We start from the raw sequence: 54,260 nt of genomic DNA, 5'->3' as shown, positions 1-54,260 counted from the left end.
TTCAGTCATTTGAATGTATAACATTTTAACTAAACAAATCTAAAACGAAGTGAATGATTTAATGTTTTCACTAAATCTCATTTTGTTTAATCTCTATTGAGATTACTTGCTTTAAATTTTGTTTTATATAAGCAATCGTTTTAATTAATTTATTTTTTTGAAGGGTAATATACTCATATGCAAAATAAAGAAATGAACATCCAAATGAACTATATTAAATACCGTGGGATAAGACATAACAAATGAAGTGGGTAGTAATTGACACGGTAATTCAACCTACATGCGGCATATCTTTTTCAGCCATATGGGGTGATATGAAAATGATCATCTGGTATCAATCTACTATATTTCTTCCTCCTGGAAGTATATTTACACCGGTTAAGCCTGGTATTATCCTTGAGGATAAAGAATATCCTATTACTATTTATAACATTGCACCATTCAACAAGAATTTATGGAGTTTACTCAAAAGCAGTCAAGAGTGTCCTCCAGGAGAAAGCGAAATAACAAATAAATGTTTACATAATAGTTGTATTATAAAAATATGCCCATATGGACTCAAGTAATGGCCTTCATATAAATATTCTCGACATGATATTAATAATATCCACATAAATAAAACAACGGGCGTGTTATACGCCCGTTACAATATTTAACACATGTAGTAATTACATGTTCTTGATGATCGCATCACCAAACTCGCTGCATTTCAGCAGTTTAGCACCTTCCATCAGACGTTCGAAATCATAGGTTACGGTCTTCGCATTGATTGCGCCTTCCATACCTTTAACAATCAAGTCTGCGGCTTCAGTCCAGCCCATATGGCGTAACATTAGATTTAGAAAATTATTATATCCAATTGAATTAAAACAATTTTATGCTTAACGAACATCTAAACTTGTTTTTTTACCTTCACCATAACTCGCTGATTTTGTATAGTTTACGTAGCGTTTTGATAACCACTTTATGGCCAAATGGAGGTTCGCTTGAAAACTTCTGTTCTTATCCAGAAATTAATGGAAATTGACAAAACTGTACTATTCGATGCGGACGTAGTGACCGGTGAGGAATGGTGGCCAACCCCGATTTCTCGTGTTTATCACAATCCGCCACATACTTATGTAGAATTTTAAATAGGTGAACAATCTCAAAATGAATCTGACGAGCTAAGTGTTTATAGCGAATTATAAATTTGTGCACATCGAATGATGCAAATTAGAGATTTTGTGCAATCTAACGAGGGACTGAAACCTGAAAAAATTGTTTCGGAAATAAACATTCAAATTGAACGTATTAAAAAGTGATGGCTGAAGCAATTCTGAAACACTAATTCATATTCTATGTTATTCATACCAATGTGGATTTAACTCCCACCAACCCACCAACCATGATTGGGCGGCGCAATAAACTAATATCAATAAAAACAGCAAGTTATCATTCTAAACAGAACACCAACGGGATGGAGGAGAGACAAAAAATATCCAATGAAACCGTAGCGCGTCAGCATTCAAAAGCGGGGTTTCTTATTTTTACTTCACCAGTAACAAATACACTGTATCATAACTACATAAAAATGATTGTTCTGACTCAGATGAATTTCTTACTCTTGTGGAATGTCACTTAATGTTATTTATAGGTAAACAATGAAATCCGAAACGCTAACCATCCAGCAAATTTTCCAAAATCAACGACAATATCGTGTTCCATTCTATCAACGTGCCTACGTATGGACGCAACGAAACCAATGGTCAGCTTTGCTGGAGGATATCTTCGAAAAAGCACAGAGCCGACTTTCGGGAACAAAACCAACCCCTCATTTCCTCGGCGCGGTGGTGCTGGAACCTCAACTCAAAAACAGCTTGTTAGGTGTAGATACCATACATATTATTGACGGCCAGCAACGTTTAACCACTCTTCAATATATTCTGGCATCCATTCGATTATCATTGCGTGCTACAGGCCTTTCTGAACTGGAAGGGTTAGTATTGACTTGCTTGAAAAATACAAACGAAGCAACGATGAGAAATAAAAAGGTAGAATGCTTCAAACTGTGGCCAACTTTTCGAGATCAAACTCATTTTATTCAAAGTCTTAATGTTGATAATATTGACGATCTCCGTAATGTATTTTCTGATAGCTTCACGCAACATGGTACGTTACGTAAACATTTCAACCACCCGCCGTCACTAGAGGCATTATGGTTTTTTACTGAAGCCTTTATAAAATGGATTAAAATAGAAAACCACTCACCACAAGAAAATGCTGTAGCACTAATTGAGGCTGTCTTGACGGATCTGAAACTGGTAAGCATATTTCTCGAAGCTGAAGATGATGCCCAAATAATTTTTGAAACATTAAATGGGCGAGGAGCGGAACTTCATGCAACGGATCTTATTCGCAACTATATCTTTATGTGCGCTGAGCATGAAAATATTAATGCTATTGAATTATATGAAAATGAGTGGAAGATCTTTGAAGATAAATACTGGTCGGAAAAGCAACGCCGTGGACGTATTAATAAACCACGCATGGAGTGGCTTGTACATGCGACATTGCAATCAGAAAGGCAGCGTGAAATTGATCTGTCTCGCCTTTACAATGAGTATCGTGATTATGTAAGTAAGGACTTGCCTTCACAACGAGCAGATCTGCAAGTAAAGCGCCTCAAACAATATGCATCACAATATAAAGAATTGGTTGGTGGTTTTGGCACAACCCCCATCTCACACTTTGGACATCGCATCGCAGCCTATGATGTGACGACACTCTATCCGCTTGCTTTGTTCATTTCGATAGCTAACATCGCCGATGATGAGAAAGCAGCCATGTATAATGATCTTGTCTCCTACGTAGTACGAAGATCCGTATGTGGCCTGACGCCAAAGAATTACAACAATGTATTTATGAATGTATTGCGACACTTGTCTAAAACGGAAATTTCCAGTGTTGAGTTACGTAATATCCTCAATAGCTTAAATGGCGAAGCCTCACGTTGGCCTGGGGACTCAGAATTTCTCAACGCTTGCATCAATGCTCCACTTTATCCTGGCAGGCTCGACGCACCGAAAATGCGCTCAATGTTAACGGAACTTGAAAGAGAACTTTGTCGCCAAGTGAAGACAGAAAAGCCTGATGTTCCAAATCTTTCTAATCTCGATATCGATCATCTTATGCCTCAAAGTTGGTATTCCTGTTGGCCTCTCGAAAATGGTCATATGGTGACAAATTCAGATGCTACGGTAATGAACCAAATTGTTCTGTCTGGAACCGATCTTACCCCTGAACAGCTACTGGTAAGGAAACGGCAACAAGCGATAGCTACGTTGGGAAATCTAACTTTGCTTAACCTTAGCGTAAACCGTTCCGTTCAGAATGCTGTATTTCTGAAAAAACGTGATGCTCTCATCGTCCACACCAATCTACGACTGAACATACCACTTATACTTAAGGATAAATGGGATGAGAGTGAAATACTGGAGCGAGGTAAAAAGTTGGGGGAAATTGCATTGAAAGTATGGCCAAAATACGATTAATGCAATTAATAAAATGATTATAGCGGCCTTACATTAGTAAGGCCGCAACTCACTATTAAATCCTTTAATTTGCATCAAGAACAGCACTGTCAGCCCTAGGCTCTCGGACTTTGTACCGCTTATCTTGTCTTCAAAAATCAGCTCGCATCCTGCACAGTTCAACGCATTACGTTGTAGATCTGTGTTCTGGTCATTTATTGATACGCGTACATAGCTAATAAGCATGTTAAATCCCCCCAAGTAAAAGCAGGAATGATGCCATTTGCTCGTTATTTCTGCATTTTCATAAACGTTGGTTTGGGAGAAGGTTCTGCATTACCTGTTGGGGTGCCTGTTCCGTGGCCTTCAGCCACTCCGCCAACAGGCTGGCTGAAATGCAACGGTGCGCCTTTTTCTGCCGAAGAGTATCCGGAACTGGCAAAAGTTTACCTGACAAATAAATTGCCTGATTTACGCGGTGAGTTTATTCGTGGCTGGGATGACAGAAGAGGAATAGATACTAGCCGTAGCTTGCTTTCATCACAGGGCGATGCCATTCGAAATATAATTGGTGCATTAGTGGATGTCAGGTTCAATACCTATCCTTCTGATTCTGGCGTTTTTACAACCAGCGTCATCGGAGATGCTTCATCGGATTCAATTAAAGGTGGTTATGCAAAGCGAGTAACATTCGATGCTTCCAGAGTTGTTCCAACTGCAAACGAAAACCGACCTCGTAACATTGCCTTTAATTATATCGTGAGGGCTGCCTGATGAATAAAGTTGTCTTAAATAACGAACTCATTGCCATAAAAGCTGGAGACATAACCGTTTATAATTATAATGGTGAAACGCGGGAATATATTTCCACATCAACAGAATATCTTGCCATTGGTGTAGGCATTCCGGCATGTTCCTGTTTAGATGCTCCAGACTCATACAAAACTGGTTATGCAATTTGCCGTTCTGAAGATTTTAACTCATGGGTATATGTGCCAGACCATCGTGGTGAAATTGTCTATAGCACTGAAACAGGAGAATCAAAAGAAATCACAGCTCCGGGTGATTACCCTGATAATACAACCACTATCGCCCCGTTAACGCCATACGATAAATGGGATGGTGAGAAATGGGTGACGGATACCGTGGCACAGCATAGCGCCGCAGTAGATGCAGCAGAAGCACAGCGCCAGTCGCTGATTGATACTGCAATGGCCTCCATCAGTCTGATTCAACTGAAATTACAGGCCGGACGGAATCTGACGCAGTCAGAAACCAGCCGACTTAACACGGTGCTGGATTACATTGACGCGGTAACGGCAACAGATACCAGCACCGCGCCGGATGTCATCTGGCCTGAACTGCCGGAGACTGCGCAATAAACTCACCATCAATATATAAATCCCCCTGCTGTGTGTCAGCAGGGCATTCTTTCCATATTAATGATGGATGGAATCTTCCTTCAGGATTAATTTCCGTTATCTCTTCTACTTTATTTTCTTCAATTCTTGCCCACATATGAACCTCACCAGTAAATATAAACTGCGCCATCTGCTCCGGCACCCGACTGACCCGTTGATGAATTAGGACATAATCCAGCACCGCCACCTCCAGGCCCAACTGCTGATACCGCTTTTCCGTTAGCTGTATCTCTGAATGAACCTGCTCCTCCGGGGCCACCACCAGAACCACCATTACCAGCTCCCGATGCGGCAGACGCAATGGAACCTGGAGAACCTGGCCCAAGCGATGTATTAATTGTTCCCCCAACACCAACTGCGCCTAACCCTCCGGAAGGCTGGCCTCCGCTATAGCCTCCGGAAGCTGACATGTAAGTCCCGAAACTGCTCGAGCCACCATTTTTACCGTTTACAGAAATACCAGACACAGGCGCACCACCGGCACCAACCGTAATCGAAACACTGTTAATACCAGTTAAATCTACCAGTCCCTCAGCAACTCCGCCCCCACCACCTCCTCCGCCACATGTAACGGCTGAAGCGGTTATTGAACCTATCCCTCCTGACGCACCGCCACCAATAACTTTGACGTAACATTTTCTTCCTTTGCGCAACTCTTCAGGAACAGTCCAGCTTGTTACTCCAGCCGTTGTGAAGGCAACTAGATTTCTGAACCCAAATGAGCCTTCTCCCAAACCAAGGTTTTCGAGAGCCGTTTTCACCGTGCCATCCGATTTGATATCGCCAAACGGATTCTTGCGGCTTAACAGCAGCGCACGAAGCGCGGTAAGCAACTGGTCGTGCCGCCCCTTCTCCAGGCTGGCACCGGATGCCTCCACCACGCTGCAAAGCTCCTCCTGCAACATGTCAAAGTAGTCATCATCCAGATCGGTGGCAGGTGTGCCGGTCTGGGGGTTACCACGGGTAAAACCGTTCTTACCCGCGCCGAACTTATCCTTCTGCGCGGTTTTCGTGTCTATACGATGCATGGATTACTCCGGATATTTAAAAATTACGTAGGTATGCGACGGGCAGAGTTTGTTAAGCACACACTCAACAACGGTGTCGCCCCAGATACGCAGTGCGGAAGCACAGGGATCGCCACATGTCATCCAAGTGGTGTTGGTGGCAGCTGGCATGTTGACCTGCCAGTAATACCGCCATTCCGGCGCATTCACCGCGTCAGTACAGGCCGATGAGCAGGTGAACGTGCTTTTGTCGTATCGCGTGATGTTGGCATCTGGTCTGCCCAGGGCAGCAAGCTGTGCAAGATAAAAATCCTCGTTGATGCCGCCCACCAGGTTAACCTTCGCATCCAGCCGTTGCTGACGCTGGCGAAGGGTCTGCGTTCCCGCCGGAATACATTCATCCGGCAGACCGCACAGACGCTCCCAGCGGTTTATCAGTTCAGTGGTGGTGCGCGGATCCAGCTCCCGCATCAGGGCATCCGCACGCTGATGAACACGGGTTAATGAAGGTGCCGCACCGGCAATCGCCGGATCGCTGGCTGACCACGCCGGACCGGGCGGCAACAGTGCCGATAACAGGCGGATGTAATCATCGTTTGTCACGTCCATGAAATCGTCCCCAGTACCGCCAGTTCGTTTTTCGCAATGGAGATATTGTCCACCGGTGCAAGCAACTGATGGCTGTATTCCCCGTTCGCACCGGAAATCGCCTCACTGATACGCGATACCTTCAGGTCTCCCTGCGGATAACCATCACGCAGCAGGAACGAACGCAACTCCGCGGTAATGGCAGCCCGTATTTCTGGTGTGTCCGGCGTCACGCGGATATGAAAATCCACCGTATGTGCCACCGGCCTGAATACATACAAATCAGAGCCTGCCACCGGGGCCAGTGGCCCGATATGTTGTCTTGCCGCCGTTTCCGTTGATTCTTCCGGAATGGGGTTAATCAGGTCACTGCTGGCTATCATCACACCGACAGTCCCCGTTCCCATCCAGTGTCGGTATGTCCATGCGCGGGTAATGCCGGGCACTTCTTTAGCCCAGACGACATAGTCCCCGTCAGCCCCGCCCTGAGGCGTCCAGTAATACCGCTCAATGACGCGGGCGCGCCACGTTTCCAGCTCTTCAATATCAAATCCACCTGTCAGGGTATCTGCCTCGCCGGAAGACGGCAGACCATTAACCGGCGTGACCAGGATTAATGACGTACCGTCGTCAGCGTTACCGACCGCGCCTGCACTTGAGCAGGCGATCGGCACGCGCAGGACACCACCGGTGCTGGTTGCATCGGCAGTTGCCGTGTACTGAACCAGGTCATCGCGCTGAATAACACTTCCGGCGGTCACCTTCAGGCCATCGCTGACACCTTCCCAGCGCATATACCCGCTGGCAGCCGTGGCCCCCTTGCGCGGACACCGTTTCATCGCAGCATGTCGCGCCAGCCAGGACTCATCGCACAGGTCAGGCAGCATGTTCATTGCCAGATAATCGATGTACCCGTAAACCGTATGCAGCGCCGCCGCATACACCTTTGCCCGCACGTCTTCATCCATGCGCCGGAGCGTGTCGCTGACGTCCAGCCTGGCGAATAAATCGTTACGGAGCATACTGATATTTTCTGCCAGCGTCGGGCGCTGAAATTCACTGTCCGCCATGCGTTATCGCACTCCACAGATCATCAAAAGAAATCATTACCGGTCCGTCACGACGCCAGAGAGTGATACTGTTACCCAGTTCATTAATCCCGGTGCGGCGGATATCCAGATCAATACGGGACACCACGCCGTCATCAATCATCCATTGCAGGCATTCGCGGATATACCCCCTTACCGTCTGCACCAGCTGATTGGTCAGTTTGCTGCGCTGAAGCAGCCACAGTCGGGAGCCGTAACGGTCATTCTGTACCGCAGGCCAGGTATCCCCCCACCATCCCATCGGGACGTCGGCATTGTCATCAGGCTCCGCCCGCCGCCAGGTAAACAGGGAAATCACCACGGCGCGGGTCAGCGGATCCAGCGGTGCGCTGGCGCAGGTGCGTTTACCGTTCACCGTCAGCCACAGTTCCATCATGCCTCCATCGCTTTATCAGGTTTGTCGGTGTTACTGCCCTGACCGTTCTCTCTGTGACGATGCCCGTTATAGGCAAGCCGCATCGCTGACATGGTGGTGCCGCCGGAGTCGCACAGGTCTTTCACCTGTCCGGTCACTTCAAGGTCCATTTCAAAACGTGCTTTAGGTGAATTGCGAAACGTGATCGTTTTACCTGCACCGTCCACCACGATCCCCTCCCGGGTCAGCGTCACGGACTGCCCCTGATCGTCATAGACAGCCACCTCACCCGTCTGCAGCCCTTTCAGGCGGTAGCGCCGGTCCGACACCGTAACAACCACCGCATGAGAACGGTCGCCATCCGGAAACAACACCACCGCTTCCGCACCGCTGTTTGCCCTTGCGGTAAAACCGTAGGGTTCAAGATGTTCAACCCCGGCTTTGGGTTCACCGGCAATCAGGGACACATCCACGGTCTGACATTTCGTGGCGGCACTGATGCTTTTCACCACCGCCCGCCCAATCAGGCCGAGGAGTTGTCGCTGTATGGTTTCAATCGCCTTCATCAGAACGGGTCCTCCTGTACTCTGGCTTTTTTCTTTTTCCGCGCGCCGGGGGCTTCGGGTTCAGGCAGATAAGCATCAGGTGGGCCGACACGGATTTCCGTCAGGGTGCCATTCTGGTCCTGAGTAAACGTGACTTCCGAGACAAGCAGTTCGGTATTGTCGAAACCACAGACCGGATCGAAGACAATCACCCGCTGGTTGGGCTGCCACAGCGTACCGTTACCCTGTCGCCAGCCCTGCACCACATAGGTGGTTTCATCCGTCCGCGCCGCCCGTTGCCGGGCTTCAAAGTCAGCACGGGCAATACAGCCTGCCCCCGTGGCCTGCCCTGTCTGCCTGATATACATCGGACGGTAACGGGCAATAAATGCGTCCTCTGTGCGGGCCCGCAGCGCGGTGGTGGTGGCCTCACCGAAATCATCGTCGTTTCCGGCACGCTGCCCCGCCACCTGGTAAACTGAAAACCGCTCCCGGATACTCTTCTCCGTATCACAGGAAAGGATGTTTTCCCCAAGTACCAGCGCGGTATGTGCCCGCGTTGAGCCAATACCGCCAATCACCAGCCTGCCGTGCGGGTCGTCATAAGCCAGCGCCTGCTGCTGACCGAGTATTTTGTTGATTACCTCAATCACCGTTTCACCGTGATCAGGCTGGACATCAGGAATAACACCCGACGGCGCACCGCTGTTCACCACCTCAATGCCGAAAGGCGCAGCAAGCGCCTGCGCAATCTGTACCAGCGATCGTCCGTTAAACTGTGTCGGTTCGGCTGCACAGTCAATCAGGTCAGCGGTCAGACTGCGTCCGGCAATACCGGTGCTGACCGAACGGGCATCGTAACGAACGGGCGTCGCCTCCACCCAGCCGGTGATCACCAGCTCATCACCAATCAGCACCTCCACTTTTGAACCGTTTTTAATGCGCGGCTGAAGCGTGGTGATACCCTCATCTCCCGGCCACTGGCGGGTGATCTCCACACTGAAATCCCGCGCCAGTCGTTCAACACCGGCACCGATGCGCACCGATGTCCAGCCATTCCACTCCCGGCCATTTACCCGTAGCGTGACGTTATCGTTCATTGTACTGGCACCTTCAGAGGGATCACCGGCACAAAGCCGGGATGCGTAATGGCATTACGCCGGATAATGTCCGCGTCACGCGCCGCGTTATCAAACCAGGTCGCCGCCAGCACCAGCGCGGGTAAAACCTCATCCGGCGTGCGCTGAATGATCCGTGCAGACTGTTCAAGGCGCGTGTTGATATCCGCATTCAGATCTGCTTTCACCCGGCGCAGCGCCAGAAACAGCGCATCACTGGTTGTACGGGACAACTCCTTATCAATTGCCGTATTCAGTGTGTCGCGAATGTCAGTCAGTTCTTCCCACGTCGGCAGATCAACCGTGTTTTTCACCGCCGGTGCATTGTTCAGTGCCGGATGCGTGACGGAAGGCCAGCCGGTGCTCTGCGCAGCTGTTGTTGCCTGCCCCACTGCGGCATTCTGCATCACCGCGGAAGTTGTTGGCGCAGGCAATCGGGTGACGGCATACGCCGCTTCGCTGATTGCGGTCGTACGAAGGGTGCTGGCAACCACGTTACGCTGCTGCGTCGCCGTGGCGGTGGTTTTACTGTCCGTTTTCCAGACGCCGCGCGGTTGCAGATCGCTGCCGAGGCTGACACCGGAAAGCGTTTTGATCATGGTGACCAGGTCGCTGGCGTTACCATAAAGGCGTTTCCCGGTACGCCACATTTTCTGCACCTGCTCAACGAAATTTTTGCCTGACGATGGCGGCGGCAGAAGTACCGAGATATCCCCCTGCAACAGCCTGGCGGCATCCGATACGGCAGAATCCACCACTTTCATCGCATCAGAAATATACCCAAGCATTGTGCCGGCATTACCGACGACGTCGTTCTGCACAAAATCTGCCACGCCATCGATACTGAAACCACTGAAACTGTCACTGATGCAGTCATCCAGTGCAGAACAGGATGACATCAGCGTCTGCGCCGTCGCCGCACCTGATGTGGGGTAAGAGAGTTCTCCCGCTTCGACAAACTTCAGGTCAAAGCGGACAATACGCCCTTCACTTTTCGATGTGCTGACCCGAACTTCCCCGTCAACACAGACTTTCAGCTCACCATATGTCGGGTGGACAAGCGTGCCGGGACCGGGTTTATTCAGCGCTTCAATCAGGCGATCGCGCTGGTCAAAGCAGTCATCTCCCACCACATAAGCTGTGATGGACGGGCGGAAAGTGACTTTTCCCAGATCTTCGGTATAGGGTTTGTCGCGGTTCGGATATTCGTGTGTTTCCACACGACGGCCGGTTCCCGCACTTTCTTCTTCAACCTTAAACGGCACACCTCGAAATGACGCATCCTGAAGCCTGTCTTTCCACGTCATATACACTCCGAAAAAAAAGCCACCTATTAGAAGGTGGCCTTGTAATGAATTTTATTAATTAGCGAGTCAGAAACAACGAATCTTTATACTTTTGCTGTTGTTCATTTAAATACTTAGCTGTTTCATCGCTGGCAAATGGAAATATTACCGTATTTTTAGGCATGGTAATTTCTTTTTTGTCCAGCGTCAGAGTAAACATAGGAACATACTGAGCAGAGTAACGCACCGCAGAAATGAGCTCTAGTTTAGACTCTTCAACAACACTTAAATTATCCAGGCTAACTTTCTCTTCATCTTTTTTCTTTGACGCATTTAAAGTTTTTATTACTTTATTTAATTTCTCCTGAAAATCCTCCTTAAAGTTTTCAGGATTGCCGTCGACAACAAGAATCTGTTCACCCTGATTATCTGGAAAAATAATCTTTGCACTTATCAATTTATTTTCTTTATAAACATCACCAAGTTTTATGGCTCCTCCAGATAACTGAATAATATGTTCATCTTTAAAGGAGATGTTGCCAGAGATTATGAGAGATGAAAAAATAGCCGCTGCTCCAAGAATTACACTTGCTGTGATATAGCCTTTCATTTTTCGCCTATTAACATTTTTCTAAATGTGCATTAATTCTATCACTCTATTTATGACTTACAACCAGCAATACCTGTGAGGGGAATCCTGGCTACCAAAATCGGGTATAGCCAACATCGTGATTTATATCAATGCCACTGGAGCGTGTTTCCGTAACCCGCATACCTGATGGCATATTTATAAATGATACCTTGATCTCACCATCAACTTTTGGCGCGGTAGCTTTATTAATCATGAAGGGATTCGGGCCTGTGGCACCGGAGGCGTTGTTTGCCTGAGCCGGATCCACCTCCGGATAAGGAGTGTATCCCCGTGGCGGTATTCCCGTCCCATAAGCATCATAAGCACCCGCGCCCCACTGCGCCGAGTTAATGGCATCGACCGTGTCACCGGAACTGTCGGTAAACCACTCAATAATTGGCTTCAGCTTGTCCCACATATCCTGAAACCACTTAACAACCGGTCCCCAGTTATTGATCACCATTCCCAGCGGCGACCAGGCAAAAACTTTCTTCAGAAGTTCCCAGCCAGCCTCAAAATAAGGACCAATGGTTTCCCAGAGCTTCTTAAAATAAGGTCCGACAACATCCCAGTTAGTGATAATTAATCCCGCAGCCAGAGCAATCGCCGTCGCAATCATGCCAATCGGCGTCATCGACATAATCCTGCTGACAATACTGATGGCACTGCCCACGCCCATCAATCCCAGTTTCAGAATCGCAAGACCGGCAGCAAGCCCGACGACGCTGCGAATAACCCGGGGATTTTCATCCGCAAACTTCGTGAATTTTTCCCCTAACTCCCCCAGCCATTGCGTGATATTTTTGGCGTCACCAGAAAATGCGCCGCCAATAGCCGCAAGGCCGTTAGTTGCGGTCCCCGTCATTGCCTCCCACAGGTTGGACAGCGTACCAAGCTGGGCCTGAACACGTTTATTCAGGCTAGCCTGTTTATTCATCTTCTGCTGGATCTGATCGTAACCATCCTTTCCTTTATCGATCAGAGCATTGACCACCTGAAGGGTTTCGGCATCATCACCAAATATTGCCTTAAGTACACCTGTTCGCTTAACGTCGGTCAGTTTTCGCAGCTTTGCCAGTTGCTTAAACATGTTATCAAGACCGCCAAAACTCCCTTTGCCGTCAGTAAAATCGAGCTGCACTCCGAGTTTCTGGCGGGCCATGACTTTATTGACGTCCCTGATTTTCTTAACGCTTAATCCGGACTGGATAACTTTTCGCAGGGCATTACCTGCCGACTCCCCGTTCATCCCCATCTGATCCATCATGACGCTGATAGGGGCAAGGCTCTGTGCAGCCTGAAGACCGTCCTTATTCACCATTTTCAGAACAGAACTGGTTTTAGTGAAGAAGGACAACATGTTGGTATCATCAACGCCCAGATAAAACGCCTTCTGGATAGTGTCGAACAGCCCCATCATGTCTTCTGACGCCGTTCCGGTAGCATCCTGCATCTTTGCAGCAAACTCAGCAGCCGCTTCCGGTGTTTTTTTCAGTTGTACCGCAAGATAAGCTGTCGCTTTACCCACACCACCAAGAATGTTTTCTGCCGGGATCCCCTGACGCACCAGCATCTGCATCATGTTCTGGAAATCAGCCGTTGTACCGGGTAGCTGGTTACCCAGACCAATAGCCAGTTTATTGATGTCCTGAAAGCGCTTTCCGACCTCACCGTTCGCATCCATCATGGCAACTTTCAGCCCGGTGGCGGCGTTTTCCTGATCGGCATAAGATTTCAGGGAAAGCGTCAGACCCGCAGCCAGTCCGCCACCAAGCGCCAGCCCACCCTGTGACGCTTCTTCCGCCTGGCGTTTAAATCCCCGGATTTTCTTTTGCATTTTCGACAGCGCGGGAGAAAGCCTGTCGACACCGGTGATCAACGCCTTAAGCTCAAATTCCGCCATGTGTGCGTTTCTCCTGCTCTATCCTGTTTGCCTGACTGACCAGCAAGGGAATTTCACTGATCGGCATATTCAGCAATTCGAAAGGATTAATGCGCCAGTAGCTGGCGCAGTCAAAGAAGCGATCAGTGAGGTATTCAGCCGTCAAGCCTGGAGGAAAAAACCAGCCACAAGCCACGCCGCTGCATTCAGGTCTGCCGGAGACATCTGGTCGACAGAGCTTTGCGGCACTTTCGCCAGCCGCACAATGTATTTCGACACCACATGCGCCAGAAGTCTGACTGACTCATCCTGATTCATCTGGTAGGGATACCCCAGCTCGCGGACATCCTTCCCGGTGGGTTCATCAAACTCCAGTACGGAGAGTGTCTCGCCATGAGCAGTAATCGGTTTCTTTAACTCAAGCTCTTTCATTACTGGTAATCCCCTTCTTCACCGTGGAACTCAAGATCAACCGTGCCTTCTTCGGCATTATGGTTCGCTTCGCCGTGCAGCCAGGCAGACGACAGTACATAGACCTGACCGTTCGCCAGCTCGGCAGTGATGGTCATCTCATCAGACGAGGTGATTTTGCTTACCGGAAAATTCTTCGGCACCTTGAAGGTCCCTTTGACATAAGGCGCACGGTGAGTTTCCTTGCGGTCCACTGAACCGTCCAGGCCGATGATGTCATCGTTAACCGTTTTGTTCATGGGCACCTCAATGCCGCCGGTCAGCGATAGCTGCTGACCGTCAATTTTGAAATAACAGGTTCCCCCGATACGGGCCATTATGCAGACTCCTCTGAATACTGAAGACGGAACTGATTAACCACGGCAAAGACACGCAGCTGGTTAACATAGTCAGGCGGGAACAGCGTGTTCAGGCGGTTCGGATCGCTGGCATCACGCTCCACAACCAGGTACTGCTTAAACAGTTCGTAGTTTTCCACGATCCCCGCACGCTCAAGCTGACGGTAGGTTGCCAACAGTTCCCCTTTGATCACCGCCGGGGTGACAATCGCCTGACCGGGACCAAAGCGGGTACCGTCGCTGGCAAGCTTGTGACGCCCGTACTTACTGGTAATGACGGATTTCAGTTTGCGCAGTACATACGCACTGGTATGCAGCGTCTCGCTGTCGAGGTAGCTGTTATCCGCAACCCCGTAAGCGTTTTTCCTGTACGTGGTGACATCACGCTGAATGCGCAGTACCCCGCTTTCGACATACGCCGTTGCCACGCCATGAGACAGCAGGGTCTGTTGTTCGGTCATCGTGAACCGTTTCCCCTTCGGCGCAGGCAGCATACCCACCAGCTCACCGGTCTGCGTGGGACGTGCCGGATCGTTGCGGATAAACACCGCTGCGCGGGCGGTACGGCTTGCCGCCAGCTCGTCGGCAGGCGTCTGGGTGTCTTTTTCGTACCCCGCCAGGGTAATGTGCTGCTGGTTAAACTGGTCACCTGCGGTCACCAGTTCTGACAGCGTGCCGATCTTTGCCGTATACACATGACCATACAGCTGACGCGCATAGCTCCAGCGACCGCTGGTATCGTTCATCTCGGTCACCAGCGTGTTAACGGAGGCCGTGTCGTTGAACGGCAGGCCGATATAATCAAACGGCTCATCCGCCATTGCAGCCACCGCGCCGGTGAGAACCGGAGCACCCGTTCCGGCGGTACCCGTCGCCACGGCAATCTGTACGCCCGCTGGCAGCACTTCGCTCCCACCAAAGCCGTAGTAATTGAGGCTGACAGGAATTTCATTCCCGCAAAGCCCCTTATGACGCGCGGTCAGTGTGACCACGCCTGCCGAAGATGAAGCCGTAAACGGCAGGGTCGGAACGGCATTGATGGCATCCTGGATACTGCTGGCAATCATCGTGACGTTATCGCCGTTAGTCACCGGTGCCTGCACGCGGGTACGTCCCACATACACATTCACCGTGCCGGTTTCGGTTGCCGCCCCGGTCACCGTCAGCGTAACCGTTGCCGCCGCGCCTGTGGATTCAGGAACGGCAATCACATACAGCTCGCCAAACGGGTCAGTCTGGCGATAAGCCTCGACCATACGCGCCAGCTGACTTCCCGCACCACAAATCTGGCGTGCATAGTCTGCCGACGGCATCAGTACCAGACTGTTGGCAACAATCTCTGCACCGTTATTGGCATGACCAATCAGCAGCGATGCTCCGCTGTCCTGTGCAGTATTCGCCGCCTGGTTATCCATTTCCGCATAAAACAACGGAACCAGCGTATTCGACGGAATGGTGTTAAAGCTTATCGTCATCGGTATTCACCTTTTTATTCACGCGCCGGATATCACCCGCTGCTTCACGGCGCAGCCAGTAGTTGTTCTCGTCAACATTTCGCCCTTCGGCGGGCAAAAGGTCGCCGCGGGCAGGATCAGGAACTGACCGCCCTTTAACAGGTTTGACAAACATGAGGATCCTCAGGAAGGAAGGGTTATTTCGGTGTGATGTTCGATATCGCCGTCAGGCCCGTTACCGGGCTCGAGATAATCAACATCAATCGCCAGCGTTTGCAGTTCATCCAGACTGTTCAGATCATCCTGCTGGCGGGTATCGTCTTCAGTCAGCTCGCTGATGACCGAAAAATCGAACTGATAAATCAGCTCATGACGATTCAGATCCAGCAGCGTGCCACCGTCATAGGTAATCGGGTTACCGCACGCCTCCGGGTTCCAGCCCAGCAGAGCCTTAAAGAGCATCTGCCGGACATCGTCCACCACATCATACGAGGCAAACTGACCGCGCTCATCACGCCCGTTACTCAGTATGACAACCACGGAGAAACCCTCTTTCAGCTCCTGCCAGTAGTCGGTCTGGCTTTTGTTTTCTCCCGGAGAATCATCACCCGGTACAACATATGCCGCCGGGAGTTTCAGCTTTCCGACCTCCGGCAGATTTTTGAACTGGGCCGCGCCTGCAACCCGGTTTTCAAAATACGGACAGCGGGCACGCAGTGCAGCAATAACAGGCGTCAGTTTCATCTGTGTCGTCGCTCCGGCTTCAGTGATTTACGCAATTCCCGCGCCAGAAAATAGCGTGTCCAACTGCGGTTCTTTTCAAGCGTTTCCACCATGAAGTTATTACGTGGAGCCAGTCGCCAGCCGCTGCCACCGGATGCACCACGATGATGGCTGCGACGACGCTTTGCCCCTCGCCTCACGCCATAGAACAAAAAAGCTGGATAAAAATCACCGGTGATACGGCGGTTTCCCTCTCCATTACGCTGGTTAGGGGCTATACGTGCCATAAAACCAGGGCGATGTTTACTGGCTCTGGGTACCATGTAACCAATCGAACGAGCCAGGCGTCCGGTCTGATAACCGGGGTTTTCACCCGGTGCCGACCGCGCACGGCGCATCACCAGCCGACGGGCATCACGCATATGACGCTGACCAATCGTGACAAAAGCCCGCCGGACACGGGCGCGGTTAAAGCGCATCTCCGCGGGCTGCTGAAAATCAACGTGCAAAAAGGAAGTCGCCATTGTTGCCTCCGTGACTCTGCCTACATTCGCCCAGCTCCGTACACTCCAGCAGCAGAAAACGCCGCGCCCCATTCAGATCGCGCTGACGTTTCACCCGGTACACACTGTCACCGCAGACCACCTCATAATCAGCGGTGATCCCCCGGCGGTAACGAATGGTGATGTAATGAGTGATGGCATCTCCGGTCTGCGCGGTTTCCTGCCAGGTGGTGGCACTGGTCTGGACAACCTTCGCCCATGTCCGGAACGTAACCGGGTATTGAGGCTCCACGCCAAAGTTATCCGCGGGCATATCCACCCGCTGGCGGATCAGGACGCGTTTATTCAGTTCACCGGGGTCCGGCAGAATGTAGGTTGCGCTGGTCTGCGCCTGACGAATTTTCATTGCGGAAAGTACCTGTACGGGCCGACAAGCCAGCCAAAACTCTGCGGCATGTCGAGTTTCTCCACTTCCGTAACCGACGAGCGGTTTTCGTAAAAATGGCTGATAAGCATCAGCATCCCCAGACGAATATCATCCGGCAGGTGCAGCCCGTCCGGATCGCTGTCCGGAATGGTTTCATCCGGTGCATAGAGCTTCCGGTTCAGATACGTTTCCGTCCGCTTTTGCGCCGCACAGGCCAGCAGTTGCAGATGGCGGTCATCAGCATCGAAATCCTCATCCAGCCGGAGTTGGGCTTTAATCTCTTCCATTGTCAGAAGCATACTCAGCCCTCTTTACTGGTCGTGGCTTTTTTCTCTTTTGTCGCTTTACTGCTTTTTGCACTGGTTCCGCGCTCTGCTAACCCGGCCTGAAGTGCAATCTCCTGCACCTGGGCAGGAAGCGCCCCGTCGTCATACTCACCGGCCCGAATGACCTCAACACGCATACCGTCCGGTGACCATTTCAGATCTTGTTTCAGGATCATGATTCTTCACCCGTCAGAACAGGGGCGCGGTTCCGCGCCCCTGAGTGATTACGCCACTGCAATCTTCAGCAGTTTGATGGCCTGCGAATCGACCAGCATGCCGCCGGTGCGTTTGGTGGTATAAAAACCGACAAACGGTTTATTGGTGTACGGGTCACGCAGAATGCGGGTGCCGATACGGTCAACGATGGTGTAACCCCGTTTGAAGTTACCAAATGCAATGGCTTTCGCATCAGCGGCGATATCCGGCATCTGTTCGTTTTCAGCGATACCGTAACCCGCCAGAGAGGACGGCTGCCCCAGCTCCAGCCCCGGACGCCACAGATAGTTACCCTCGCTGTCTTTCAGCAGACGGATGGCAAACAGGCTGTTGTTGTTCATCATGAACTTCGCACCGGTGCGGTGTGCCTTACGCAGTGTGTAAATAAGTTTGATAATGGCGTCTGCGGTCACCGCAGTCGCTTCGCCGGATACAATATGCTGAAGTTTGCCGAACGCCCGGACCTTATCGGTTTCATCAGTGGATTCATACGCCAGGAACCCTTTCGGCTTCTTGGTGCCATCGCCTGAGGTAAAGGCAATTTCTTCCTGTTCGGCAAATTCGGTTGCCAGCTCGCTGTTGATCCAGGCCTCCACGTTGAAGAAGGCATCGTCCAGCATTTTCTGGGTGGCCTGCGGGTTGCCGTAGATTTCCCCCATGAGAGGTTCAATCAGCTCCAGTTTGGAGGTGGCAGTCTGGGATCGCGTATCCGTTTCCCCCACCCATCCGGAAGCCGTGCCGCCCAGATTCACCAGTTTTTTGTAGTCGGAACCGCCAACGGTGATCACCGTGGCTTCCTAGCGCATCACCACTTCATCTTTCAGCAGGGTGAGAATGTTGCGATCCAGCGCTTCCGGCACGGCATAGCCACCGTCTTCATCGGTGCCCACCTGCAATGCCTTACGCTCCAGATCGCGCAGACCATCTTCACGGCCTTTACGCAGGAAGCCCACAAACGCTTCTTTATGCTCGGTGGCCAGTTTATTTTGCGCACCACCTGCCGGACGTTTCAGCTCAAGCAGCTCTTTTTCAAGATCGCTTTTGAGGTTTTCCAGCTCGCTGAGTTTCCCGTTCAGGGTTTCCACCTGCCCGGCAAGTTTGCCTTTTTCCTGCTCAATCGCATCCACGCGCTTGTCGTTCTTTGCTTTGAAGTCGTCAAACTTCTGCTGCAGCTCCTGCGCGACCTGTTCGACATCTTTAATATCTACCGCCATCGTATTTCTCCTGATTAGAAGTTCAGATTTTTCAGTGCATTCAGTGCAGAGCTCACATCCTCAGCGTCGCGCAGGGACAGTGCGCTATAGCCCCCGGCCATGAATGCTTTGGCCTGGGTACGGGAGAGTCCGACATCACGCAGGACTCTTTCGATTTTTTTCTGTTCGGGGATTTCCCCGCGGGCCAGCGCGTTCTTGACGTCGCTGATCCGTGCCTCGTCGTTAGACGGGAACGTCACCAGACTGACTTCCCAGAGGTCGATTTCTTTCAGCAGAAAGGCTTCTTTCGTCCGGTCGTATTCCCAGTCCTTCAGGACGTACCCAATAGAAAGGCCGGTTAACGAACCGGCCTTCATGTGTGCATGTGCGCGTTTTGCCAGGGGATCATCATCAATGAGCAACCGCCCCCTGACGTAAAGCCCGACATCGTCTTCCTTCATTTCGGTGTAAACACCGATGGGCTCATCCATGCGGTGCTGCCAGAGCAGCGCAGGTAACGCTTTTCTGTCACTCCACGCCCGCAGGGAAGCAGCAAATGCCCCGGACATCACCACATCATCGTGGCTGTCCTTTACACCAAAGACGGAGCCATACCCTTCAAACTCCCCGGAGTCACTGACAGATTTCAGACTCAGCGGTACATCAAGACGTTGTTTCGTCTGCATTGGCGTTATCCTTCTGCTTACCGGCTTTACTGCCATCGGAGGGTTTCGTGGTCATGTTCATCGGTGTGAGATAGACATCACCACCGGGACGCGGATTCATATCTTCCAGGTCGCGGCAGTCATTGGGAGAGTAAATTCCCCAGTTGATCCCGGTGGCGTAGGCTTCAAAACGGGACTTCATATCCCCGCGCAGTAACGCCCCGGCGTTAAATTTGGCGTAATAAACGCCCTGCTTACTTTTTCGTACCAGTCCGGTGTTGATCCGCTGTTCGATGCGGGTCAGATACGGCACCAGTGAATAGTTGATAAATCCCAGCCCCAGCTCTTCGATATTGTTGAAGGTGGCGCGATCGGTGTTCTGCACCATGTGCAACGGCACCCGGAACAGACGACAGATTTCTTCAAGCTGAAACTTGCGGGTTTCCAGGAACTGGCTGTCCTCGGCGTTCAGCGCCATCGACTTCCAGTCCAGCCCCATCTCAAGGATCATCGGGCGGTGAGCATTGCCAAGCCCGGTGTGACGCTCCTCAAAATCTTTCTTCAGGCGCTCATAAGCCTGATCTGACAACGTCTGCTCTGTACGCAACACACCCGACGTCACCGCGCCATTGCTGAACAGTCTGGCCCCGTGCTCTTCGGTCGCTGCCGCCAGCGATATTGCCTCGCGGGCATAGGCGATGGGATTCAGCCCCACCAGTCCGTCCAGCGTCAGCGTGCGCACATGCCAGATATCCTCCTGGCTCAGTACATCCGTGGAGCCATCCGGGAATGTGACCTGATAGACCGGCTCCCAGCTACTGTTAAGCTTCGGTACCACACAGCCGGGATCGACGGGCAGCAGTTCAGCCACTTCGCCAAATGCTTTCACTTTGTAGGCGTAAAAGTTTCCCCGCAGGCACAGACAGGTGACCACCAGCTCCCAGAACTCCTGCGGCGTCATATAGCCATTGGGATGCGTGGAGATCAGCTTATGCAGACGTTCGCCGGTGGCTCTCTGCTTCAGGCTGCCGTTCAGGTGATACAGGTTGCAGGGCAACATCCCGACCGACTCCGCCAGCACCCTGACACAGGAAAAAACCGCCGTCAGTCGCATGGCCCTCTGGCTGCTGATCTGCTTTCCGGTATAGGTGTCGTAGGACAACCCGATAGCATCCGCCAGCTCTGCTGGCGTGGTCACCGGTGCGTCACTTTTTCGTTGAAATAATCCCGAAAAGAACACTATTTACCTCCGCCGACAGACGACTGTGTACGGTCGAGATATCGCGCCACCAGCCACGACCAGAACAGGCACAACGCCCCGGCAACAACAAACCCCGCCGGGGGATAAATCAGCCAGGCACCATAAGCCAGCAAAAGCGCCCCCAGCACGCCCACCAGAGGCGCGAGAATCAGCATGATCATAATTACCTCAGTTAAAGCGAGCGGATCCCATAGGACTCAATGTGGTCAGACAGCGTGTCTTCTTTCTCGTACAGCATGGCTCTGCCAACCGCCATAATCAGCGCAACTGCACCATCGATTTTGTTTTCCGCCTGCTCTTTGACGGGCTTCACCACATCATCGTTACCCGGAATGGTTTTGCCGACCACGTTGCCGATACACCAGGTCATGATGGGATTGCCATCATGATGAAAGCGCCCCGATTCAATTGCCGCTTCCAGCTCTTTCATCGGGTCGGACATGTTGGTGTAGTTCTGAATGATGGTGACGGGGTTCAGGTCTTCATCAGCAAGGTCATGTGACAACCCGGTCGCCCCGAAGGGGTCGATGGGTGACTCGCTGACCGGGCTGATTTTGTTCGCCGCTTTGGCCTCTTCGAGGATGTAGCGATAATCCACCTCTGCACCATCGGTAACGGTCAGGACGCCCATTTCCACCCATTTCTGAAAGCGTTCGGCTGTCCGGCGATCTTCATTTTTCTCGACGCTATACACCGTGTCATACGGTACCCAGAAACGCGGGGCCACACTGTAGTAATGCGTTTTACCGTCAATCTCGCGGGTATAAAGTCGCGCCATGCTGTTCATATCCAGCTTACGCGCCAGGTCAAAGGCCAGAATGCACGGCTGCCCCTCGAACTGCTCAAGAGTCAGTGATTTATCCTCGCAGCTCTGCCAGCTCACCAGGTTGAAATACGCCGAACGCGCCGACACCCAGATATTGAGGTGTTTTGTTTTAAAGACGTTTGCCAGACGGGCGTTATTTTTCGCACGTTGCTGCTGGCTTAACAAAAAATCGCGATAAACCGACACACCGATATTCGGGTTAGCTTTTTCAAGTACCTGCGGGTCGGTCCAGTCGTCGCCTTCGTCAACGGTATAGATGATCCCGAACAGTTCATCGTTGGGCACCGAGCCGTTGAGCATCTCGATGACTTCCCGCCGTTTGTCGTAGCACGGCCCCTCAATGTTGTACCCGGCGGTGGTAATGGCCCACATCAGTGGCTGGCGTCGCGCCCCCATCCCGGTAAGCATCGTGGTGTAAAGCGCATCTGTGGCGTGCTCGTGATATTCATCCACCACGGCACAGTGGGGTGATGAACCATCACCGGGGTTACCGATCAACGGTTCAAACCGCGCACCATCCTCCGGACGGTTCATGTTTGAGGCGTTAACCTCAATCCCGAACGCTTCCGTCAGCATGGGTGTGCGTTTACACATCAGTCGTGCCGGACGAAAGACTTCCCATGCCTGTTTCTCCGTCGTGGCACCGGAATACACTTCCGCGCCGAACTCGTTATCACAGGCAAAACAATACAGGGCAACACCGGCAGAGATTGCCGATTTGCCGTTCTTACGGGGAATTTCGGTATACACCTCCCGGAAGCGGCGCAACCGGGTGCCTTTATTGACCCAGCCAAACGCACAGCAGATCACAAATAGCTGCCACGGCTCCAGCGTGATGGGCATCCGTTTAAATGCCCACTCACCCTTGGTGTGCGGCAACAGCTGAATAAATTTGGCGGCCCGTTCAGCCAGGTCCTTGTCGAAGCGGTAACGAAACGACTTACTTTTTTCCGCCATCAGGTCATCAAGATGGCGCTGGCAGGCCTGAATCACAAACTGGCAGGCAACAATCTTTCCGCGCACGACATCCCGGGCATACTGATTTGCAGCATTTACGTTGGGGTAAGATTTCCGGCTCATGATTCGATAATTTTCAGAAACGGGTTAGTGGCTTTCTTCTGCCCCGCCAGGCCAATCAGACGCTGGCGGCTGCTGGGGTCGAGTCCGAGCATTGCCCCCGTACTGCTCATCTCGGACTCCTGTTCTTTTTTGGCGGTCAGCTCCGGATTTTTGACCATGCCGCCCATTGCACCGGTGATGGTGTTGCCCTGTCTGGCAATATTTTTCACAGCACGTCGCCAGAACTCATAGGCTACGCACCACCGCTCAAGCACTGCGAGGTCAGTCACGCACAGCAGGCCCTGACCGCAGAGTTCTTTGGTTGTCAGTTGCCACATGATCGTGGCGAGAGGGAGCTCTTCTTCAGCGAACCACTCCGGTGGCTCAACACCTTTGATGGGCGTAAAAACGGGTTCATCTTTGTTCAGGGCTCGCTTGCCGGGGTTTCCGGCCAGCGCCTTGCGCGCCGTTGGCTTGGGGCGACGCCCGGAACGCCCCGCCGTTCCAGCCATATGCGGCACTCCTGGTTAAATTTCATTTTTCGCGGGTATAAAAAAACGATGGGGCGGGCAGTCCGGAAGACGTCAGGTCACAGGGATTTGACCCGCCCCTCCCCTCTGGCAGTGGGAGCTGGTTCTTACTTCAGCCATTCACGGGCCGTCTTCGCCTTATGACACGGCCAACACAGGCTCTGTAGATTACTGTCGGCATCAGTGCCGCCACGCGCTTTAGGGATGATGTGGTCAACGGTCTTCGCCTCACGTACCACACCAGCACGCAGACATAACTGACACAGACCTTTGTCACGCTTCAGGACACGCGCGCGGATAACATCCCACTTAGAACCATAACCGCGCTGATGACGGGATTGTCCTGACTTGTATTGCTTCCAGCCTTCGCTTTTGTGGCTTTCGCAGTAGCCTGACGGGTCTGTCGTGGTATTACGGCAGCCGCGAACGCGGCAGGCTTTTGGAGTTCGGGGGGGCATAAATATATTCCTGTTCTTTGTCCGGACTATTTGCCTGCTGCCAGCAAAGCGTTACGGCGCATCTCGATATTTCGAATCCCCGCTTTGTCAATATTGCATTGTCCCAACGCCGAAAGCAGGCTCACATTCAGATCCAGACTGGCCCCATAGGTCAGCGGCTCGGGAATGACTGGCTGGGGAGTTTCAGTAGTCAGGCTTGCTGGCAACGGTACCGCCGGAATCGGTACGTAAACTGTTCGCGTACTTCCGCAACCGGTCAGCAGCGGCAGCAGGCACATGACGTGAAGCACAATCATCATCCGCAACAGCCACTTTGATATCTTCCTGGGTTCTCTGTGACTCCAGTACGATCTGCTGTTTTGCATGCTGGTTAGCCTCTATAACTGTATTGATGATTTGCAGTGATTGCAGAACGTTACGGGTAATGGCAGTTGCTGATTCAGCATTTCGTACAGCCTCATCAGCACGCTCCTTTTCGTGCTGATATTTGCTGTAGTAATGCCCGGTAGACCAGATGAAGGAATCAATGACGGTAACAAAGAAGGCAACAATAACCAGCTTATATCTCAGCTTCATTTACTTCCCCACCAGCCTCTTTAAATCGGGCAATCAGGTCGCCTATTTTATGTTCATACTGACCATAACCTGCACCAGGTAACGACGCCCAGATATTGCTGCAACGGTCGATTGCCTGACGAATATCACCGCGATCAATCATCGGTAAAGCGCCACGCTCCTTAATCTGCTGCAGCGCAACAGCATCCTGGCTTTTCGGAGAGAAGTCTTTCAGTCCAAGTTGCTTACGGTAAGCATCCCACCAACGGGAAAGAAGCTGGTAACGTCCGGCTGCTGTTGATTTGAGTTTGGGGTTTAGCGTGACAAGTTTGCGAGGGTGATCGGAGTAATCAGTAAACAGTTCGCCGCCAACAATAACGTCATAACCGTGGTTACGTGTCGGTTGTCGCCCGTTATCCGTTCCTTCTGACCAGGCCACCATATCAAGGAAAGCTTTACGCTGAGGATTTAGTTCCTGCATAAATTACTCCTTCGAGCTACCAAACTTGTTACCGATTACTCTCATTGCCGCACCACGAATAGCATCGACCCCGATCAGCCCAACGCCGCCACCAATGGCAACAGAAAGAGATTTAGGCCATCCGACATACTCAAGAGCGGATGCAAAAGTCAGTGTCAGAGCGCCACAGAGAAAAATCTCGAGCGTTTTTCGCTTCCAGCCACCACCACCGCCAAAATAGGCAATGCGCAAGCCAGCCATAACGATCGACATAATTACTGCGCCCAGTGGTGTGTCTCCACGCCACCAGCTCTGGAACAACTCCAGCCAGGTATTTGGGTTATGAGGCATTTGTAGTTATCTCTCACCTCGCCGATAAAGGAGGTGCAAATTGAGGGTGTACCACGAACCGCAAATCAGAAGCGGAAACGTAAAAGAAGCCGAGCCAATGGATAACTGCGGGATAGGGCAGAAGCAATTAATCCCTAGGCCCAGAAACGACAAAACCCGCTCGACGGCGGGTTTAAGTTGTGTGGCGAAGTAACCACTCATAACAGATTACAATGGTTTCTGCGGACCGCGTGAGTGATTTTATTTAATTTTTAATGTAAATTTCAGTTCCTTTTGAGTGATTACATGGAGTACATAATGAAAGTGTTCATAAGTTGGTCTGGGCAAAGAAGTCAAGCTGTTGCAGAACTTATTAGCGACTGGCTGAAGTGTGTTATCCAAGCTTCGCAGCCATGGATTTCAACCAGAGATATTGATCGTGGCGCTATATGGTTCTCTGAAATTAATGATAAATTAAAAGATGTATCTGTCGGCATTGTATGTTTGACACAAGAAAATAAAAATAAACCATGGATTTTGTTTGAAACAGGAGCACTAGCAAAAGGACTTTCAACAAATAAAGTTTGTACATTCTTGATTGACTTAAAACCAGAAGATTTAAAAGATCCACTTGCTCAATTCAATCACACAACGCCAAATAAAGAGAGTGTTTGGGAATTAGTAAGGACAATAAACAATTGTCTTGTCGATAAATCTTTAGATGACCGTATTCTAAAGCAAGTTTTTAATACATACTGGGAGCAATTTGAAAACAATTTTAAACGAGCTTTAGATCAATACCCTCCAACTGAAGAAGTAAAACCACGTACTGAACAAGATCTTTTATCTGAAATATTACAAAACACTCGTTCATTAAATCAAAGGATTAGAGTTCTTGAACGTGATGCTACTATCAACTCCATAAATAGCCATATGAATTTAACTCCTGTAGAACAGAAGGATGTTTGGTATCTACAAAAACAGATAGATGAAATTATAAAGAATGGATTGCTTGACGAGGATGAAATAATATCATTCTTAGACAAATATGACATTCCTGAAAAAATGATTAGGAACCAAATAAAATACACATTAAACCAACGATTATCTGAAAGTAATAAAAAAAAGAAATAACCTTCCCCCGTAAACATAAAGTTTACGGGGTTATTTTTTATTATAACTCCATATCTAAATGAATATCGAGAGTAGAAAGGCAACCATCAATGAATCCCTCTGCTAACAATATTTCTATACGGATTAATTTCTCATCCTTTCCTTGTATTTTGGCAATCTTCCGCTTTGAAAACCCGTACAAATAATGCGCAACCAGTAAAGAATGCTCATAAGGTTTTCTTTTTTTTAGTTGCTCCAAGCAACTTTCAATAATTAGCGCATCATTATCTGAACAAGCTTGGCGTGCCTTACTGGTATAGGGAAGAAGTCCCTTAAACCCAGCAGCTATAGGCGAATAGTCCACTCCTGAGCTATCACTAGCTGCCCATGCCCCCCAACGTTCAAGGATGATCTGAATATCACGCATCAAATTTCTCCACAAAATCAGGCCAGCACGCCTATTTCCAGCGCACGATCGATAAAACGAAATATCAGCTCCAGCTGGGAGCCATACTTCTCTTCAAATGCCACGGTATCCGCATGCAGCTCGTCGTGATGCTTTCTGCACAAAGGCAACACAAAGAGGTCATGCGCTTTTGTACCCATTCCCCCCTGACCGTGGCCTATCAGGTGGTGGGGATCATCAGCAGGTTTTCCACAACATGCGCACGGCTGCGTCTTAACCCAGCGCGTGTACTTTTCATTAACCCAGCGGCGACGTTTTGGGCGTAACATAAAAGACTCCGGCGACTCCGGATCCACTTTCAGCGCCAGCATCTTTTTCGCCTTATCCTGGATGATGCTGGTGGCAGGAACCGAAGGCACAAGGTCACTTTCCCGGGTGACAGACGGCACAACAGGCTTCGGTAATCTCAGTGCCTTACGGGCTGCACTTTCCGGTAAGGCATCCGCCAGGTCATTACGAATCAGCCACCAGCACAGTTCCGGCATTGTCACAACGTGACTATAATCAAAACCGAGATCCCGACGCACAACAGACAACACCCAGCGGGCACAGTTATCCGTTGCCATTGATTCCAGCCGTTCCGTGAACTGATCGCGCAGCTGGTTATCACAGTGCCAGCACAGACGGATTGCGCCCGGAGCGTGTCGCATTGTGGTAATGTTCTCGCTGTGCCAGTCGGAATGAGGCCACTGACAGCCCTTTTCACGAAGTAACCAGCTTTCAAGACATTCCACGCCACCAGCACGACGGATCACTGCCTCATTGCGGAACACGGCCCGAACGGCAGGATCATCCACCAGCGGTTGTGATGCCGCCGGAACGGCACCACTGGCGAAAGATGAATAACATTCCGGCTCAGGCTCCAGCAGGACACGCCCCTGCATAAACAGGGGCATCAGCTCTGAACCTGGCCTGAACAATACGATCCCCATACGCGGGGCAATTTCAGGAGTCAGTAGTGCTCTCACGGTCACCTCAATGAACGGTATCGAGCAGCTTTAACAGCTCAGGGAATCGGGATTCGAAGAAATGCGGCTGCGTCTCGCGCGGATTTGCGGGACTGGTGATATTCTTGCCGAACATGCAGCCTTTCGCTGTCAGCGACCAGAATTTTTTGATGTTGTTAATCGCGGTACGGCTGTATCGTTCGCGCTGCTCGACGATCCCCAGCGTCACCATCTGGTGATATGCCTGATTAGCTGTCAGGCGGATACCATACTGCTTCAGCAGTGCACTCAGTGACAGCGTGGGGCGGCTTGAGCCATCAGGCGCGTCAGCAGGAGCATCAATGGCATAGCGCGGTGCCAGATTCGGTAAGCCAACAGCCTCCTGGAGTTTCTGACAGGCACCAAGCACTGAAGAGTTAGACAGGTTTAATTCCCGGCGCATAAAGTCCAGCAGAATCACACCAGCCTGCATCTTGTCAGCAGCCTGTCCGGATAATTTTTCCGGTGCGCTGGTTACCATATCGAAAGTACGGATCACCTTCAGATGGAATGACGGGCTGATCCACATTGCATAGGCATACACCAGTTCTTTGCAGACATACGTCCCCTGGTTATTTCCGCCACGAATAACGTTAACTGGCTCTATATTGACTGAGTTGCAAATCTGTAACTCGCTTATTAAACGTTCAGTTTGCTCATTGCGGAGCCAGAATGCAGGCTTATGCTTATCCAGAGAACCGGCAGCCCTGTGCAGATCGTTCAGGCTGTAACGCCCATAAGCATCACGACGAACTTCAATACCATCAATTACCATCAGATTATTCATACTTCCTTTCTCCTCTTAATCAGGCGGCTGCACCCGCCGGTTTCTCGTACTTACTGATAGTGATCTCGACCTTCCCTTCCGGGATAACCGGTCCCCACTCCACCAACATTCTTTTCACTTGGCTGTCGTCTTCCCACACACCCGCGTGGGTCAGGGCGTCAAACAGCGCCTTGTTATAGTTGTCCAGATCGCGGATCCGGTTATCCGGAGGAAACAACACGATCTCCACTGAAGCAGGTGCCGACGTTGGTTTCGGCAGACGACGTAACTGCTCAACTATTGCTGCGCACGCTGCGCTCTGGAATTTTCGCCCCGCCGCGCTTATCAGGCTCTTACCAGCAAACGCCCCTTTGTTGGGGTGTCGCCAGTACGTGTTCACGCTGGGCGGAAAAGGCAGGATCAGCTTCATACTTTCAGGCCCCTCTCATGTAACCAGTGGGTTGCACGCAGCCTTGCGTTTTCCTCACCGGCAAGCAGTGCGCGGATAATCCCGACCGCCTCGCTGTCGTCGTCCTTCACCGCGGTATGAAGCGTTATCCCCCGGGCCACGCCACGCTTTATCGTGATGACGCCTTTTTTCTCCAGTGCGCGAAGATGCTCTACCGCTGCATTCACTGAACGGTATCCCAGCATGGTTGCCACCTCCTGATTGGTTGGCGGAAAGCCACGCTCTTTCTGATAAGAAATCAGCATATCCAGCACCTGCTGCTGGCATTGAGTTAACGTCGTCATTACGCCCCCACGTAATTCCCTGACAGATACCACTCATCACTCGATACAGCGCGCTTGCTGCTTTTCCGTAAACACAGCTCACGACGCGCCAGAAAATTGTTTCGTTCTGGCTGGGAGTGGCTTTCACGGAATGCCGCCATCCACACGGTTGCAGCACGACGGTATAAGCCCCTGGACTCCAGTTCTTCAGCCTGGCGGGTCAGGCACAAAATCACCCGTGGATCGTTAGTGCCGACATAGAAATTGCGCACAGGTCTGGTTTCTCGAACTGGTTGTGGTTCCGGTTCCTGCGCTCTCTCAGTCAGGCGCGGGAAATGTCTGCGTGTATCTCCTTCACAACGGTGAGCCACACGCCCACTCTGACGTAACTTGCTTGCAGACTGCAGAACGCGCTGCCGTGAGTAACCTGCAAAAGCATCCGCAATGTCTCCGGAAGTACACCCCGGATGGGCTTCAATGAATTTCTGAACGTCATTTAACAGACTCATGATCACCCTCTGAATCCTGTCGGGATCTGGCTGTAGTCCACGTTGTCGTAACTGGCTTTGAAGTACGGGTCCTCGCGTTTTTCGGTGTACGTGCTGACGGACGGCGATAAGCGCAGGGAAAGCTCATCCCATTTTTCCCGCAGCTTCGACGGGCTGAGCACGTTACGGCACCAGAACGGATCGCGGCTGACGCGGCTGTACATCTCGCAGATTTGTTTGTGAGTACGCCCATCCTGTACACACATCAGGCGAATTTCGTTTGCCCAGGCTGTCCAGTTCGGTTCTTTGGGACGAACCACCTCGCCGTCACATTCGGCAGCCTGCTCGTACAGGGCGATGATTTTTTTCCAGAGCCACTGTGCGCAGGTCAAATCATCCTTCGTCCCCCACTGGCGCTTTTTAGGGCTGAATACAACCGCATCAGGATGGCGAGTTAAAAAATCCTGTTCATCCGTCTGCGTGTCCGGTTGCGAAGCGTCCGGACGAGAAGGTTTTTTATCTGACGGATCATGTTTTGATTTTACTGACGGATCCCCGCCAGATTCTGACGGGTGAAAACCCGCTTTTTTGCCAGATTTCGACGCATCAAATTTTGACGGGTCAGATTTTGATGCGTCAGATTTTGACGGGTCAGAATCTGACAGTTGAGAAAATGCCGCTGCCTGAAGCTTCGCAACGTTAAGCTGATAAACATTCGACGCATTGCGGTTACCCTGGCGACGCGCCTTACGCGTTAACCAGCCTTCTGCTTCCAGCCGTGCGATAGCCGTTCTGACGGTACTCATCCCCGCGCCAATTTGACGGGCAATGGTTTCAATTGATGGCCAGCACACACCTTCGTCATTACTGAAATCAGCCAGGCGGGCCATAATTGCCACGCTGGATAACTTCATGCCTGATGCAGCGCAACCATCCCATACATAACCGGTTAATTTAGTGCTCATAACCGACCTCTATTTCCCTGAATTTACGACGAAACTGTTCGAGCGGACTGAAGCATTCATGCTCATAACCTTCGCGGAGGTAGATAACCCGTTGTGTTTCCGGCTCCCAACGAATGACTCTGACGGGCACTCCGTAGTGATCTTTGAACCAGCGGTTAACTTGTCGCAAAGGACTGTCTCCTTCTGCCGGTTGAAATCACCCACAGCCCACTCTGCAAAGCTGTGGGTTACAATTTCCCTGTCACCTGGTACATTCACTGCATAGCAATATTCCACCTTCGCTTTTCCACCCGGTACAGGAAGCGCAATCAGTTGCGAGCGACGGTAGTGTGTTGTTAAACTGTTCATGCGTTAGTTTCTCCACAACCAGAAGCAATCGACGCCACGACGCCCGGAGCTGCACACTCGCGGGCGTCATTACTTTCTGAAATGCAAAAAATTTTGTAGACAAGTGCTGCATGCTCCTGCAGCTTCGAAATTGAGAGATACAGCTCGTCGTTAATTGCTGTCTTCTCATGCGGTTCCACTACACCGTCTTCGATTGCTGAACGAATCTGTTTTGAATAACTGCCGATCTGTTCAATGACTTCCAGCAGACGCTGGTTAATATCGGCGTTGTCCACATCCTCGACGTCAGGAAGAGACACAAAGACGCCATTTGCAGACTGCGCCACAGCATCAGCAATGAAGTGAGTGCCACCAGCACGCTGTAAAACCATTGCCCATCCCAGCGGGAAAATCTGATCGCCATCTGCACGAAGGCGGTTGAATAAAGCGTTTTCTGTTACATCGAGCCAGTCAGCCGCTTCAGCGTAACCACCCGGCAACGCCGCGATAGTTTTTCTGACAGCTTTCACGTACCACTCAGGCTGTTTTTCTACTTTCCAGTGATGCTTACCCACGATTAGCCTCATCGTTCTGTGGTTAAAAATTGAAAGTGTTCTGCTAATCTTTCGGATAGATATCCGGTCTTAAGTCAGATTTCGTAATTGCACCTGACGTGCATTGCTCAAGTTTTTTAGCCAGCACAAAACTGGCTTTTTTATAGCCATTGAAAACCAGCCGTAAGTAGCCAGGTGTTGAGCCAACTTTTCCGGCCAACTCGCCCTGCTGTTCTTTGGTTAAAGAGTCCCAATACGCTTTCATACAATATGTACCTCCGGTGTACATATTACATGATTGAAATGAACCTTCAAGATACTTGTACCTTAACGGTACAAGGGTTTTAATTTCGTTATGAAAACAATCCATGACATCCGGCGGTCTAACGCCAGAAAACTGAGAGATGGTGTTGGCGGGAATTCTTCCTTTGCCACTATGATTGATCGCGAGCCAACCCAGACCAGCAGGTTTATGGGAGATGGTGCTACTAAAAATATCGGTGACAACATGGCACGACACATCGAAAAATGTTTCGACCTGCCTGTCGGATGGCTCGATCAAGAACACCAGACAACGAACATCACAAAAAAACCTGATGTTTCAATCACTAATAAACAAATCACATTAGTCCCTGTCATATCATGGGTACAGGCCGGAGCATGGAAAGAAGTTGGATATTCTGAGGTTGATTTGAGCACAGCAGAAACGTATCCCTGCCCTGTACCCTGTGGGGAAATGACTTATATCTTGCGGGTGATAGGTGATTCAATGATTGATGAGTACCGCCCGGGAGACATGATTTTTGTCGATCCTGAAGTACCTGCCTGCCACGGTGACGACGTTATTGCATTGATGCACGATACAGGTGAAACCACCTTCAAAAGGTTGATAGAAGATGGGACACAGCGTTATCTCAAAGCGTTAAACCCAAACTGGCCTGAGCCTTACATTAAGATCAACGGTAATTGCTCTATAATTGGAACTGTGATTTTCTCAGGAAAACCAAGAAGATACAAAATCAAAGCCTAATCAATGTTTATGAACCTGCTTCGGCAGGTTTTTTTATACTTGACAATGTACCCTTGAGATACATAATGTACCTAAGAGAAACAACAAACAGGCAGGACGCCCACGAAGTAGCCGCCTGGGGCATATGAAGTCCAGGATGATTCGTTAGCAACAAAAAAGCGCCCTACAGGACGCTGAGCTCTTTAACAATCTGGTCCCCATCAACAAGTAACTGATAACTTGAGGAGGTGTGAAATGCACAAAACAGAACCCAAAATCGTCGCGCCCGGATACACAAATGAGGAAATTTACGAGTGGATGGCAAAGAAGCTGGCAGCTATAAACCAGCTTCGTGAAGTGCTGTCTTATCGACAGGAAACAATAGACTCCTTAAAAAAACTGGATCAGGAAATCACGGTTTTATCACAGGATGTTACTTTAGATATTGTGCAGACAAATTAGGATCCCATTCATTTTCGTCAAAATCATCAAAGTGATGAATTTGTGATCTCCAGTCTCGATAATCTAAAAATTTCTGGGCGGTTACGCTTATTTTATCAAGTGTGAGTTCATCCTGAATTGAAAGAAGAAGTTCATCAAATTTCATCTCATTAATCTGTTTTGGCATCCAGTGATGCTTCATCAGAATAAGGTGAACCAGAGCCTTTTTCCCATTCAACTGATTATAGGGAGTGCCGAATTTCTTCCGGTGCTCATGTAAGACAAGATCCAGAAGAGTAAGTAATGTTGCCCTTGATTCCACTTTGCTTATTTCGACTGATGACACTACCCCACTGATTTCAATGCCCCGATACTTTCCAACATTTTCACAGTGGGATTTGTACAACGTGTAGATATTACCGGACATTTCTTTTCCTTTTGCGTTGTTGGGGATAACCAGATTAACCGAATCCTTGTTGTTGGGGAATAACCAGGTCCACCTCGCCTGATGTGGCTAAAAGCAGGCACATAACAGCTAAGTATTTTCAACCAGAGAGAATCCTTAGCGTTGTGGTGAATGCTGCTCAGCGCACGCGGGTTAAGGTTGAGGCTGACAGTCGACCTTCTGTGGATACCCACCCGCCTGGTGTGCAACCTTCGCCAGGCACCGGGAGGCACCCGGCACCACAACTTTATGCTGTGTGTAGTCTTGGCGGTACCAGCTTGTACCCTTGCTTCCGGCTGGTACCGTCCTTTTTACAAAACAGAGAAGAGCATCACCGGACGACGGGCTCATAACTCAATCCATCCGGGCGGCTGCCACCGCAGGTGTTCTTCTCTGTTTTGTGGAGAAACTAATCGGCCTTGCAGGGTCGATATGATGAGGAGCAGCAAAATGGCTAGCGAACGCAGTACTGATGTGCAGGCATTTATCGGGGAGCTGGACGGCGGCGTATTTGAAACCAAAATCGGCGCAGTTCTCAGTGAAGTCGCTTCCGGTGTGATGAACACGAAAACCAAAGGTAAGGTCTCACTCAACCTGGAAATCGAACCATTTGATGAGAACCGAGTGAAAATCAAACACAAACTCTCATATGTTCGCCCGACTAACCGCGGGAAAATTTCTGAAGAAGACACCACCGAAACGCCGATGTATGTCAATCGCGGTGGTCGCCTGACTATTCTGCAGGAAGACCAGGGACAATTACTGACTCTTGCCGGTGAACCTGACGGAAAACTCCGCGCAGCAGGTCATTAATATCGTTCTTAATTAACTGATTATTTATCTCATCACTGAATATCTTTATATAGTGAGGACTTATTATGTCTCAGAACTTAGACGCAACCGCAATTAATCAAATCCATGCTATTATTTCTGCTCAGGGTGTTAATGAAATTATCAGTAAGATTGGTGCCGATGCTGTAGCATTGCCTGAGAATTTCCGCATTCATGATCTGGAAAAATTTAATTTAAATCGCTTCCGTTTCCGTGGTGCGCTTTCCACTGCCAGCATCGATGACTTTACCCGTTATTCTAAAGATCTTGCAGATGAAGGCACCCGCTGCTTTATCGATGCTGATAATATGCGTGCCGTCAGTGTGCTTAACCTGGGTACTATTGATGAACCAGGTCACGCAGATAACACCGCCACTCTCAAACTGAAAAAGACAGCACCGTTCTCTGCACTGTTGTCTGTTAACAGCGAGCGTAACTCCCAGAAGTCACTGGCAGAATGGATTGAAGACTGGGCCGACTACCTTGTGGGTTTTGATGCTAATGGTGACGCTATCCAGGCAACAAAAGCGGCTGCGGCTGTCCGTAAAATCACGATTGAAGCAAACCAGACCGCTGATTTTGAAGATAATGACTTCAGCGGCAAACGCTCCCTGATGGAGTCTGTCGAAGCGAAGACCAAAGACATTATGCCAGTGGCATTTGAATTTAAATGCGTTCCGTTTGAAGGTCTGAAAGAACGTTCTTTTAAATTACGCCTCAGCATTATCACTGGCGATCGTCCTGTACTTGTTCTGCGCATTATTCAGCTGGAGGCGGTGCAGGAAGAAATGGCTAACGAATTTCGCGATCTGCTTGTTGAGAAATTCAAAGACAGCAAAGTAGAAACCTTTATTGGTACTTTCACCGCCTGATTTGATTACTGCAAATGCCCCTGCGGGGGCATTTATGGAAACGTAATTAACTCAATAATCTCCGGATGGTGAGGGCTTCCTTTTACCAGAATTCAGTGCGGTGCAGCGCAAATAACGTGGAGAACAAAATGTCATTTATTAAAACTTTTTCTGGGAAGCATTTTTATTATGACAGGATAAATAAAGACGACATCGTTATTAACGATATCGCGGTTTCCCTTTCAAATATCTGTCGCTTTGCAGGACATCTTTCACACTTCTACAGCGTCGCCCAACATGCGGTTCTTTGCAGCCAACTGGTACCGCAGGAATTTGCTTTTGAAGCGTTAATGCATGATGCAACAGAAGCGTATTGCCAGGACATCCCCGCTCCACTGAAACGCCTTCTTCCTGACTATAAACAGATGGAAGAAAAAATAGACGCCGTAATCCGTGAGAAATACGGGTTACCCCCGGTTATGAGTACGCCCGTGAAATATGCCGATCTCATCATGCTGGCAACCGAACGCCGCGATCTCGGGCTTGATGATGGCTCTTTCTGGCCTGTACTGGAAGGCATCCCGGCAACAGAGATGTTCAACGTGATTCCACTGGCACCGGGCCATGCCTACGGGATGTTTATGGAACGCTTTAAAGAGCTGCATAAGATGCATAAACAATCCAGACAGCGAAATTAACTAGTGAAATAGTTTTGTAGCAAAAGAAATGAGGTTATCAAAAATGCTTCAAATGCTGACACTTGAGGAATGGGCTGCGGAAAAATACAGAAGTAATCCTCCAAGCGTGTCCACATTGCGTCGTTATGCTAAGCAGAATTTATTTTGTCCACCGGCAATGAAACAAGGTCGACTATGGCGAGTGCGTGAGGACGCAGAGTTAGTTGGGGAATTAGTTACTCCTGTCATCAAGAAAAATGATTCTATTATTCTACAAAGGATTTTAAGTAATGGCAGCCAGACCACGTAAAAATAATGTTTCAGTCCCGAACTTGTATCCGCTTTATAGTAGAAAAGTAAATAAAGTCTATTGGCGATATAAACATCCTGTGACCGGGAAGTTTCATTCTTTAGGCACAAACGAAGCTGAAGCCATTGCTATTGCCACTGAGGCAAATTCACGCCTGGCTGAGCAAAGAACCCGGCAGATTCTGGCTATCAGTGACAGGATCGCAACCAGCAAAGGAAAAGCAATCACAACGTCAACCTGGTTAGATCGCTATCAAGCAATCCAGGATGACAGACTGGAAAGTGGCGATATAAAGCTAAACACCTATAAACAGAAAGCCAAACCAGTATCCTTGCTCAGGGAACGAGCAGGAATGAAATTAATTTCATCAGTTGATGTAAGGGATATAGCACAATTACTTGACGAGTATATCACTGCCGGGCAACCGAGGATGGCGCAAGTAGTCCGCTCCGTTCTAATTGATGTATTCAAGGAGGCACAACACTATGGGGAAGTCCCTCCGGGCTATAATCCAGCACTGGCAACCAAACAACCCAGAAGAAAAATTACCCGACAACGGTTAAGTCTTGAAGAATGGCAAAAAATCTTTGATATCGCAGATGCACGCCATCGTTATATGGGGAATGCCATGCTGTTAGCACTGGTTACCGGCCAACGGTTAGGTGATATCTCACGTATGAAATTTAGCGATATTTGGGATGATCATCTTCACGTCATCCAAGAAAAAACCGGGAGCAAAATCGCCATCCCGCTTTCCCTTCGCCTCAATGCAATTAACTGGAGTTTACGCGATGTAGTAGCCCGCTGCCGTGACTATGCAGTCAGCCCATACCTTGTACATTTTTTTCGTACTACTTCACAGGCTGAACGTGGCGCGCAAGTAAAAGCCAATACATTGACGATGAATTTCAGTAAAGCGAGGGATTTAGCAGGCATTGACTGGGGTGAAGGTTCGCCCGCCACATTCCATGAACAAAGATCTTTATCTGAGCGACTTTACGAAGCTCAGGGCGTCGACACCCAAAAACTTCTGGGACATAAATCGCCTAACCAGACAGCTAAATACCATGATGATCGTGGTAAGGAATGGGCAAAAATCAAGGTTTGAATTTTACAAAATTGAATGATACTGTATATGCATACAGAATTTAAAGAAAATTAAGCTCTTGAAAGTGCTTGGTTTTATGGAATAATGAAACCAAATAGTTTACAGGAGTTTTCTTATGCAGTTGTATGCCTTACGTGTGTTAATGAGACCGCGCGATCCAGACCTCTTTTCGAAAGGAGCTGTTCAGAAAGATATCTCTCATTTTGAAAATGCTATGGTTGTCGCTGCAAAAAATTTACACATGACGTCATCAACACCTTCCGTTCATAAGAAAACTAGTTACACCCTGAAATTGAGCATAAAACCTACTGATGGTGTTATGGCTGGAGTCATATCAAAGCTGCAAAAGATTAAAGGACATGATAAAGACTTTCGAGAGTACGATGTAGACAACTATCCACCTATCGTATGGATTTGGGACAAAGTAGAGCAGGTGTTACTGGTTGAGAGGAAAACCGCTGTTTTCAAGGATGCGCAACAAGTTGCTAAAGCATTCGAAGATCTAGCCAATAACGACTATTTGGCTCAGTTAGGACTTAGAATATTTATAGAGCCTTGTCTTGAAATGGAAGATTTTTGGTCAGAATACCATAGGCTTCAATTTATCGACAAAGTCAGCTTTACGCTGATTACTCCGAATATCTTCGGAAGCAGTAAGCAAGCGTTAACCAATGATTTACGGAAGCTTGAAAAAGATACCAATGCAAATACTGTGACCACTATTTTTGAAAACAAAGATGGCAATTTGAAACTCAAAGGTTCTCATTGGGCTGAGACTCTTGTTGACTGGGTCAAAGATGGTGGCGGGTCATGGTTGATTAAAGGACGTAAGACACTCAAGTCAAAATCTACTACGGTATCCAGTAATCAGACAGCCAAAATCGTGCTGATCGAAGGTGAGATATCAGAAATTGAACTTGATGGCTACTCAGCAAATGATATTAAAGAGATCATAGCATTACATCAAAACAGGTATACGTTCAAAAATGCAAAATCTAACTGTCTGGATTAAAGCTATAGCTACCTTCTTTTTGTGCTTAGCATTAGCATCGACTGATAAAACCATTTATACCTTACTTGAGCAGGCTTCTGCTGGAGTAATAGGTTCAATACTTGGAGGTATTGCCGCAGGTATCTCCGTTATCTTCGGAATTTTGGCTGTCATTAATAAGGGCGAGAAAAGCACAGACTTTACGGACTATTTAGATAGTTTAGAATTAGATTTGAAATTACTGGTCATGTGTCTGGCAGTAACAATCTTCCTTCCCTATTTACGTAATTATGACATACCACTAGTAAATTATCCTCAGCACGAATTTATCCCTTCTAAAGGCAAGCTATTTACTGCTTTAGAACTTTTTGCTATCGTGCTATCTCTTAACCTCATTGCAGAAGTGATTAGCTGCATGATTTTAGTGGTTAAAAAAAGTTTCAAAATTGAATCAAAGTGAACCTGTTTTGATAACCGTTCAAAATCTAATAATAAAAACTGGAACCGCTAGACTACCGTTCTCACATATTCCAGAATGTGAATTACATGTTTTCTGTGATTGATTCACTAAACTCTCAACATTTCAGCAGATTAGTAACCTCAATCTAGCGTTAGAAGTCATAGATTACGCTCTTGGAGTTGATTGCGCCTTCCATACCTTTAACAATCAGGTCTACGGCTTTAGTGCAATCTGTAAATAGATCCGTTTTAGACACATGATTTTTTCCGTTTAACTTCACAGACAGAGCGTGGTGCACAGGTTAAATCCAATTCGTTGACGGTGAATTTCATTAAAGCGAGGGATTTGGCAGGAAATGACCAGGGCACATGAACTCTAGCAACTTTTCATGAACAAAATTCTTTATCTGAGCGTCTTTACAAGGAACAAGGGGTTGATACCAGAAAGCTACTGGGCCATAAGACCCAGTAGCAAACTGCTCACCACTATGATGACCAAGGGAAAGACTGAGCTATTGTTATCTAATTTGCACCAACATAAAGTTTTTTATCATGAGATTCCTTATCAAATCTTTTTATATTTTCAAGTGTTTTAATCATTGCAACACTAGCCTTTTCTTGCCCATTAGCAACGGCATTCATATAATAGGCAATCCGAACCCATGATTTAAAGTGATCATTTTCAAGCTCAGAAGAAACTGGGATTAAATTATTTATAATTTGACATTCACTCTTACAATACATTTGAACTTGAATAACAAGATTTTCAGCTAATCCTTTTTCTTCAATATGATTGATTAATTTTTCTAATGCTTTTTGATTTTGCTCATAGTCAATTCCATAAAAACGACCTGGACGGCAGGATGGAGGAAAATCCATGCACGTATGGTTCAGAAAGAAAATAAGAAACTCCCTTAATCGTCTTTCAACCTTAATAAGCTTCCTTTTCTCATCTCTTTGCTGCCAGACCTCAAAAACCTTTAAAATAATAAGAAGCTCAAGGCACACTCCAGTAAATTCAGGCACAAAGCTACCTATAAAATATCCTTCACCATCTCCAAAATAAGCAGCACAGCCCAAGGCAATTAACACCACTATTAAAATAATTGTGAATTTTTGTTTTGAAATGCAGTCCATAACATGAATCTTCCAGAAGGGTTTTGATAACTAATTTTGATAAAATTTTGATAACCATTAGCGTACTAACATAAAACAACGGGCGTGTTATACGCCCGTTACAATATTTAACACATGTAGTAATTACATGTTCTTGATGATTGCATCACCAAACTCTGAACATTTCAGCAGTTTAGCGCCTTCCATCAGACGTTCGAAGTCATAGGTTACGGTCTTCGCATTGATTGCGCCTTCCATACCTTTAACAATCAGGTCTGCGGCTTCGGTCCAACCCATGTGGCGTAACATCATCTCAGCGGAGAGAATAATAGAGCCTGGGTTTACTTTGTCCTGACCGGCATATTTCGGCGCAGTACCGTGGGTGGCTTCAAACAGGGCGCATTCGTCACCGATGTTTGCGCCTGGGGCGATACCGATACCGCCGACCTGTGCAGCCAGAGCGTCAGAAATGTAGTCACCGTTCAGGTTCATACAGGCGATAACATCATATTCAGCCGGACGCAGCAGAATCTGTTGCAGGAATGCATCAGCAATCACGTCTTTAATGACGATCTCTTTGCCGGTATTCGGATTTTTAACTTTCAGCCACGGGCCGCCGTCGATCAGTTCACCGCCAAACTCTTCACGCGCCAGCTGGTAGCCCCAGTCTTTAAACGCGCCTTCGGTGAACTTCATGATGTTGCCTTTGTGCACCAGGGTCACAGAGTCACGATCGTTAGCAATTGCGTATTCGATCGCTGCACGAACCAGACGCTTGGTGCCTTCTTCAGAACACGGCTTAATACCGATGCCGCAATGTTCCGGGAAGCGAATTTTCTTCACGCCCATCTCTTCACGCAGGAATTTAATCACTTTCTCAGCGTCGGCAGAGTCTGCTTTCCATTCGATACCCGCATAAATGTCTTCCGAGTTTTCACGGAAGATAACCATATCGGTCAGTTCAGGGTGTTTAACCGGGCTTGGAGTGCCCTGATAGTAACGTACCGGACGCAGGCAGATGTAGAGATCCAGTTCCTGGCGCAGGGCAACGTTCAGAGAACGAATACCGCCACCAACCGGAGTGGTCAGCGGACCTTTAATGGCAACGCGATATTCACGAATCAGATCAAGGGTTTCAGCAGGTAGCCAGACATCCTGACCATAAACCTGTGTGGATTTTTCACCGGTGTAAATTTCCATCCAGGAGATTTTACGCTCGCCTTTATAGGCTTTCTCGACTGCAGCGTCGACCACTTTCAGCATGGCTGGGGTTACATCTACACCGATTCCATCACCTTCAATGTAAGGGATAATCGGATTTTCAGGAACGTTGAGTTTGCCGTTTTGCAGGGTGATCTTCTTGCCTTGTGCCGGAACAACTACTTTACTTTCCATTCACCTCTCCTTCGAGCGCTACTGGTTTGCTCGTCTGCCACCACGTTGCATATGCGTTTGCGTCCTGCGATACGGATGCTTTAGAGCAATTTTTTGTTAATGATTTGTAATTGGCTTGTCAATACTACCCTATTGTTTGCCGTCATGAAAGATGCGCGTTATTAGGCTATAATGCGGCAATTCATAATCTCTGAAAATACCATGCAAAAAACTTCTTTTAGAAATCACCAGGTTAAGCGATTCAGCTCGCAACGTTCTACCAGGCGTAAACCTGAAAACCAGCCCACGCGTGTGATCCTGTTCAATAAACCCTACGATGTTCTTCCGCAGTTCACCGATGAAGCCGGACGCAAAACATTAAAAGAATTCATCCCGGTTCAGGGCGTTTATGCAGCAGGTCGTCTTGACCGCGATAGCGAAGGGTTACTGGTGCTGACCAATAACGGCGCGTTGCAGGCGCGTTTAACCCAGCCGGGTAAACGCACCGGAAAAATCTATTATGTGCAGGTGGAAGGTATTCCCACACAAGACGCACTTGAAGCCTTGCGCAATGGCGTAACCTTAAATGATGGCCCTACCCTGCCCGCAGGCGTAGAGCTGGTTGACGAACCCGCGTGGTTATGGCCGCGGAATCCACCGATTCGTGAACGCAAAAGTATTCCCACCAGCTGGCTGAAGATCACCTTATATGAAGGACGTAATCGCCAGGTGCGCCGCATGACCGCCCATGTTGGTTTCCCCACGCTGCGACTGATTCGCTATGCGATGGGTGATTACTCTTTGGATAATCTTGCCAATGGCGAATGGCGAGAAGTGACAGATTAAGGATGCAAAATGTTTAAACCGCACGTTACCGTTGCTTGCGTGGTGCACGCAGAAGGCAAATTTTTAGTCGTTGAAGAGACGATTAATGGTAAAGCGTTATGGAACCAACCTGCCGGGCATCTGGAAGCCGATGAAACCTTAGTGGAAGCCGCCGCCCGTGAGCTGTGGGAAGAAACCGGCATCAGCGCGCAGCCGCAACACTTTATTCGTATGCATCAGTGGATTGCGCCAGATAAAACGCCGTTTTTGCGTTTCCTCTTTGCCATTGAGCTTGAGCAAATATGCCCGACCCAGCCTCATGACAGCGATATCGACTGCTGCCGTTGGGTTAGCGCCGAAGAAATTTTACAGGCGTCAAATCTTCGTTCGCCACTGGTGGCGGAAAGTATTCGTTGTTATCAAAGCGGACAACGCTATCCGCTAGAGATGATTGGCGATTTTAACTGGCCTTTTACAAAGGGTGTCATCTAAAAGGCTGCGTGATAGAATACGCCGCCTTGAAGTTCAATGTCGTGAGTGATCCAATGTCTGAAACCGCAAAAAAAGTAATCGTCGGCATGTCCGGCGGTGTCGATTCCTCCGTTTCTGCCTGGCTGTTGCAACAACAGGGATATCAGGTCGAAGGCCTGTTTATGAAGAACTGGGAAGAAGACGACGGTGAGGAATATTGCACAGCGGCAGCGGATCTGGCTGATGCCCAGGCTGTCTGCGACAAGCTCGGCATTGAACTGCACACCGTTAACTTTGCTGCCGAGTACTGGGACAACGTCTTCGAACTGTTCCTTGCCGAATATAAAGCCGGTCGCACGCCGAATCCGGATATTCTGTGCAACAAAGAGATCAAATTTAAAGCCTTCCTCGAATTTGCCGCCGAAGATTTAGGTGCCGATTATATCGCTACCGGTCATTATGTACGTCGGGCAGATGTCGATGGCAAGAGCCGCCTGCTGCGTGGTCTGGACAGCAATAAAGACCAGAGCTACTTCCTTTATACGCTCAGCCATGAGCAGATTGCGCAAAGCCTGTTCCCGGTCGGCGAACTGGAAAAACCGCAGGTGCGTAAGATTGCTGAAGATCTCGGTCTGGTCACCGCGAAGAAAAAAGATTCTACCGGTATCTGTTTTATCGGCGAGCGTAAATTCCGCGAGTTCCTGGGCCGTTATCTTCCGGCGCAACCGGGCAAAATCATTACCGTCGATGGCGATGAAATCGGCGAGCACCAGGGGCTGATGTATCACACCCTCGGTCAGCGTAAAGGTCTGGGTATCGGTGGCACCAAAGAAGGCACCGAAGAACCGTGGTATGTGGTCGATAAAGACGTCGAAAACAACATTCTGATTGTTGCGCAGGGCCATGAACACCCGCGTCTGATGTCTGTCGGTCTGATTGCCCAGCAGCTGCACTGGGTCGATCGTGAACCGTTCACCAGTACTATGCGTTGCACGGTAAAAACCCGCTATCGCCAGACCGATATCCCCTGCACCGTCAAGGCGCTGGACGATGATCGCATTGAAGTGATTTTCGATGAGCCGGTTGCCGCCGTGACGCCGGGCCAGTCTGCCGTCTTCTATAACGGTGAAGTGTGCCTCGGTGGCGGTATTATTGAGCAGCGTCTGCCGCTGCCGGTCTGATTATTATCTTTACTTAAAACAAGGAAGCAGTGAACGTGGCAAAGAATTATTATGACATCACCCTCGCCCTGGCCGGTATTTGTCAGTCGGCACGCCTGGTGCAACAACTCGCTCACCAGGGGCATTGTGATGCCGATGCGCTACACGTCTCACTCAACAGTATTATTGATATGAACCCCAGCTCGACGCTGGCGGTTTTTGGCGGTAGCGAAGCCAACCTGCGCGTCGGGCTGGAAACCTTGCTCGGCGTGCTCAATGCCAGCAGTCGCCAGGGCTTAAACGCGGAGTTAACCCGCTACACACTCAGCCTGATGGTGCTTGAGCGCAAACTCTCCTCAGCGAAAGGTGCGCTCGACACTCTGGGCAACCGGATCAACGGCCTGCAACGCCAGCTCGAACACTTCGATTTACAGTCCGAAACGCTGATGAGCGCGATGGCCGCCATCTATGTTGATGTTATCAGCCCGCTAGGCCCGCGCATTCAGGTCACTGGTTCCCCTGCTGTACTGCAAAGCCCACAGGTGCAGGCGAAAGTTCGCGCCACCCTGCTGGCAGGCATTCGCGCCGCCGTGCTCTGGCACCAGGTCGGCGGCGGACGTCTGCAACTGATGTTTTCTCGTAATCGCCTGACCACTCAGGCAAAACAAATTCTTGCTCATTTAACCCCGGAGTTGTGATCTATGGAATTATCCTCACTGACCGCCGTTTCCCCTGTCGATGGACGCTACGGCGATAAAGTCAGCGCGCTGCGCGGGATTTTCAGCGAATATGGTTTGCTGAAATTCCGTGTACAAGTTGAAGTACGTTGGCTGCAAAAACTGGCCGCGCACGCAGCGATCAAGGAAGTTCCTGCTTTTGCTGCCGACGCAATCGGTTACCTTGATGCAATTGTCGCCAGTTTCAGCGAAGAAGATGCAGCACGCATCAAAACCATCGAGCGTACCACTAACCACGACGTTAAAGCGGTTGAGTATTTCCTGAAAGAAAAAGTGGCGGAGATCCCGGAACTGCACGCGGTTTCTGAATTCATCCACTTTGCCTGTACTTCGGAAGATATCAATAACCTCTCCCACGCGTTGATGCTGAAAACCGCGCGTGATGAAGTGATCCTGCCGTACTGGCGTCAACTGATTGATGGCATTAAAGATCTCGCCGTTCAGTACCGCGATATCCCGCTGCTGTCTCGTACCCACGGTCAGCCAGCCACGCCGTCAACCATCGGTAAAGAGATGGCAAACGTTGCCTACCGCATGGAACGTCAGTACCGCCAGCTTAATCAGGTGGAGATCCTCGGCAAAATCAACGGCGCGGTCGGTAACTATAACGCCCACATCGCCGCTTACCCGGAAGTTGACTGGCATCAGTTCAGCGAAGAGTTCGTCACCTCGCTGGGTATTCAGTGGAACCCGTACACTACCCAGATCGAACCGCACGACTACATCGCCGAGCTGTTTGATTGCGTTGCGCGCTTCAACACCATTCTGATCGACTTTGACCGTGACGTCTGGGGTTATATCGCCCTTAACCACTTCAAACAGAAAACTATTGCTGGTGAGATTGGTTCTTCCACCATGCCGCATAAAGTTAACCCGATTGACTTCGAAAACTCCGAAGGGAATCTGGGCCTTTCCAACGCGGTATTGCAGCACCTGGCAAGCAAACTGCCAGTTTCCCGCTGGCAGCGTGACCTGACCGACTCCACCGTGCTGCGTAACCTCGGCGTGGGTATCGGTTATGCGCTGATTGCATATCAATCCACCCTGAAAGGCGTGAGCAAACTGGAAGTAAACCGTGACCATCTGCTGGATGAACTGGATCACAACTGGGAAGTGCTGGCTGAACCAATCCAGACAGTTATGCGTCGCTATGGCATCGAAAAACCGTACGAGAAGCTGAAAGAGCTGACTCGCGGTAAGCGCGTTGACGCCGAAGGCATGAAGCAGTTTATCGACGGTCTGGCGTTGCCAGAAGAAGAGAAAGCCCGCCTGAAAGCAATGACGCCGGCTAACTACATTGGTCGCGCCATCACCATGGTTGATGAGCTGAAATAAGCCTCAAAACAGTGCCGGATGGCGATGCTGTCCGGCCTGCTTATTAAGATTATCCACTTTTTATTTTTTCACTTTACCTCCCCTCCCCGCTGGTTTATTTAATGTTTACCCCCATAAACACATAATCGCGTTACACTATTTTAATAATTAAGACAGGGAGAAATAAAAAATGCGCGTACTGGTTGTTGAAGACAATGCGTTGTTACGTCACCATCTTAAAGTTCAGATTCAGGATGCTGGTCATCAGGTCGATGACGCAGAAGATGCCAAAGAAGCCGATTATTATCTCAATGAACATTTACCGGATATTGCGATTGTCGATCTCGGTTTGCCTGACGAGGACGGTCTGTCACTGATACGCCGCTGGCGTAGCAATGATGTTTCACTGCCGATTCTGGTATTAACCGCCCGTGAAAGCTGGCAGGACAAAGTCGAAGTATTAAGTGCCGGTGCTGATGATTACGTGACTAAACCGTTTCATATTGAAGAGGTGATGGCGCGAATGCAGGCATTAATGCGGCGTAATAGCGGTCTGGCTTCACAGGTCATTTCGCTACCCCCGTTTCAGGTTGATCTCTCCCGCCGTGAATTATCTATTAATGACGAAGTGATTAAACTGACCGCGTTCGAATACACCATCATGGAAACGTTGATACGCAATAATGGCAAAGTGGTCAGCAAAGATTCGTTAATGCTACAACTCTACCCGGATGCGGAGCTGCGGGAAAGTCATACCATAGATGTACTGATGGGACGTCTGCGCAAAAAAATACAGGCACAATATCCGCAAGAAGTGATTACCACCGTTCGCGGCCAGGGCTATCTGTTCGAATTGCGCTGATGAAAAAATTACTGCGTCTTTTTTTCCCGCTCTCGCTGCGGGTACGTTTTCTGTTAGCAACGGCAGCAGTAGTATTGGTGCTTTCGCTTGCCTACGGAATGGTTGCGCTGATCGGTTATAGCGTCAGTTTCGATAAAACCACGTTTCGGCTGTTACGTGGCGAGAGCAATCTGTTCTATACCCTTGCGAAGTGGGAAAACAATAAGTTGCATGTCGAGTTACCCGAAAATATCGACAAGCAAAGCCCCACTATGACGCTAATTTATGATGAGAACGGGCAGCTTTTATGGGCGCAACGTGACGTGCCCTGGCTGATGAAGATGATCCAGCCTGACTGGCTGAAATCGAATGGTTTTCATGAAATTGAAGCGGATGTTAACGATACCAGCCTCTTGCTGAGTGGAGATCATTCGATACAGCAACAGTTGCAGGAAGTGCGGGAAGATGATGACGACGCAGAGATGACCCACTCGGTGGCGGTAAACGTCTATCCGGCAACATCGCGGATGCCAAAGTTAACCATTGTGGTGGTGGATACCATTCCGGTGGAGCTAAAAAGTTCCTATATGGTCTGGAGCTGGTTTATCTATGTGCTCTCAGCCAATCTGCTGTTAGTGATCCCGCTGCTGTGGGTCGCCGCCTGGTGGAGTTTACGCCCCATCGAAGCCCTGGCAAAAGAAGTCCGCGAACTGGAAGAACATAACCGCGAATTGCTCAATCCAGCCACAACGCGAGAACTGACCAGTCTGGTACGAAACCTGAACCGACTGTTAAAAAGTGAACGCGAACGTTACGACAAATATCGTACGACGCTCACCGACCTGACCCATAGTCTGAAAACGCCACTGGCGGTGCTGCAAAGTACGCTGCGTTCTCTGCGTAGTGAGAAGATGAGCGTCAGTGATGCTGAGCCGGTAATGCTGGAGCAAATCAGTCGCATTTCACAGCAAATCGGCTACTACCTGCATCGTGCCAGTATGCGCGGCGGGACATTGCTTAGCCGCGAGTTGCATCCGGTCGCCCCACTGCTGGACAATCTCACCTCGGCGCTGAACAAAGTGTATCAACGCAAAGGGGTCAATATCTCTCTCGATATTTCGCCAGAGATCAGCTTTGTCGGTGAGCAGAACGATTTTGTCGAGGTGATGGGCAACGTGCTGGATAATGCCTGTAAATATTGCCTCGAGTTTGTCGAAATATCTGCAAGGCAAACAGACGAGCATCTCTATATTGTGGTCGAGGATGATGGCCCCGGTATTCCATTAAGCAAGCGAGAGGTCATTTTCGACCGTGGTCAACGGGTTGATACTTTACGCCCTGGGCAAGGTGTAGGGCTGGCGGTAGCACGCGAAATCACCGAGCAGTATGAGGGTAAAATCGTCGCCGGAGAGAGCATGCTGGGCGGTGCGCGGATGGAGGTGATTTTTGGTCGCCAGCATTCTACGCCGAAAGATGAATAAATATGTCCATACTTCACGCATTACGTTAAGCATCCGTTATAATCGGTTGCAGATACCAGCCTGTGGATGCTTAACATGGAATACCAACTCACTCTTAACTGGCCCGATTTTCTTGAACGTCACTGGCAGAAACGTCCGGTGGTGTTAAAACGCGGCTTTAATAATTTTATTGACCCGATCTCTCCAGACGAGTTGGCGGGTCTGGCGATGGAAAGCGAAGTCGACAGTCGACTGGTCAGTCACCAGGATGGCAAATGGCAGGTCAGCCACGGCCCGTTCGAAAGCTACGATCATCTCGGTGAAACCAACTGGTCGTTACTGGTACAGGCAGTGAACCACTGGCATGAGCCGACCGCCGCGCTGATGCGACCGTTCCGTGAACTGCCGGACTGGCGTATTGATGACCTGATGATCTCTTTTTCCGTACCTGGCGGCGGCGTTGGCCCGCATCTCGATCAGTACGACGTGTTTATCATTCAGGGTACTGGTCGCCGTCGCTGGCGAGTGGGCGAAAAGCTGCAAATGAAACAGCACTGCCCGCACCCGGATCTGTTACAGGTTGATCCGTTCGAAGCCATCATTGATGAAGAACTGGAGCCAGGCGATATTCTTTATATTCCGCCAGGATTCCCCCATGAAGGCTACGCGCTGGAAAATGCGATGAACTATTCCGTCGGTTTTCGCGCACCAAATACGCGGGAACTGATTAGCGGATTTGCCGATTATGTGCTGCAACGTGAACTGGGCGGCAACTACTACAGCGATCCGGATGTCCCACCTCGCGCTCATCCTGCGGACGTTCTACCGCAAGAAATGGATAAACTGCGTGAGATGATGCTTGAATTGATCAACCAGCCGGAACACTTTAAACAGTGGTTTGGGGAGTTTATTTCCCAGTCACGCCATGAACTGGATATCGCGCCGCCAGAGCCGCCTTATCAGCCGGATGAAATATACGATGCGCTGAAACAAGGTGAAGTGCTGGTGCGTCTGGGTGGTCTGCGCGTATTGCGCATTGGCGACGACGTGTATGCCAATGGTGAGAAGATCGATTCCCCGCACCGTCCGGCACTGGATGCACTCGCCAGCAATATTGCGCTGACCGCGGAGAATTTTGGCGATGCGCTGGAAGATCCGTCATTCCTCGCGATGCTCGCGGCGCTGGTCAATAGCGGGTATTGGTTCTTCGAAGGGTAAGTTTGAAGTTAAGCCGGATGCGGCATCACATGCCGCATCCCTTTTCGCTTACTTCCGTTGCGCCGTCAACTCGGCAATACGGACGATCACCTGCACCGCTTTTTCCATACCTTCCAGAGTCACAAATTCATGCTTACCATGGTAGTTGTAACCGCCAGTGAACAGGTTCGGGCACGGTAATCCCATAAACGACAACTGCGCGCCGTCGGTACCGCCGCGGATCGGTTTCAGTTCCGGTTCAATATCGCAGTCACGCATCGCCTGCTGGGCGATATCGAGAATATGCGGATGCTCAACCACTTTCTCGCGCATATTGTAGTAACTGTCTTCAATCACCAATTCAATGTAGCAATCAGGATGTAACCCTTTGCCCACTTTTTTGGCGATCTCCATCATTTTACGTTTACGCGCTTCAAACTGTTTACGGTCGAAATCACGGATGATGTAATGCATATCGGCCCGTTCAACGGTGCCTTTCATGCTCGCCAGGTGATAGAAACCTTCATAGCCTTCTGTCATTTCCGGGCTTTCATCCACCGGAACTTCCGCATGAATACGTGCCGCCAGCGACAGCGCATTTACCATCACTCCTTTCGCCGTGCCCGGGTGAACATTGTTACCGACAATTTTGATATTGACCGACGCGGCGTTGAAGTTTTCAAACTCCAGTTCACCTACGCCACCACCATCAACGGTGTAAGCCCAGCGGGCGTCGAAGGCGTCAACATCAAAATGTTTCGCCCCTTTACCCACTTCTTCATCCGGGGTAAAGGCGACGCGAATATCACCATGCGGAATGTTTTTCTGTTGCAATACCGCCAGCGCGGTCATGATTTCTGCAATACCTGCTTTGTCATCGGCACCTAACAAGGTTTTACCATCGGTGGTAATCAGCGTCTGACCCAGTAGCTGATGCAGCACCGGGAACATAACCGGTGATAAAACTTCATCGCCGATACCCAGCGCAATATCGCCACCGCGATAGTTTTCAACAATTTGCGGATTCACATTTTTGCCGCTGCAATCCGGTGAGGTATCCACATGAGAAATAAAGCCAATCGCCGGGATATCGCCAGGGACGTTAGCCGGTAACGTCGCCATCAAAGTGCCCTTCTCACTTAAGGTCACATTGATAAGCCCCATCTCTTCGAGCTGCTCTTTCAGCAGATGCAATAACTTCCATTGGCCTTCCGTGCTGGGAACCTGTCTCACCCCTGCCTTTGATTGGGTATCCAGAGACACGTAGTTCAAAAATCGCTCAAGTAGTTTATCCATGTAGTCACCCTCACTTTTTGTGACAACATTATTAAGAAGCAAGAAAAGACAAATATTGCGTCAGGTCACTTTTACCCCTGCAAGCGGGAATATTTATCAGCATTACCTTAATGAATATAAAGCTAAGCCAGTAATTCACAACAAAGATTGGCGATTCAAGCGGTTTGCCGTAGAATTACCGCCCTCATTAAGAGTCACCAAGGTGGTTAACCACAAACCCCGCATCGGTAAGCCATCCGTTGCGTTTACATGGGACAGAGTAAAAAATTGAATAAACAACCGAGTTCGCTTTCACCGCTGGTGCAATTGGCGGGAATTCGCAAATGCTTTGATGGTAAAGAGGTCATTCCCCAGCTGGATCTGACTATCAACAATGGCGAGTTCCTCACGCTGCTTGGCCCTTCTGGCTGCGGTAAAACAACCGTTCTTCGCCTGATTGCAGGTCTGGAAACTGTTGATTCCGGACGCATCATGCTGGATAACGAGGACATCACCCACGTTCCGGCGGAAAACCGCTATGTGAACACTGTTTTCCAAAGCTACGCACTTTTTCCCCACATGACCGTGTTCGAAAATGTGGCCTTTGGGTTACGCATGCAAAAAACCCCCGCTGCTGAAATTACGCCCCGCGTGATGGAAGCCCTGCGGATGGTGCAGCTGGAAACCTTCGCTCAACGTAAACCGCATCAGCTTTCTGGTGGTCAACAGCAACGCGTCGCCATTGCTCGCGCGGTGGTTAACAAGCCTCGTCTGTTGTTGCTGGATGAGTCGCTCTCAGCGCTGGATTACAAACTGCGCAAACAGATGCAGAACGAGCTGAAAGCGCTACAGCGTAAGCTTGGCATTACATTCGTCTTCGTGACTCACGACCAGGAAGAAGCACTCACCATGTCGGACAGGATTGTGGTGATGCGCGATGGTCGCATTGAGCAAGACGGCACGCCGCGTGAAATCTACGAAGAGCCGAAAAACCTGTTTGTTGCTGGGTTTATCGGTGAAATCAATATGTTTAATGCCACGGTCATCGAACGTCTCGACGAGCAGCGCGTACGCGCCAACGTTGAAGGCCGCGAGTGTAATATCTACGTTAACTTCGGCGTTGAACCGGGGCAAAAACTGCATGTTCTGCTGCGCCCGGAAGACTTACGTGTTGAAGAGATTAACGACGACAACCACGCTGAAGGGCTGATTGGTTACGTTCGCGAGCGTAACTACAAAGGCATGACGCTGGAGTCGGTTGTTGAACTGGAAAATGGCAAGATGGTGATGGTCAGCGAATTCTTCAATGAAGACGACCCTGACTTTGACCACTCTCTCGACCAAAAAATGGCCATTAATTGGGTAGAAAGCTGGGAGGTCGTACTGGCTGATGAAGAACACAAGTAAGTTCCAGAATGTAGTGATTGTCACTATTGTCGGTTGGCTTGTGTTGTTTGTCTTTCTGCCCAACCTGATGATCATTGGCACCAGCTTTTTGACCCGCGACGACGCCAGTTTCGTCAAAATGGTCTTTACGCTGGATAACTACACGCGTCTGCTCGATCCGCTCTATTTTGAAGTGCTATTGCACTCGCTGAATATGGCGCTGATCGCCACCCTCGCCTGCCTGGTGCTGGGCTATCCGTTTGCCTGGTTTCTGGCGAAGCTGCCACACAAGGTGCGTCCGCTGCTGCTGTTTCTGCTGATTGTTCCGTTCTGGACCAACTCATTGATTCGTATCTACGGGCTGAAAATTTTCCTCAGCACCAAAGGCTATCTCAACGAGTTTTTGCTCTGGCTGGGCGTTATCGATACACCAATTCGCATCATGTTCACACCCAGTGCGGTGATTATCGGTCTGGTTTACATTCTGCTGCCATTTATGGTGATGCCGCTGTACTCGAGTATCGAAAAACTGGATAAGCCGTTGCTGGAGGCAGCGCGCGATCTCGGTGCCAGCAAGTTGCAGACCTTTATCCGCATCATTATCCCACTGACGATGCCGGGGATTATTGCCGGATGCCTGTTGGTGATGCTGCCAGCGATGGGCCTGTTCTATGTGTCCGACCTGATGGGCGGTGCGAAAAACCTGCTGATCGGTAACGTCATCAAAGTACAGTTCCTCAATATTCGTGACTGGCCGTTTGGTGCAGCCACCAGCATTACGCTGACTATCGTAATGGGCCTGATGTTGCTGGTTTACTGGCGCGCTTCTCGTCTGCTGAACAAAAAGGTGGAACTCGAATGATCGGTCGACTGCTTCGCGGCGGTTTTATGACCGCTATCTACGCGTACCTGTATATCCCAATCATTATTTTGATTGTGAACTCCTTTAACAGCTCGCGCTTTGGCATCAACTGGCAGGGTTTTACCACCAAATGGTATAGCCTGCTGATGAACAACGACAGCCTGTTACAGGCAGCGCAGCATTCACTAACAATGGCGGTGTTTTCGGCGACGTTTGCTACGCTTATCGGTTCACTGACGGCAGTTGCGCTGTACCGTTATCGCTTTCGTGGTAAGCCGTTCGTTAGCGGAATGCTGTTTGTGGTGATGATGTCACCAGATATCGTGATGGCGATTTCGCTGCTGGTGCTGTTTATGCTGCTGGGTATTCAGCTTGGCTTCTGGTCGCTGCTGTTCTCGCATATCACCTTCTGCCTGCCATTTGTGGTGGTGACAGTGTATTCGCGCCTGAAAGGTTTTGACGTGCGAATGCTGGAAGCGGCGAAAGATCTCGGTGCCAGCGAATTTACCATTCTGCGAAAAATCATTCTGCCACTGGCAATGCCAGCGGTGGCGGCGGGCTGGGTGTTAAGCTTTACCCTGTCGATGGACGATGTAGTAGTTTCTTCGTTCGTCACCGGACCAAGCTATGAAATTCTGCCGTTAAAAATTTATTCGATGGTCAAAGTCGGCGTATCGCCGGAAGTTAACGCGCTGGCAACCATATTACTGGTGCTGTCGCTGGTGATGGTAATTGCCAGCCAGCTTATTGCTCGTGATAAAACGAAAGGTAACACAGGGGACGTTAAATGAAAAAATGGTCACGCCACCTGCTCGCGGCGGGTGCTCTGGCACTGGGCATGAGCGCCGCTCACGCCGATGACAACAACACGCTGTATTTCTACAACTGGACCGAGTACGTGCCGCCAGGACTGCTTGAACAGTTCACCAAAGAAACCGGTATTAAGGTTATCTATTCGACTTACGAATCGAACGAAACCATGTACGCCAAGCTGAAAACGTACAAAGACGGTGCCTATGACCTGGTGGTTCCTTCAACCTATTACGTCGATAAAATGCGTAAAGAAGGGATGATCCAGAAGATCGACAAGTCGAAGTTAAGCAATTTCAGCAACCTCGATCCAGACATGCTCAACAAGCCGTTTGACCCGAATAACGACTACTCCATTCCGTATATCTGGGGGGCGACGGCGATTGGCGTTAACGGTGATGCGGTAGATCCGAAATCCGTTACCAGCTGGGCCGATCTGTGGAAGCCTGAGTACAAAGGCAGCCTGCTGCTGACCGACGATGCCCGTGAAGTGTTCCAGATGGCGCTGCGCAAACTGGGCTACTCCGGTAACACTACCGATCCGAAAGAGATTGAAGCTGCATATAACGAGCTAAAAAAACTGATGCCAAACGTAGCAGCGTTTAACTCCGATAACCCGGCTAACCCGTACATGGAAGGCGAAGTTAACCTCGGCATGATCTGG

At 49.6% G+C, this 54,260-nt stretch carries 68 protein-coding genes and 6 pseudogenes (1 of these 74 cut by a window edge); 28 read left to right on the top strand and 46 right to left on the bottom strand.

What is annotated here, in order from left to right; genetic code table 11:
• Positions 1–242 precede the first annotated feature (242 nt).
• Positions 243–566: an anti-adapter protein IraM gene (locus tag ACJHXB_RS09520; RefSeq protein ID WP_001469313.1), complete on the top strand. Its 324-nt coding sequence runs from the start codon at positions 243–245 to the stop codon at positions 564–566.
• Positions 567–668: 102 nt separating this feature from the next.
• Here the strand turns inward: ACJHXB_RS09520 and ACJHXB_RS09515 are convergent.
• A pseudogene (locus ACJHXB_RS09515) lies at positions 669–836 on the bottom strand (isocitrate/isopropylmalate family dehydrogenase); the annotation flags it as partial.
• A gap of 807 nt (positions 837–1,643) precedes the next feature.
• Between ACJHXB_RS09515 and ACJHXB_RS09510 the strand changes: the two are divergent.
• The gene (locus ACJHXB_RS09510) at positions 1,644–3,533 is read left to right on the top strand and encodes a DUF262 domain-containing protein (RefSeq protein WP_000834396.1); all 1,890 of its coding nucleotides are present in this window, start codon (positions 1,644–1,646) and stop codon (positions 3,531–3,533) included.
• A gap of 81 nt (positions 3,534–3,614) precedes the next feature.
• Here the strand turns inward: ACJHXB_RS09510 and ACJHXB_RS09505 are convergent.
• Positions 3,615–3,758: pseudogene (locus ACJHXB_RS09505) on the bottom strand (recombinase family protein); the annotation flags it as partial.
• 30 nt (positions 3,759–3,788) lie between these two features.
• Between ACJHXB_RS09505 and ACJHXB_RS09500 the strand changes: the two are divergent.
• Together ACJHXB_RS09500 and ACJHXB_RS09495 are read left to right on the top strand one after the other, a co-directional pair.
• Entirely contained in the window at positions 3,789–4,286 is a 498-nt protein-coding gene (locus ACJHXB_RS09500) for a phage tail protein (protein WP_001115589.1), read from the top strand.
• Positions 4,286–4,894, top strand: a complete 609-nt coding sequence (locus ACJHXB_RS09495) for a tail fiber assembly protein (RefSeq protein WP_001045545.1) — start codon at positions 4,286–4,288, stop codon at positions 4,892–4,894. The genes ACJHXB_RS09500 and ACJHXB_RS09495 overlap by 1 nt, the downstream gene beginning before the upstream one ends.
• Here ACJHXB_RS09495 and ACJHXB_RS09490 read toward each other — a convergent pair.
• The 30 genes and pseudogenes from ACJHXB_RS09490 to ACJHXB_RS09345 form a co-directional block, all read right to left on the bottom strand.
• The gene (locus ACJHXB_RS09490) at positions 4,860–5,063 is read right to left on the bottom strand and encodes a hypothetical protein (RefSeq protein ID WP_071556292.1); all 204 of its coding nucleotides are present in this window, start codon (positions 5,061–5,063) and stop codon (positions 4,860–4,862) included. The two genes, ACJHXB_RS09495 and ACJHXB_RS09490, sit on opposite strands and share 35 nt — an antisense overlap.
• A 589-nt stretch (positions 5,064–5,652) precedes the next feature.
• Positions 5,653–5,961: pseudogene (gene stfP, locus ACJHXB_RS09485) on the bottom strand (protein StfP); the annotation flags it as partial.
• Between the two features lie 3 nt (positions 5,962–5,964).
• Complete coding sequence (locus ACJHXB_RS09480) at positions 5,965–6,549, bottom strand: YmfQ family protein (protein WP_000383560.1); 585 nt, start codon at positions 6,547–6,549, stop codon at positions 5,965–5,967.
• Positions 6,540–7,598 carry a baseplate J/gp47 family protein gene (locus ACJHXB_RS09475; protein ID WP_410233487.1) on the bottom strand — a complete coding sequence of 353 codons (1,059 nt, stop codon included), beginning with the start codon at positions 7,596–7,598 and terminating at the stop codon, positions 6,540–6,542. The genes ACJHXB_RS09480 and ACJHXB_RS09475 overlap by 10 nt, the downstream gene beginning before the upstream one ends.
• Positions 7,585–8,010: a phage GP46 family protein gene (locus ACJHXB_RS09470; protein ID WP_000424732.1), complete on the bottom strand. Its 426-nt coding sequence runs from the start codon at positions 8,008–8,010 to the stop codon at positions 7,585–7,587. The genes ACJHXB_RS09475 and ACJHXB_RS09470 overlap by 14 nt, the downstream gene beginning before the upstream one ends.
• On the bottom strand, positions 8,010–8,558 hold the full coding sequence (locus ACJHXB_RS09465) for a phage baseplate assembly protein V (RefSeq protein ID WP_000643721.1): 549 nt from the start codon (positions 8,556–8,558) through the stop codon (positions 8,010–8,012). Before ACJHXB_RS09465 ends, ACJHXB_RS09470 begins: the two co-directional genes overlap by 1 nt.
• Positions 8,558–9,637, bottom strand: coding sequence for a phage baseplate assembly protein (locus ACJHXB_RS09460; protein ID WP_000999527.1), 1,080 nt, complete (start codon positions 9,635–9,637; stop codon positions 8,558–8,560). The genes ACJHXB_RS09465 and ACJHXB_RS09460 overlap by 1 nt, the downstream gene beginning before the upstream one ends.
• Positions 9,634–10,962 carry a DNA circularization protein gene (locus tag ACJHXB_RS09455; protein WP_001469317.1) on the bottom strand — a complete coding sequence of 443 codons (1,329 nt, stop codon included), beginning with the start codon at positions 10,960–10,962 and terminating at the stop codon, positions 9,634–9,636. Before ACJHXB_RS09455 ends, ACJHXB_RS09460 begins: the two co-directional genes overlap by 4 nt.
• A gap of 58 nt (positions 10,963–11,020) precedes the next feature.
• On the bottom strand, positions 11,021–11,551 hold the full coding sequence (locus tag ACJHXB_RS09450) for a hypothetical protein (RefSeq protein WP_000679480.1): 531 nt from the start codon (positions 11,549–11,551) through the stop codon (positions 11,021–11,023).
• Between the two features lie 91 nt (positions 11,552–11,642).
• Positions 11,643–13,475 carry a phage tail tape measure protein gene (locus ACJHXB_RS09445; RefSeq protein ID WP_000807179.1) on the bottom strand — a complete coding sequence of 611 codons (1,833 nt, stop codon included), beginning with the start codon at positions 13,473–13,475 and terminating at the stop codon, positions 11,643–11,645.
• A gap of 141 nt (positions 13,476–13,616) precedes the next feature.
• Positions 13,617–13,886, bottom strand: a complete 270-nt coding sequence (locus ACJHXB_RS09440; RefSeq protein WP_000661054.1) for a phage tail assembly protein — start codon at positions 13,884–13,886, stop codon at positions 13,617–13,619.
• On the bottom strand, positions 13,886–14,242 hold the full coding sequence (locus ACJHXB_RS09435) for a phage tail tube protein (RefSeq protein WP_000090993.1): 357 nt from the start codon (positions 14,240–14,242) through the stop codon (positions 13,886–13,888). Before ACJHXB_RS09435 ends, ACJHXB_RS09440 begins: the two co-directional genes overlap by 1 nt.
• Complete coding sequence (locus ACJHXB_RS09430) at positions 14,242–15,738, bottom strand: phage tail sheath subtilisin-like domain-containing protein (protein WP_000155713.1); 1,497 nt, start codon at positions 15,736–15,738, stop codon at positions 14,242–14,244. The genes ACJHXB_RS09435 and ACJHXB_RS09430 overlap by 1 nt, the downstream gene beginning before the upstream one ends.
• A complete protein-coding gene (locus tag ACJHXB_RS09425) occupies positions 15,722–15,892 on the bottom strand; it encodes a DUF2635 domain-containing protein (RefSeq protein WP_000497751.1) in 171 nt (56 codons plus the stop codon). Before ACJHXB_RS09425 ends, ACJHXB_RS09430 begins: the two co-directional genes overlap by 17 nt.
• Positions 15,893–15,900: 8 nt before the next feature.
• Positions 15,901–16,461 carry a hypothetical protein gene (locus ACJHXB_RS09420; RefSeq protein ID WP_000779279.1) on the bottom strand — a complete coding sequence of 187 codons (561 nt, stop codon included), beginning with the start codon at positions 16,459–16,461 and terminating at the stop codon, positions 15,901–15,903.
• The gene (locus ACJHXB_RS09415; RefSeq protein WP_000235781.1) at positions 16,458–16,964 is read right to left on the bottom strand and encodes a hypothetical protein; all 507 of its coding nucleotides are present in this window, start codon (positions 16,962–16,964) and stop codon (positions 16,458–16,460) included. Before ACJHXB_RS09415 ends, ACJHXB_RS09420 begins: the two co-directional genes overlap by 4 nt.
• The gene (locus ACJHXB_RS09410) at positions 16,939–17,349 is read right to left on the bottom strand and encodes a phage head closure protein (RefSeq protein ID WP_000702406.1); all 411 of its coding nucleotides are present in this window, start codon (positions 17,347–17,349) and stop codon (positions 16,939–16,941) included. The genes ACJHXB_RS09415 and ACJHXB_RS09410 overlap by 26 nt, the downstream gene beginning before the upstream one ends.
• A complete protein-coding gene (locus tag ACJHXB_RS09405; protein ID WP_000927711.1) occupies positions 17,346–17,669 on the bottom strand; it encodes a head-tail connector protein in 324 nt (107 codons plus the stop codon). Before ACJHXB_RS09405 ends, ACJHXB_RS09410 begins: the two co-directional genes overlap by 4 nt.
• Positions 17,670–17,671: 2 nt before the next feature.
• Complete coding sequence (locus ACJHXB_RS09400) at positions 17,672–17,872, bottom strand: hypothetical protein (RefSeq protein WP_000601358.1); 201 nt, start codon at positions 17,870–17,872, stop codon at positions 17,672–17,674.
• Between the two features lie 48 nt (positions 17,873–17,920).
• A pseudogene (locus ACJHXB_RS09395) lies at positions 17,921–19,126 on the bottom strand (phage major capsid protein).
• A 14-nt stretch (positions 19,127–19,140) separates the two neighbouring features.
• Positions 19,141–19,791, bottom strand: coding sequence for an HK97 family phage prohead protease (locus tag ACJHXB_RS09390; RefSeq protein WP_001193635.1), 651 nt, complete (start codon positions 19,789–19,791; stop codon positions 19,141–19,143).
• Positions 19,769–21,010 carry a phage portal protein gene (locus tag ACJHXB_RS09385; RefSeq protein ID WP_000466255.1) on the bottom strand — a complete coding sequence of 414 codons (1,242 nt, stop codon included), beginning with the start codon at positions 21,008–21,010 and terminating at the stop codon, positions 19,769–19,771. The genes ACJHXB_RS09390 and ACJHXB_RS09385 overlap by 23 nt, the downstream gene beginning before the upstream one ends.
• Entirely contained in the window at positions 21,010–21,192 is a 183-nt protein-coding gene (gene ymfR, locus ACJHXB_RS09380) for a protein YmfR (RefSeq protein WP_000605606.1), read from the bottom strand. The genes ACJHXB_RS09385 and ymfR overlap by 1 nt, the downstream gene beginning before the upstream one ends.
• A gap of 11 nt (positions 21,193–21,203) precedes the next feature.
• Entirely contained in the window at positions 21,204–22,937 is a 1,734-nt protein-coding gene (locus tag ACJHXB_RS09375) for a terminase large subunit (RefSeq protein WP_000088157.1), read from the bottom strand.
• The gene (locus tag ACJHXB_RS09370) at positions 22,934–23,428 is read right to left on the bottom strand and encodes a phage terminase small subunit P27 family (RefSeq protein ID WP_000929184.1); all 495 of its coding nucleotides are present in this window, start codon (positions 23,426–23,428) and stop codon (positions 22,934–22,936) included. The genes ACJHXB_RS09375 and ACJHXB_RS09370 overlap by 4 nt, the downstream gene beginning before the upstream one ends.
• Before the next feature lie 125 nt (positions 23,429–23,553).
• A complete protein-coding gene (locus ACJHXB_RS09365; protein ID WP_001135215.1) occupies positions 23,554–23,904 on the bottom strand; it encodes an HNH endonuclease in 351 nt (116 codons plus the stop codon).
• A gap of 26 nt (positions 23,905–23,930) precedes the next feature.
• The gene (locus tag ACJHXB_RS09360; RefSeq protein WP_001469322.1) at positions 23,931–24,110 is read right to left on the bottom strand and encodes a hypothetical protein; all 180 of its coding nucleotides are present in this window, start codon (positions 24,108–24,110) and stop codon (positions 23,931–23,933) included.
• Positions 24,088–24,480 carry a DUF2570 domain-containing protein gene (locus tag ACJHXB_RS09355; protein WP_001469324.1) on the bottom strand — a complete coding sequence of 131 codons (393 nt, stop codon included), beginning with the start codon at positions 24,478–24,480 and terminating at the stop codon, positions 24,088–24,090. The genes ACJHXB_RS09360 and ACJHXB_RS09355 overlap by 23 nt, the downstream gene beginning before the upstream one ends.
• Positions 24,464–24,940 (bottom strand): glycoside hydrolase family protein, encoded by a 477-nt coding sequence (locus ACJHXB_RS09350; RefSeq protein ID WP_001157006.1) that lies wholly within the window; start codon positions 24,938–24,940, stop codon positions 24,464–24,466. Before ACJHXB_RS09350 ends, ACJHXB_RS09355 begins: the two co-directional genes overlap by 17 nt.
• Positions 24,941–24,943: 3 nt before the next feature.
• Positions 24,944–25,270: a phage holin, lambda family gene (locus ACJHXB_RS09345; RefSeq protein WP_001120491.1), complete on the bottom strand. Its 327-nt coding sequence runs from the start codon at positions 25,268–25,270 to the stop codon at positions 24,944–24,946.
• A gap of 297 nt (positions 25,271–25,567) precedes the next feature.
• On the opposite strand from ACJHXB_RS09345, the gene ACJHXB_RS09340 reads away from it, so the two are divergent.
• Positions 25,568–26,383, top strand: coding sequence for a TIR domain-containing protein (locus ACJHXB_RS09340; RefSeq protein WP_000862379.1), 816 nt, complete (start codon positions 25,568–25,570; stop codon positions 26,381–26,383).
• 40 nt (positions 26,384–26,423) lie between these two features.
• On the opposite strand, the gene ACJHXB_RS09335 is transcribed toward ACJHXB_RS09340, so the two are convergent.
• The 10 genes from ACJHXB_RS09335 to ACJHXB_RS09290 form a co-directional block, all read right to left on the bottom strand.
• Entirely contained in the window at positions 26,424–26,792 is a 369-nt protein-coding gene (locus ACJHXB_RS09335; protein ID WP_087604723.1) for an antiterminator Q family protein, read from the bottom strand.
• A gap of 14 nt (positions 26,793–26,806) precedes the next feature.
• Positions 26,807–27,796 carry a DUF968 domain-containing protein gene (locus ACJHXB_RS09330; RefSeq protein WP_024185234.1) on the bottom strand — a complete coding sequence of 330 codons (990 nt, stop codon included), beginning with the start codon at positions 27,794–27,796 and terminating at the stop codon, positions 26,807–26,809.
• Between the two features lie 7 nt (positions 27,797–27,803).
• A complete protein-coding gene (locus ACJHXB_RS09325) occupies positions 27,804–28,601 on the bottom strand; it encodes a KilA-N domain-containing protein (RefSeq protein ID WP_001061405.1) in 798 nt (265 codons plus the stop codon).
• 19 nt (positions 28,602–28,620) lie between these two features.
• Positions 28,621–29,010 carry a RusA family crossover junction endodeoxyribonuclease gene (locus ACJHXB_RS09320; protein WP_000767111.1) on the bottom strand — a complete coding sequence of 130 codons (390 nt, stop codon included), beginning with the start codon at positions 29,008–29,010 and terminating at the stop codon, positions 28,621–28,623.
• A complete protein-coding gene (locus ACJHXB_RS09315) occupies positions 29,007–29,333 on the bottom strand; it encodes a LexA family transcriptional regulator (protein ID WP_000210156.1) in 327 nt (108 codons plus the stop codon). Before ACJHXB_RS09315 ends, ACJHXB_RS09320 begins: the two co-directional genes overlap by 4 nt.
• A complete protein-coding gene (locus ACJHXB_RS09310) occupies positions 29,333–29,827 on the bottom strand; it encodes a PerC family transcriptional regulator (RefSeq protein ID WP_001440426.1) in 495 nt (164 codons plus the stop codon). The genes ACJHXB_RS09315 and ACJHXB_RS09310 overlap by 1 nt, the downstream gene beginning before the upstream one ends.
• Positions 29,824–30,765, bottom strand: coding sequence for a helix-turn-helix domain-containing protein (locus ACJHXB_RS09305; protein WP_000104947.1), 942 nt, complete (start codon positions 30,763–30,765; stop codon positions 29,824–29,826). Before ACJHXB_RS09305 ends, ACJHXB_RS09310 begins: the two co-directional genes overlap by 4 nt.
• Positions 30,755–30,934, bottom strand: a complete 180-nt coding sequence (locus ACJHXB_RS09300; protein ID WP_001250271.1) for a DUF4222 domain-containing protein — start codon at positions 30,932–30,934, stop codon at positions 30,755–30,757. Before ACJHXB_RS09300 ends, ACJHXB_RS09305 begins: the two co-directional genes overlap by 11 nt.
• Before the next feature lie 175 nt (positions 30,935–31,109).
• On the bottom strand, positions 31,110–31,667 hold the full coding sequence (ymfL, locus tag ACJHXB_RS09295) for a protein YmfL (protein WP_000515851.1): 558 nt from the start codon (positions 31,665–31,667) through the stop codon (positions 31,110–31,112).
• Between the two features lie 43 nt (positions 31,668–31,710).
• Positions 31,711–31,911: a YdaS family helix-turn-helix protein gene (locus ACJHXB_RS09290; protein WP_000649477.1), complete on the bottom strand. Its 201-nt coding sequence runs from the start codon at positions 31,909–31,911 to the stop codon at positions 31,711–31,713.
• Between the two features lie 90 nt (positions 31,912–32,001).
• Between ACJHXB_RS09290 and ACJHXB_RS09285 the strand changes: the two genes are divergently transcribed.
• Positions 32,002–32,676: a LexA family protein gene (locus tag ACJHXB_RS09285; protein ID WP_000848744.1), complete on the top strand. Its 675-nt coding sequence runs from the start codon at positions 32,002–32,004 to the stop codon at positions 32,674–32,676.
• Positions 32,677–32,910: 234 nt separating this feature from the next.
• On the top strand, positions 32,911–33,117 hold the full coding sequence (locus ACJHXB_RS09280; protein ID WP_000549626.1) for a hypothetical protein: 207 nt from the start codon (positions 32,911–32,913) through the stop codon (positions 33,115–33,117).
• On the opposite strand, the gene ACJHXB_RS09275 is transcribed toward ACJHXB_RS09280, so the two are convergent.
• The gene (locus ACJHXB_RS09275; protein ID WP_000016389.1) at positions 33,089–33,523 is read right to left on the bottom strand and encodes a hypothetical protein; all 435 of its coding nucleotides are present in this window, start codon (positions 33,521–33,523) and stop codon (positions 33,089–33,091) included. The two genes, ACJHXB_RS09280 and ACJHXB_RS09275, sit on opposite strands and share 29 nt — an antisense overlap.
• 143 nt (positions 33,524–33,666) lie before the next feature.
• Here ACJHXB_RS09275 and ACJHXB_RS09270 point away from each other — a divergent pair.
• From ACJHXB_RS09270 to ACJHXB_RS09230, 9 genes and pseudogenes are all read left to right on the top strand, one after another.
• A pseudogene (locus tag ACJHXB_RS09270) lies at positions 33,667–33,977 on the top strand (hypothetical protein).
• A 14-nt stretch (positions 33,978–33,991) separates the two neighbouring features.
• Positions 33,992–34,354: a protein YfdP gene (gene yfdP, locus ACJHXB_RS09265; protein WP_000135680.1), complete on the top strand. Its 363-nt coding sequence runs from the start codon at positions 33,992–33,994 to the stop codon at positions 34,352–34,354.
• Between the two features lie 65 nt (positions 34,355–34,419).
• A complete protein-coding gene (locus ACJHXB_RS09260) occupies positions 34,420–35,244 on the top strand; it encodes a YfdQ family protein (RefSeq protein ID WP_000081255.1) in 825 nt (274 codons plus the stop codon).
• 128 nt (positions 35,245–35,372) lie between these two features.
• On the top strand, positions 35,373–35,921 hold the full coding sequence (gene yfdR, locus ACJHXB_RS09255; RefSeq protein WP_000008223.1) for a 5'-deoxynucleotidase: 549 nt from the start codon (positions 35,373–35,375) through the stop codon (positions 35,919–35,921).
• A gap of 43 nt (positions 35,922–35,964) precedes the next feature.
• On the top strand, positions 35,965–36,210 hold the full coding sequence (locus tag ACJHXB_RS09250) for an excisionase (RefSeq protein ID WP_021552251.1): 246 nt from the start codon (positions 35,965–35,967) through the stop codon (positions 36,208–36,210).
• Positions 36,191–37,318, top strand: coding sequence for a site-specific integrase (locus tag ACJHXB_RS09245; RefSeq protein WP_000741312.1), 1,128 nt, complete (start codon positions 36,191–36,193; stop codon positions 37,316–37,318). Before ACJHXB_RS09250 ends, ACJHXB_RS09245 begins: the two co-directional genes overlap by 20 nt.
• A gap of 115 nt (positions 37,319–37,433) precedes the next feature.
• Entirely contained in the window at positions 37,434–38,330 is an 897-nt protein-coding gene (locus ACJHXB_RS09240; RefSeq protein WP_001177766.1) for a hypothetical protein, read from the top strand.
• Positions 38,305–38,769 (top strand): hypothetical protein, encoded by a 465-nt coding sequence (locus ACJHXB_RS09235; RefSeq protein ID WP_001180570.1) that lies wholly within the window; start codon positions 38,305–38,307, stop codon positions 38,767–38,769. Before ACJHXB_RS09240 ends, ACJHXB_RS09235 begins: the two co-directional genes overlap by 26 nt.
• 261 nt (positions 38,770–39,030) lie before the next feature.
• Positions 39,031–39,240: pseudogene (locus ACJHXB_RS09230) on the top strand (integrase); the annotation flags it as partial.
• A 50-nt stretch (positions 39,241–39,290) separates the two neighbouring features.
• On the opposite strand, the gene ACJHXB_RS09225 reads toward ACJHXB_RS09230, so the two are convergent.
• Together ACJHXB_RS09225 and icd are read right to left on the bottom strand one after the other, a co-directional pair.
• Positions 39,291–39,905 (bottom strand): hypothetical protein, encoded by a 615-nt coding sequence (locus ACJHXB_RS09225; protein WP_410233486.1) that lies wholly within the window; start codon positions 39,903–39,905, stop codon positions 39,291–39,293.
• Between the two features lie 123 nt (positions 39,906–40,028).
• Positions 40,029–41,279 (bottom strand): NADP-dependent isocitrate dehydrogenase, encoded by a 1,251-nt coding sequence (icd, locus tag ACJHXB_RS09220; protein WP_000444487.1) that lies wholly within the window; start codon positions 41,277–41,279, stop codon positions 40,029–40,031.
• A 171-nt stretch (positions 41,280–41,450) separates the two neighbouring features.
• Here icd and rluE point away from each other — a divergent pair, with 171 nt between their 5' ends.
• From rluE to roxA, 8 genes are all read left to right on the top strand, one after another.
• A complete protein-coding gene (rluE, locus tag ACJHXB_RS09215) occupies positions 41,451–42,104 on the top strand; it encodes a 23S rRNA pseudouridine(2457) synthase RluE (RefSeq protein ID WP_001248703.1) in 654 nt (217 codons plus the stop codon).
• Between the two features lie 9 nt (positions 42,105–42,113).
• Positions 42,114–42,575, top strand: coding sequence for a phosphatase NudJ (gene nudJ / locus ACJHXB_RS09210; protein WP_000476093.1), 462 nt, complete (start codon positions 42,114–42,116; stop codon positions 42,573–42,575).
• A 53-nt stretch (positions 42,576–42,628) separates the two neighbouring features.
• Entirely contained in the window at positions 42,629–43,735 is a 1,107-nt protein-coding gene (mnmA, locus tag ACJHXB_RS09205) for a tRNA 2-thiouridine(34) synthase MnmA (RefSeq protein WP_001469332.1), read from the top strand.
• A 35-nt stretch (positions 43,736–43,770) separates the two neighbouring features.
• Positions 43,771–44,412 carry a high frequency lysogenization protein HflD gene (gene hflD, locus ACJHXB_RS09200; RefSeq protein ID WP_001297479.1) on the top strand — a complete coding sequence of 214 codons (642 nt, stop codon included), beginning with the start codon at positions 43,771–43,773 and terminating at the stop codon, positions 44,410–44,412.
• A gap of 3 nt (positions 44,413–44,415) precedes the next feature.
• Positions 44,416–45,786: an adenylosuccinate lyase gene (gene purB / locus ACJHXB_RS09195; RefSeq protein ID WP_000423742.1), complete on the top strand. Its 1,371-nt coding sequence runs from the start codon at positions 44,416–44,418 to the stop codon at positions 45,784–45,786.
• 169 nt (positions 45,787–45,955) lie between these two features.
• Positions 45,956–46,627, top strand: coding sequence for a two-component system response regulator PhoP (phoP, locus tag ACJHXB_RS09190; RefSeq protein ID WP_001265481.1), 672 nt, complete (start codon positions 45,956–45,958; stop codon positions 46,625–46,627).
• Positions 46,627–48,087 carry a two-component system sensor histidine kinase PhoQ gene (phoQ, locus tag ACJHXB_RS09185; RefSeq protein ID WP_000735413.1) on the top strand — a complete coding sequence of 487 codons (1,461 nt, stop codon included), beginning with the start codon at positions 46,627–46,629 and terminating at the stop codon, positions 48,085–48,087. Before phoP ends, phoQ begins: the two co-directional genes overlap by 1 nt.
• A 75-nt stretch (positions 48,088–48,162) precedes the next feature.
• The gene (gene roxA / locus ACJHXB_RS09180; protein WP_000456506.1) at positions 48,163–49,284 is read left to right on the top strand and encodes a [50S ribosomal protein L16]-arginine 3-hydroxylase; all 1,122 of its coding nucleotides are present in this window, start codon (positions 48,163–48,165) and stop codon (positions 49,282–49,284) included.
• 48 nt (positions 49,285–49,332) lie between these two features.
• Here the strand turns inward: roxA and pepT are convergent, their stop codons facing one another.
• Entirely contained in the window at positions 49,333–50,559 is a 1,227-nt protein-coding gene (gene pepT / locus ACJHXB_RS09175) for a peptidase T (protein WP_000359452.1), read from the bottom strand.
• A gap of 249 nt (positions 50,560–50,808) precedes the next feature.
• Between pepT and potA the strand changes: the two genes are divergently transcribed.
• The 4 genes in view from potA to potD are tightly spaced (each overlapping or abutting the next) and all read left to right on the top strand, a layout consistent with a single transcriptional unit that may run on beyond the window.
• Positions 50,809–51,945: a spermidine/putrescine ABC transporter ATP-binding protein PotA gene (potA, locus tag ACJHXB_RS09170; RefSeq protein WP_000531596.1), complete on the top strand. Its 1,137-nt coding sequence runs from the start codon at positions 50,809–50,811 to the stop codon at positions 51,943–51,945.
• A complete protein-coding gene (gene potB, locus ACJHXB_RS09165; RefSeq protein WP_000799401.1) occupies positions 51,929–52,786 on the top strand; it encodes a spermidine/putrescine ABC transporter permease PotB in 858 nt (285 codons plus the stop codon). The genes potA and potB overlap by 17 nt, the downstream gene beginning before the upstream one ends.
• On the top strand, positions 52,783–53,577 hold the full coding sequence (gene potC, locus ACJHXB_RS09160) for a spermidine/putrescine ABC transporter permease PotC (protein ID WP_000580316.1): 795 nt from the start codon (positions 52,783–52,785) through the stop codon (positions 53,575–53,577). The genes potB and potC overlap by 4 nt, the downstream gene beginning before the upstream one ends.
• Positions 53,574–54,260, top strand: partial view of a spermidine/putrescine ABC transporter substrate-binding protein PotD gene (potD, locus tag ACJHXB_RS09155; protein WP_000759309.1) — the 5' portion only. Its footprint extends 360 nt past the window's final position; the window shows 687 of its 1,047 coding nt (coding positions 1–687); it begins with the start codon at positions 53,574–53,576; its stop codon lies off the right edge, out of view. The genes potC and potD overlap by 4 nt, the downstream gene beginning before the upstream one ends.

Source organism: Escherichia sp. WS3227_2, assembly GCF_046486495.1.
GTDB lineage: Bacteria > Pseudomonadota > Gammaproteobacteria > Enterobacterales > Enterobacteriaceae > Escherichia > Escherichia coli.
The sequence above is the reverse complement of the archived record's forward strand: the minus strand, read 5'-3'. Positions and strand labels throughout refer to the sequence as shown.

Coding starts and splice junctions, on each gene's coding strand:
- ACJHXB_RS09520 (WP_001469313.1), top strand. CDS start 243: ATGAAGTGGGTAGTAATTGACACGGTAATTCAACCTACATGCGGCATA.
- ACJHXB_RS09510 (WP_000834396.1), top strand. CDS start 1,644: ATGAAATCCGAAACGCTAACCATCCAGCAAATTTTCCAAAATCAACGA.
- ACJHXB_RS09500 (WP_001115589.1), top strand. CDS start 3,789: ATGCCATTTGCTCGTTATTTCTGCATTTTCATAAACGTTGGTTTGGGA.
- ACJHXB_RS09495 (WP_001045545.1), top strand. CDS start 4,286: ATGAATAAAGTTGTCTTAAATAACGAACTCATTGCCATAAAAGCTGGA.
- ACJHXB_RS09490 (WP_071556292.1), bottom strand. CDS start 5,063: ATGGCGCAGTTTATATTTACTGGTGAGGTTCATATGTGGGCAAGAATT.
- ACJHXB_RS09480 (WP_000383560.1), bottom strand. CDS start 6,549: ATGGACGTGACAAACGATGATTACATCCGCCTGTTATCGGCACTGTTG.
- ACJHXB_RS09475 (WP_410233487.1), bottom strand. CDS start 7,598: ATGGCGGACAGTGAATTTCAGCGCCCGACGCTGGCAGAAAATATCAGT.
- ACJHXB_RS09470 (WP_000424732.1), bottom strand. CDS start 8,010: ATGGAACTGTGGCTGACGGTGAACGGTAAACGCACCTGCGCCAGCGCA.
- ACJHXB_RS09465 (WP_000643721.1), bottom strand. CDS start 8,558: ATGAAGGCGATTGAAACCATACAGCGACAACTCCTCGGCCTGATTGGG.
- ACJHXB_RS09460 (WP_000999527.1), bottom strand. CDS start 9,637: ATGAACGATAACGTCACGCTACGGGTAAATGGCCGGGAGTGGAATGGC.
- ACJHXB_RS09455 (WP_001469317.1), bottom strand. CDS start 10,962: ATGACGTGGAAAGACAGGCTTCAGGATGCGTCATTTCGAGGTGTGCCG.
- ACJHXB_RS09450 (WP_000679480.1), bottom strand. CDS start 11,551: ATGAAAGGCTATATCACAGCAAGTGTAATTCTTGGAGCAGCGGCTATT.
- ACJHXB_RS09445 (WP_000807179.1), bottom strand. CDS start 13,475: ATGGCGGAATTTGAGCTTAAGGCGTTGATCACCGGTGTCGACAGGCTT.
- ACJHXB_RS09440 (WP_000661054.1), bottom strand. CDS start 13,886: ATGAAAGAGCTTGAGTTAAAGAAACCGATTACTGCTCATGGCGAGACA.
- ACJHXB_RS09435 (WP_000090993.1), bottom strand. CDS start 14,242: ATGGCCCGTATCGGGGGAACCTGTTATTTCAAAATTGACGGTCAGCAG.
- ACJHXB_RS09430 (WP_000155713.1), bottom strand. CDS start 15,738: ATGACGATAAGCTTTAACACCATTCCGTCGAATACGCTGGTTCCGTTG.
- ACJHXB_RS09425 (WP_000497751.1), bottom strand. CDS start 15,892: ATGTTTGTCAAACCTGTTAAAGGGCGGTCAGTTCCTGATCCTGCCCGC.
- ACJHXB_RS09420 (WP_000779279.1), bottom strand. CDS start 16,461: ATGAAACTGACGCCTGTTATTGCTGCACTGCGTGCCCGCTGTCCGTAT.
- ACJHXB_RS09415 (WP_000235781.1), bottom strand. CDS start 16,964: ATGGCGACTTCCTTTTTGCACGTTGATTTTCAGCAGCCCGCGGAGATG.
- ACJHXB_RS09410 (WP_000702406.1), bottom strand. CDS start 17,349: ATGAAAATTCGTCAGGCGCAGACCAGCGCAACCTACATTCTGCCGGAC.
- ACJHXB_RS09405 (WP_000927711.1), bottom strand. CDS start 17,669: ATGCTTCTGACAATGGAAGAGATTAAAGCCCAACTCCGGCTGGATGAG.
- ACJHXB_RS09400 (WP_000601358.1), bottom strand. CDS start 17,872: ATGATCCTGAAACAAGATCTGAAATGGTCACCGGACGGTATGCGTGTT.
- ACJHXB_RS09390 (WP_001193635.1), bottom strand. CDS start 19,791: ATGCAGACGAAACAACGTCTTGATGTACCGCTGAGTCTGAAATCTGTC.
- ymfR (WP_000605606.1), bottom strand. CDS start 21,192: ATGATCATGCTGATTCTCGCGCCTCTGGTGGGCGTGCTGGGGGCGCTT.
- ACJHXB_RS09375 (WP_000088157.1), bottom strand. CDS start 22,937: ATGAGCCGGAAATCTTACCCCAACGTAAATGCTGCAAATCAGTATGCC.
- ACJHXB_RS09370 (WP_000929184.1), bottom strand. CDS start 23,428: ATGGCTGGAACGGCGGGGCGTTCCGGGCGTCGCCCCAAGCCAACGGCG.
- ACJHXB_RS09365 (WP_001135215.1), bottom strand. CDS start 23,904: ATGCCCCCCCGAACTCCAAAAGCCTGCCGCGTTCGCGGCTGCCGTAAT.
- ACJHXB_RS09355 (WP_001469324.1), bottom strand. CDS start 24,480: ATGAAGCTGAGATATAAGCTGGTTATTGTTGCCTTCTTTGTTACCGTC.
- ACJHXB_RS09350 (WP_001157006.1), bottom strand. CDS start 24,940: ATGCAGGAACTAAATCCTCAGCGTAAAGCTTTCCTTGATATGGTGGCC.
- ACJHXB_RS09345 (WP_001120491.1), bottom strand. CDS start 25,270: ATGCCTCATAACCCAAATACCTGGCTGGAGTTGTTCCAGAGCTGGTGG.
- ACJHXB_RS09340 (WP_000862379.1), top strand. CDS start 25,568: ATGAAAGTGTTCATAAGTTGGTCTGGGCAAAGAAGTCAAGCTGTTGCA.
- ACJHXB_RS09325 (WP_001061405.1), bottom strand. CDS start 28,601: ATGAATAATCTGATGGTAATTGATGGTATTGAAGTTCGTCGTGATGCT.
- ACJHXB_RS09320 (WP_000767111.1), bottom strand. CDS start 29,010: ATGAAGCTGATCCTGCCTTTTCCGCCCAGCGTGAACACGTACTGGCGA.
- ACJHXB_RS09315 (WP_000210156.1), bottom strand. CDS start 29,333: ATGACGACGTTAACTCAATGCCAGCAGCAGGTGCTGGATATGCTGATT.
- ACJHXB_RS09305 (WP_000104947.1), bottom strand. CDS start 30,765: ATGAGCACTAAATTAACCGGTTATGTATGGGATGGTTGCGCTGCATCA.
- ACJHXB_RS09290 (WP_000649477.1), bottom strand. CDS start 31,911: ATGAAAGCGTATTGGGACTCTTTAACCAAAGAACAGCAGGGCGAGTTG.
- ACJHXB_RS09285 (WP_000848744.1), top strand. CDS start 32,002: ATGAAAACAATCCATGACATCCGGCGGTCTAACGCCAGAAAACTGAGA.
- ACJHXB_RS09280 (WP_000549626.1), top strand. CDS start 32,911: ATGCACAAAACAGAACCCAAAATCGTCGCGCCCGGATACACAAATGAG.
- ACJHXB_RS09275 (WP_000016389.1), bottom strand. CDS start 33,523: ATGTCCGGTAATATCTACACGTTGTACAAATCCCACTGTGAAAATGTT.
- yfdP (WP_000135680.1), top strand. CDS start 33,992: ATGGCTAGCGAACGCAGTACTGATGTGCAGGCATTTATCGGGGAGCTG.
- ACJHXB_RS09260 (WP_000081255.1), top strand. CDS start 34,420: ATGTCTCAGAACTTAGACGCAACCGCAATTAATCAAATCCATGCTATT.
- yfdR (WP_000008223.1), top strand. CDS start 35,373: ATGTCATTTATTAAAACTTTTTCTGGGAAGCATTTTTATTATGACAGG.
- ACJHXB_RS09250 (WP_021552251.1), top strand. CDS start 35,965: ATGCTTCAAATGCTGACACTTGAGGAATGGGCTGCGGAAAAATACAGA.
- ACJHXB_RS09245 (WP_000741312.1), top strand. CDS start 36,191: ATGGCAGCCAGACCACGTAAAAATAATGTTTCAGTCCCGAACTTGTAT.
- ACJHXB_RS09240 (WP_001177766.1), top strand. CDS start 37,434: ATGCAGTTGTATGCCTTACGTGTGTTAATGAGACCGCGCGATCCAGAC.
- ACJHXB_RS09235 (WP_001180570.1), top strand. CDS start 38,305: ATGCAAAATCTAACTGTCTGGATTAAAGCTATAGCTACCTTCTTTTTG.
- ACJHXB_RS09225 (WP_410233486.1), bottom strand. CDS start 39,905: ATGGACTGCATTTCAAAACAAAAATTCACAATTATTTTAATAGTGGTG.
- icd (WP_000444487.1), bottom strand. CDS start 41,279: ATGGAAAGTAAAGTAGTTGTTCCGGCACAAGGCAAGAAGATCACCCTG.
- rluE (WP_001248703.1), top strand. CDS start 41,451: ATGCGGCAATTCATAATCTCTGAAAATACCATGCAAAAAACTTCTTTT.
- nudJ (WP_000476093.1), top strand. CDS start 42,114: ATGTTTAAACCGCACGTTACCGTTGCTTGCGTGGTGCACGCAGAAGGC.
- mnmA (WP_001469332.1), top strand. CDS start 42,629: ATGTCTGAAACCGCAAAAAAAGTAATCGTCGGCATGTCCGGCGGTGTC.
- purB (WP_000423742.1), top strand. CDS start 44,416: ATGGAATTATCCTCACTGACCGCCGTTTCCCCTGTCGATGGACGCTAC.
- phoP (WP_001265481.1), top strand. CDS start 45,956: ATGCGCGTACTGGTTGTTGAAGACAATGCGTTGTTACGTCACCATCTT.
- phoQ (WP_000735413.1), top strand. CDS start 46,627: ATGAAAAAATTACTGCGTCTTTTTTTCCCGCTCTCGCTGCGGGTACGT.
- roxA (WP_000456506.1), top strand. CDS start 48,163: ATGGAATACCAACTCACTCTTAACTGGCCCGATTTTCTTGAACGTCAC.
- pepT (WP_000359452.1), bottom strand. CDS start 50,559: ATGGATAAACTACTTGAGCGATTTTTGAACTACGTGTCTCTGGATACC.
- potA (WP_000531596.1), top strand. CDS start 50,809: ATGGGACAGAGTAAAAAATTGAATAAACAACCGAGTTCGCTTTCACCG.
- potB (WP_000799401.1), top strand. CDS start 51,929: ATGAAGAACACAAGTAAGTTCCAGAATGTAGTGATTGTCACTATTGTC.
- potC (WP_000580316.1), top strand. CDS start 52,783: ATGATCGGTCGACTGCTTCGCGGCGGTTTTATGACCGCTATCTACGCG.